At 66.6% G+C, this 49,873-nt stretch carries 42 protein-coding genes, 1 tRNA gene and 2 pseudogenes; 26 read left to right on the forward strand and 19 right to left on the reverse strand.

Going from position 1 to position 49,873, the window contains the following annotated elements; genetic code table 11:
- Nucleotides 1-136: 136 nt before the first annotated feature.
- Nucleotides 137-1,138, reverse strand: coding sequence for a bile acid:sodium symporter family protein (locus ACSNOG_RS10450; protein WP_436752300.1), 1,002 nt, complete (start codon nucleotides 1,136-1,138; stop codon nucleotides 137-139).
- A gap of 95 nt (nucleotides 1,139-1,233) precedes the next feature.
- On the opposite strand from ACSNOG_RS10450, the gene ACSNOG_RS10455 reads away from it, so the two are divergent.
- Nucleotides 1,234-2,097, forward strand: coding sequence for a LysR substrate-binding domain-containing protein (locus ACSNOG_RS10455; RefSeq protein ID WP_436752301.1), 864 nt, complete (start codon nucleotides 1,234-1,236; stop codon nucleotides 2,095-2,097).
- A gap of 50 nt (nucleotides 2,098-2,147) precedes the next feature.
- Here ACSNOG_RS10455 and ACSNOG_RS10460 read toward each other — a convergent pair whose 3' ends face one another.
- Complete coding sequence (locus ACSNOG_RS10460) at nucleotides 2,148-2,441, reverse strand: hypothetical protein (RefSeq protein WP_436752302.1); 294 nt, start codon at nucleotides 2,439-2,441, stop codon at nucleotides 2,148-2,150.
- Between the two features lie 225 nt (nucleotides 2,442-2,666).
- On the opposite strand from ACSNOG_RS10460, the gene ACSNOG_RS10465 reads away from it, so the two are divergent.
- Nucleotides 2,667-2,754: transfer RNA gene (locus ACSNOG_RS10465), tRNA-Leu, on the forward strand.
- A gap of 244 nt (nucleotides 2,755-2,998) precedes the next feature.
- On the opposite strand, the gene ACSNOG_RS10470 is transcribed toward ACSNOG_RS10465, so the two are convergent.
- Entirely contained in the window at nucleotides 2,999-3,355 is a 357-nt protein-coding gene (locus tag ACSNOG_RS10470) for a hypothetical protein (RefSeq protein ID WP_436752303.1), read from the reverse strand.
- A 238-nt stretch (nucleotides 3,356-3,593) separates the two neighbouring features.
- Between ACSNOG_RS10470 and ACSNOG_RS10475 the strand changes: the two genes are divergently transcribed.
- Entirely contained in the window at nucleotides 3,594-4,028 is a 435-nt protein-coding gene (locus tag ACSNOG_RS10475) for a hypothetical protein (RefSeq protein WP_436752304.1), read from the forward strand.
- Nucleotides 4,029-4,092: 64 nt separating this feature from the next.
- Here the strand turns inward: ACSNOG_RS10475 and ACSNOG_RS10480 are convergent, their stop codons facing one another.
- Entirely contained in the window at nucleotides 4,093-4,890 is a 798-nt protein-coding gene (locus tag ACSNOG_RS10480; protein WP_436752305.1) for a hypothetical protein, read from the reverse strand.
- A gap of 33 nt (nucleotides 4,891-4,923) precedes the next feature.
- Nucleotides 4,924-5,688 carry a hypothetical protein gene (locus tag ACSNOG_RS10485; protein WP_436752306.1) on the reverse strand — a complete coding sequence of 255 codons (765 nt, stop codon included), beginning with the start codon at nucleotides 5,686-5,688 and terminating at the stop codon, nucleotides 4,924-4,926.
- Between the two features lie 219 nt (nucleotides 5,689-5,907).
- Here ACSNOG_RS10485 and ACSNOG_RS10490 point away from each other — a divergent pair, with 219 nt between their 5' ends.
- A complete protein-coding gene (locus ACSNOG_RS10490) occupies nucleotides 5,908-6,228 on the forward strand; it encodes a helix-turn-helix domain-containing protein (RefSeq protein WP_436752307.1) in 321 nt (106 codons plus the stop codon).
- A gap of 209 nt (nucleotides 6,229-6,437) precedes the next feature.
- Here the strand turns inward: ACSNOG_RS10490 and ACSNOG_RS10495 are convergent, their stop codons facing one another.
- On the reverse strand, nucleotides 6,438-6,959 hold the full coding sequence (locus ACSNOG_RS10495; RefSeq protein ID WP_436752308.1) for a hypothetical protein: 522 nt from the start codon (nucleotides 6,957-6,959) through the stop codon (nucleotides 6,438-6,440).
- A gap of 511 nt (nucleotides 6,960-7,470) precedes the next feature.
- Between ACSNOG_RS10495 and ACSNOG_RS10500 the strand changes: the two are divergent.
- Both ACSNOG_RS10500 and ACSNOG_RS10505 read left to right on the forward strand, forming a co-directional pair.
- Nucleotides 7,471-7,791 (forward strand): annotated as a pseudogene (locus ACSNOG_RS10500) (IclR family transcriptional regulator domain-containing protein); the annotation flags it as partial.
- Nucleotides 7,712-8,002 (forward strand): IclR family transcriptional regulator domain-containing protein, encoded by a 291-nt coding sequence (locus tag ACSNOG_RS10505; RefSeq protein WP_436752309.1) that lies wholly within the window; start codon nucleotides 7,712-7,714, stop codon nucleotides 8,000-8,002. The pseudogene ACSNOG_RS10500 and the gene ACSNOG_RS10505, both read left to right, overlap by 80 nt.
- A gap of 24 nt (nucleotides 8,003-8,026) precedes the next feature.
- On the opposite strand, the gene ACSNOG_RS10510 is transcribed toward ACSNOG_RS10505, so the two are convergent.
- Both ACSNOG_RS10510 and ACSNOG_RS10515 read right to left on the reverse strand, forming a co-directional pair.
- On the reverse strand, nucleotides 8,027-8,521 hold the full coding sequence (locus ACSNOG_RS10510; RefSeq protein WP_436752310.1) for an NUDIX domain-containing protein: 495 nt from the start codon (nucleotides 8,519-8,521) through the stop codon (nucleotides 8,027-8,029).
- 1,112 nt (nucleotides 8,522-9,633) lie between these two features.
- Nucleotides 9,634-10,155: a VUT family protein gene (locus ACSNOG_RS10515; protein ID WP_436752311.1), complete on the reverse strand. Its 522-nt coding sequence runs from the start codon at nucleotides 10,153-10,155 to the stop codon at nucleotides 9,634-9,636.
- 552 nt (nucleotides 10,156-10,707) lie between these two features.
- Between ACSNOG_RS10515 and dpdE the strand changes: the two genes are divergently transcribed.
- The 8 genes from dpdE to dpdD are packed head-to-tail and all read left to right on the forward strand — an operon-like array spanning nucleotide 10,708 to nucleotide 28,281.
- The gene (dpdE, locus tag ACSNOG_RS10520) at nucleotides 10,708-13,992 is read left to right on the forward strand and encodes a protein DpdE (protein WP_436752312.1); all 3,285 of its coding nucleotides are present in this window, start codon (nucleotides 10,708-10,710) and stop codon (nucleotides 13,990-13,992) included.
- Complete coding sequence (gene dpdF, locus ACSNOG_RS10525) at nucleotides 13,985-16,585, forward strand: protein DpdF (RefSeq protein ID WP_436752313.1); 2,601 nt, start codon at nucleotides 13,985-13,987, stop codon at nucleotides 16,583-16,585. Before dpdE ends, dpdF begins: the two co-directional genes overlap by 8 nt.
- Complete coding sequence (dpdG, locus tag ACSNOG_RS10530) at nucleotides 16,585-17,496, forward strand: protein DpdG (RefSeq protein ID WP_392906656.1); 912 nt, start codon at nucleotides 16,585-16,587, stop codon at nucleotides 17,494-17,496. Before dpdF ends, dpdG begins: the two co-directional genes overlap by 1 nt.
- On the forward strand, nucleotides 17,489-20,557 hold the full coding sequence (gene dpdH, locus ACSNOG_RS10535; protein ID WP_436752314.1) for a protein DpdH: 3,069 nt from the start codon (nucleotides 17,489-17,491) through the stop codon (nucleotides 20,555-20,557). The genes dpdG and dpdH overlap by 8 nt, the downstream gene beginning before the upstream one ends.
- Before the next feature lie 11 nt (nucleotides 20,558-20,568).
- Nucleotides 20,569-21,243 carry a hypothetical protein gene (locus tag ACSNOG_RS10540; protein ID WP_436752315.1) on the forward strand — a complete coding sequence of 225 codons (675 nt, stop codon included), beginning with the start codon at nucleotides 20,569-20,571 and terminating at the stop codon, nucleotides 21,241-21,243.
- A complete protein-coding gene (gene dpdJ, locus ACSNOG_RS10545) occupies nucleotides 21,240-25,745 on the forward strand; it encodes a protein DpdJ (protein ID WP_436752316.1) in 4,506 nt (1,501 codons plus the stop codon). Before ACSNOG_RS10540 ends, dpdJ begins: the two co-directional genes overlap by 4 nt.
- Nucleotides 25,742-26,263 (forward strand): phospholipase D-like domain-containing protein DpdK, encoded by a 522-nt coding sequence (dpdK, locus tag ACSNOG_RS10550; RefSeq protein WP_436752317.1) that lies wholly within the window; start codon nucleotides 25,742-25,744, stop codon nucleotides 26,261-26,263. Before dpdJ ends, dpdK begins: the two co-directional genes overlap by 4 nt.
- Nucleotides 26,260-28,281 carry a protein DpdD gene (gene dpdD, locus ACSNOG_RS10555; RefSeq protein WP_436752318.1) on the forward strand — a complete coding sequence of 674 codons (2,022 nt, stop codon included), beginning with the start codon at nucleotides 26,260-26,262 and terminating at the stop codon, nucleotides 28,279-28,281. Before dpdK ends, dpdD begins: the two co-directional genes overlap by 4 nt.
- Nucleotides 28,282-28,352: 71 nt before the next feature.
- On the opposite strand, the gene dbpB (ACSNOG_RS10560) is transcribed toward dpdD, so the two are convergent.
- Genes dbpB (ACSNOG_RS10560) through ACSNOG_RS10575 form a run of 4 tightly spaced genes read right to left on the reverse strand, consistent with a single transcriptional unit; the run spans nucleotide 28,353 to nucleotide 32,684 of the window.
- Complete coding sequence (gene dbpB, locus ACSNOG_RS10560; protein WP_436752319.1) at nucleotides 28,353-29,450, reverse strand: DGQHR domain-containing protein DpdB; 1,098 nt, start codon at nucleotides 29,448-29,450, stop codon at nucleotides 28,353-28,355.
- Between the two features lie 47 nt (nucleotides 29,451-29,497).
- Complete coding sequence (gene dpdA, locus ACSNOG_RS10565) at nucleotides 29,498-30,751, reverse strand: tRNA-guanine transglycosylase DpdA (protein ID WP_436752320.1); 1,254 nt, start codon at nucleotides 30,749-30,751, stop codon at nucleotides 29,498-29,500.
- Nucleotides 30,748-31,890, reverse strand: coding sequence for a DGQHR domain-containing protein DpdB (dbpB, locus tag ACSNOG_RS10570; protein WP_436752321.1), 1,143 nt, complete (start codon nucleotides 31,888-31,890; stop codon nucleotides 30,748-30,750). Before dbpB (ACSNOG_RS10570) ends, dpdA begins: the two co-directional genes overlap by 4 nt.
- Entirely contained in the window at nucleotides 31,887-32,684 is a 798-nt protein-coding gene (locus ACSNOG_RS10575; RefSeq protein ID WP_436752322.1) for a hypothetical protein, read from the reverse strand. The genes dbpB (ACSNOG_RS10570) and ACSNOG_RS10575 overlap by 4 nt, the downstream gene beginning before the upstream one ends.
- A gap of 199 nt (nucleotides 32,685-32,883) precedes the next feature.
- Here ACSNOG_RS10575 and queC point away from each other — a divergent pair, with 199 nt between their 5' ends.
- The 4 genes from queC to ACSNOG_RS10595 are packed head-to-tail and all read left to right on the forward strand — an operon-like array spanning nucleotide 32,884 to nucleotide 35,359.
- The gene (gene queC, locus ACSNOG_RS10580) at nucleotides 32,884-33,594 is read left to right on the forward strand and encodes a 7-cyano-7-deazaguanine synthase QueC (protein WP_306501655.1); all 711 of its coding nucleotides are present in this window, start codon (nucleotides 32,884-32,886) and stop codon (nucleotides 33,592-33,594) included.
- A 2-nt stretch (nucleotides 33,595-33,596) separates the two neighbouring features.
- Nucleotides 33,597-34,232, forward strand: a complete 636-nt coding sequence (queE, locus tag ACSNOG_RS10585) for a 7-carboxy-7-deazaguanine synthase (RefSeq protein ID WP_436752323.1) — start codon at nucleotides 33,597-33,599, stop codon at nucleotides 34,230-34,232.
- Nucleotides 34,232-34,588, forward strand: coding sequence for a 6-carboxytetrahydropterin synthase QueD (gene queD / locus ACSNOG_RS10590; protein WP_436752324.1), 357 nt, complete (start codon nucleotides 34,232-34,234; stop codon nucleotides 34,586-34,588). Before queE ends, queD begins: the two co-directional genes overlap by 1 nt.
- A gap of 3 nt (nucleotides 34,589-34,591) precedes the next feature.
- A complete protein-coding gene (locus tag ACSNOG_RS10595) occupies nucleotides 34,592-35,359 on the forward strand; it encodes a GTP cyclohydrolase I FolE2 (protein WP_436752325.1) in 768 nt (255 codons plus the stop codon).
- Between the two features lie 34 nt (nucleotides 35,360-35,393).
- Here the strand turns inward: ACSNOG_RS10595 and ACSNOG_RS10600 are convergent, their stop codons facing one another.
- Both ACSNOG_RS10600 and ACSNOG_RS10605 read right to left on the reverse strand, forming a co-directional pair.
- Entirely contained in the window at nucleotides 35,394-35,567 is a 174-nt protein-coding gene (locus ACSNOG_RS10600) for a hypothetical protein (RefSeq protein ID WP_436752326.1), read from the reverse strand.
- Between the two features lie 1,252 nt (nucleotides 35,568-36,819).
- Nucleotides 36,820-36,966, reverse strand: a complete 147-nt coding sequence (locus ACSNOG_RS10605; RefSeq protein ID WP_436752327.1) for a hypothetical protein — start codon at nucleotides 36,964-36,966, stop codon at nucleotides 36,820-36,822.
- A gap of 362 nt (nucleotides 36,967-37,328) precedes the next feature.
- Here ACSNOG_RS10605 and ACSNOG_RS10610 point away from each other — a divergent pair, with 362 nt between their 5' ends.
- The gene (locus ACSNOG_RS10610) at nucleotides 37,329-37,652 is read left to right on the forward strand and encodes a hypothetical protein (protein WP_436752328.1); all 324 of its coding nucleotides are present in this window, start codon (nucleotides 37,329-37,331) and stop codon (nucleotides 37,650-37,652) included.
- A gap of 313 nt (nucleotides 37,653-37,965) precedes the next feature.
- On the opposite strand, the gene ACSNOG_RS10615 is transcribed toward ACSNOG_RS10610, so the two are convergent.
- Together ACSNOG_RS10615 and ACSNOG_RS10620 are read right to left on the reverse strand one after the other, a co-directional pair.
- Nucleotides 37,966-38,601 (reverse strand): hypothetical protein, encoded by a 636-nt coding sequence (locus tag ACSNOG_RS10615; RefSeq protein ID WP_436752329.1) that lies wholly within the window; start codon nucleotides 38,599-38,601, stop codon nucleotides 37,966-37,968.
- 21 nt (nucleotides 38,602-38,622) lie between these two features.
- The gene (locus ACSNOG_RS10620) at nucleotides 38,623-39,225 is read right to left on the reverse strand and encodes a hypothetical protein (RefSeq protein ID WP_436752330.1); all 603 of its coding nucleotides are present in this window, start codon (nucleotides 39,223-39,225) and stop codon (nucleotides 38,623-38,625) included.
- Nucleotides 39,226-39,303: 78 nt separating this feature from the next.
- Here ACSNOG_RS10620 and ACSNOG_RS10625 point away from each other — a divergent pair.
- From ACSNOG_RS10625 to ACSNOG_RS10645, 5 genes and pseudogenes are all read left to right on the forward strand, one after another.
- Nucleotides 39,304-39,378, forward strand: a pseudogene (locus ACSNOG_RS10625) (XRE family transcriptional regulator); the annotation flags it as partial.
- A gap of 121 nt (nucleotides 39,379-39,499) precedes the next feature.
- Nucleotides 39,500-41,326 carry an AMP-dependent synthetase/ligase gene (locus ACSNOG_RS10630; RefSeq protein ID WP_436752331.1) on the forward strand — a complete coding sequence of 609 codons (1,827 nt, stop codon included), beginning with the start codon at nucleotides 39,500-39,502 and terminating at the stop codon, nucleotides 41,324-41,326.
- 170 nt (nucleotides 41,327-41,496) lie between these two features.
- On the forward strand, nucleotides 41,497-42,294 hold the full coding sequence (locus ACSNOG_RS10635) for an aldo/keto reductase (protein ID WP_436752339.1): 798 nt from the start codon (nucleotides 41,497-41,499) through the stop codon (nucleotides 42,292-42,294).
- A 111-nt stretch (nucleotides 42,295-42,405) separates the two neighbouring features.
- Nucleotides 42,406-43,566 carry a DUF1266 domain-containing protein gene (locus ACSNOG_RS10640; protein ID WP_436752332.1) on the forward strand — a complete coding sequence of 387 codons (1,161 nt, stop codon included), beginning with the start codon at nucleotides 42,406-42,408 and terminating at the stop codon, nucleotides 43,564-43,566.
- A gap of 80 nt (nucleotides 43,567-43,646) precedes the next feature.
- Nucleotides 43,647-45,092, forward strand: a complete 1,446-nt coding sequence (locus tag ACSNOG_RS10645) for a cryptochrome/photolyase family protein (RefSeq protein WP_436752333.1) — start codon at nucleotides 43,647-43,649, stop codon at nucleotides 45,090-45,092.
- Nucleotides 45,093-45,171: 79 nt separating this feature from the next.
- On the opposite strand, the gene ACSNOG_RS10650 is transcribed toward ACSNOG_RS10645, so the two are convergent.
- Nucleotides 45,172-45,477 carry a 4a-hydroxytetrahydrobiopterin dehydratase gene (locus tag ACSNOG_RS10650; protein WP_436752334.1) on the reverse strand — a complete coding sequence of 102 codons (306 nt, stop codon included), beginning with the start codon at nucleotides 45,475-45,477 and terminating at the stop codon, nucleotides 45,172-45,174.
- A gap of 244 nt (nucleotides 45,478-45,721) precedes the next feature.
- Here ACSNOG_RS10650 and ACSNOG_RS10655 point away from each other — a divergent pair, with 244 nt between their 5' ends.
- Both ACSNOG_RS10655 and ACSNOG_RS10660 read left to right on the forward strand, forming a co-directional pair.
- Nucleotides 45,722-47,521, forward strand: coding sequence for a hydroxysqualene dehydroxylase (locus ACSNOG_RS10655; protein WP_436752335.1), 1,800 nt, complete (start codon nucleotides 45,722-45,724; stop codon nucleotides 47,519-47,521).
- A gap of 81 nt (nucleotides 47,522-47,602) precedes the next feature.
- Nucleotides 47,603-48,403 (forward strand): helix-turn-helix domain-containing protein, encoded by an 801-nt coding sequence (locus ACSNOG_RS10660; RefSeq protein ID WP_436752336.1) that lies wholly within the window; start codon nucleotides 47,603-47,605, stop codon nucleotides 48,401-48,403.
- A gap of 99 nt (nucleotides 48,404-48,502) precedes the next feature.
- On the opposite strand, the gene ACSNOG_RS10665 is transcribed toward ACSNOG_RS10660, so the two are convergent.
- Nucleotides 48,503-48,853, reverse strand: a complete 351-nt coding sequence (locus tag ACSNOG_RS10665) for a VOC family protein (protein ID WP_436752337.1) — start codon at nucleotides 48,851-48,853, stop codon at nucleotides 48,503-48,505.
- 62 nt (nucleotides 48,854-48,915) lie between these two features.
- On the reverse strand, nucleotides 48,916-49,873 hold a 958-nt coding region (locus tag ACSNOG_RS10670), incomplete at its 5' end, for a diacylglycerol/lipid kinase family protein (RefSeq protein ID WP_436752338.1).

Consider the following 49,873-nt stretch of genomic DNA (forward strand, 5'->3'; position numbering starts at 1 on the left):
GGGCAGGGGCGGGGACGAGGGCAGGGGCCCGGGCTCCCTCCGCGACCTCGTGCTGTGGCTGCCGCTGGACCGCAGCGGCTGAGCCGCCCCTGGCGCCCGCTGGCGCCCGCTGCTGGGGCCGGCGCCGCCGGTGGCCTCAGGTACGGGCGGGCGCCGGCACCGCGGCGGCCTCCGGCACCGCCCGCCGTGCGAACCTCTTCGCCAGGACCGCCCCCACCATCAGCTGCATTTGGTGGAAGAGCATCAGCGGCAGCACGGCCAGGCTCGCCTGCGCGCCGAACAGCACGCCCGCCATCGGCAGCCCCGCCGCCAGGCTCTTCTTCGAGCCGCAGAAGACGATGGCCAGGCTGTCCTCGCGGCTGAAGCCCAGCCTGCGCGAGCCGTACGTGGTGACCGTCAGCATCAGCCCCAGGAGCGCGGCTTCCACTCCCATGAGGGCCAGCAGCCGCAGCGGGGTGACCTCGTGCCAGATGCCGCGGACCATGCCCGCGCTGAACGCCGTGTAGACGACCAGGAGGATCGAGCCGCGGTCCACGTAGCCGAGCACCTTCTTGTGCCGGGTGAGGAAGCCGCCCACGCGGCGGCGCAGCAGCTGGCCCGCGAGGAAGGGCACGAGAAGCTGCAGCACGATCGACAGCAGCGAGCGGGAGGAGAAACCGCCGCCGCTGTTGCCGAGGAGGAGCGCGGCCAGCAGCGGGGTGAGGGCGATGCCCACGATGCTGGAGAACGACCCGGCGCACACCGCCGCCGCCACGTTGCCGCGGGCGATGGAGGTGAAGGCGATCGAGGACTGGATGGTCGAGGGCACCAGGCACAGGAACAGCAGCCCGGAGTACAGCTGGGGCGTGACGACGGCGGGGACCAGGCCGCGGGCGGCGAGGCCGAGGAGGGGGAAGAGCACGAAGGTGCAGCCGAGGACGGTCAGGTGCAGCCGCCAGTGGCGCAGGCCGTCCATCGCCTCGCGGGTGGAGAGGCGGGCGCCGTAGAGGAAGAACAGCAGCGCCACGGCGCCGGTGGAGGCGCCGCCCGCGACGGACGCCGCCTGGCCTCGGGCGGGGAGGAGCGCGGCGAGGGCCACGGTGCCCAGGAGGGCCGCTACATAAGGGTCGATGGGAACGCGTATACGAATGCGCGGCATGGCACCAGCCTGCCGTTCCGCGCGGCTATCCGGAAGCCCGCTCGCCGCTCTGACTGTCATCACGGATCGCGATGAGCGCGCGCTAGGCTCGTGACGTGTTCGAGCCCGTGCAGCTCCGTACGTTCCTGGCCGTCGCGCAGACGCTGAGCTTCACCCAGGCCGCCGTCCGCCTGGGCGTCCGCCAGTCGACGGTGAGCCAGCAGGTCCGCAAGCTGGAGGCGGCGGCCGGGCGGCAGCTCTTCGCCCGCGACACGCACAGCGTGCGGCTGACCGAGTACGGCGAGGCCATGCTGGGCTTCGCCCGCACGATCCTGGAGGCGAACGAGCGCGCCGCGCACTGGTTCGCGGGCACCCGGCTGCGCGGGCGGCTGCGGTTCGGCGCGTCGGAGGACTTCGTGCTGACCCGGCTGCCCGAGGTCCTGGAAGACTTCCGCCGCGAGCACCCCGAGGTGGACCTGGAGCTGACCGTCGACCTGTCGGAGACGCTGCAGCGGCGGCTGGCGGCCGGGCGGCTGGACCTGGTCCTCGCCAAACGCCACCCCGACGAACCGCACGGCCGGCTCGTATGGCGCGACCGCCTGGTGTGGATCGGCGGCGAGCGCCTGCGCCTGGACCCCCACCGCCCGCTGCCCCTGATCGCCTTCCCGCCGCCCGCGGTGACCCGGGCACGCGCCCTGGAGGTGCTGGAGCGCAGCGGCCGCTCCTGGCGGGTGGTGTGCACGAGCGGCAGCCTCAACGGCCTGGTGGCCGCGGCCCGAGCGGGCCTGGGCGTCATGGCCCACACCCTCGGCATGATCCCTCCCGGCCTGATGCGCCTCCCCTCCGGCCCGGGCCTGCCCGAACTGGGCGGGGTCGACGTGGTCCTCCTGCACGGCACCGCACCGGACAGCGCGTCAAGACAACCCGCGGAAGCCCTCGCCCAAGCCGTCCTCGCAGCGGGCGACCGCCTGCAGACGTAGTACGTAGCGCGGACACGCCGCGCAGCACCGCAAGGGCAGGGTGTCCCGCCTCACTGCGCGTGGACGTGGCAGGTCATGCTGTTGTCCGTCACGTAGCAACAGCTTGAGGCGCTTCCGGCGTCTTTCCTCAGCGCCCACCCGTGCTCCGGCGAGTACGCCTCGGTCCACTTGCTCAGCGTGATGCTATTGGCTGCCGAGGCGGGCAGCCCGGCGTCTTCCAGGAAGCGGCGAGGATCGGCGACCAGTCGTCCCAGCTCTTCCGTGGTGGCATCGAAGTGGTACAACGGCGGGTCGCTTTCCATCCCCGCGACACCTTCACCGGCCAGCTGCGTGACCTTGACCATGGCTACCTCCGGTCAGATTGTCCGAGGTTCGGCCGATGCCTCCAGTCCACTGCCGGTAGCCGAACCGTGCAACCGCGGCCCGGCCCGGGACCCCGCAAACGAGGCCTGGGCCGGGCCGTCCCTTTCGAGGGAGCGTTTCCGCAGGACAGAGGCCTAATAGCACTCCGAAACCTTGGTATTGTTATCCATGTCGCCGCGGGGAACACCCCGCGAAGACGACACCCGGTCCGGGTGGCGGAATGGCAGACGCGCTAGCTTGAGGTGCTAGTGCCCTTTATCGGGCGTGGGGGTTCAAGTCCCCCCTCGGACACCAGCAAAGGGACGTTCACGAGATCGTCCCGAAGCGTTCACGAATTACCGGTCGAGTCATGTGACTCGCCGGTATTTCGTCGTTTCTGGGGCCTTGAGCCTCGTGATCGGCTCGATGAGAGGGTGAGGCGGTGGCGGTCCAGGTACTGCGCCGCTCACCTGCGGAAACAGGACATGCCTGCGCGACGGCTGGTAGCCGTGGCGTAGGCATGTGGGGTTTTCAGGGGGCGGAGCGCGACGGAGGTGCGTCACTCGCGTGGCGGAGGCCCGACGTCCTCGGCCGGAAGCGGTCGCGCCAGGGGCGGGTCGGAGGGCTCACCGGGTTGGGTTGCGGCGCTCTGCGTGCTGGCCTTGCGGGGCTGGATGCCCTGGTCGCGGAGGAACCGTCGGATGGCTCTGAGGTTCGCCACAAAGATGATGACGGCATTGAGCAGGGTCTGTGCGACGCGTCCGTGCGGCAGGCGGAGCTGAGGATTGTCGATGCTGTCGAGGGCGGACTTCTTGAGGTCGCCGTTGCCGCCCTCGTTCTGACTGCGCAGTCCGGACCAGGCTTCCTGCCACAGAGGGGTGAACAGGGGGTACTTCTGCCGCCACTTGGCCAACACGGTACCCGGGACGGTGATGCTCTTCCCCCTGCAGATGTCTGGGTAGACGGGGGTGACCCGCTTGGGCCTGGGGATGGTGGGCAGTGCTGCCGGGGTACGGACAGTGGGGGTATCGAGGTCGACGACGGTGGACGGGCGTGGCTGGGGCCGGCGGTAGCAGGTGACCGTGGCGTGGGACCCGAGGGCGGGGGCACTGTCGACGCTGGTCCCCTGCGGGCCCGTACTCCTTGATCTTGGTTTGGTAGTCCTTCCGGAACTGGATCAGGCTGAGTACGAGGGCGCGGTCCTCGTACGTGCGGCTGTCGAAGTACGTGGCGCCCGCAGTGACGAGCGGGGTGGGCATCAGCGGGCAGTAGATCTCGCCACCGAACAGCCGCATGCCGCGGAACTCTCCCTGCCGGTCGACCTTGTCGTCGTAGTAGTGCTTCACCGCGTTGAGGCTGAGTTTGAGCAGCTGCAGATGCAGGTTGTGAGGCTTGGCCTGGGTGATGCCCCGGTCGGCGCAGAACAGGTCTTTGACCAGGCCTCGTTCGAAGGCCGGCTGGATGGCGCGCAGGGCGGCCGGGCCGGGTTCGGTGCCCGGGGTGTGAAGGATCATGCCGAGGCAGACCGCGGGGTAGGCGCCGGCGAGGTCGCCATGGCCATGGCCCGGGAACGGGCCATCATGGCGTAGCGGAACTCTCTCTTCTCCGGCGCCTTGGCTTTCTTCTCCTGTCCCGACTTGGTCTTGCGAGGTACTAGCCGTTGTTTGCCGTGCCGCGCCGGGTGCCAGTGTTCGTGGAGGCTGCAGCTTTACCGCTGGGCCCCGACTTCTTCTGCGTTCCTCCCTTCACGTACATCCCGGCGGTGACCTCAAGCGAGGCCCGGCCCTGGTGGTAGTCCGGCTCATTGCCCCAGACCGGAACCGGAGTGTCGTCGACCGCGATGTGGCCAGGCCACCGAGCGAAGTCGCCGCGCCGGTAGGAAGCCATCACCGGAGCGAGAACCAGATCCTGGGCGATGGCCTCCAGGTTGCGCACGGTGTCCTGGCTGTCGCGGGCATTCCACTTCCGTCGGATCTTCTTCGCCTCGCTGAGCGACAGCCGCTTGCGGCGGTCGTGCGGTGCTGGGTCGAGGCGCCCAGTCATCAAGGACCAAGACCGGTAGACGCGCTTCGACGTCGCGTACTGGTGGTGCGCGACGCGGTCGATTTCTTCTCGGGTTGCGTGCAGGTTGACATCGGGGACGTCAAGAAGGGCTTTGGACCCTGGAGACAAGGCGAAGAAGAGCGTCTCCCATGCATCGTTGATGTTCGCGCTCTTGCCCATGTACTGCGACAGGATCAGGCCGATCAGCACTGTGCGGAACGGGAAGCCCTTCGGGCCTGGCCGGTGCTCGTTGGAGGGAAGGCGTTCCAGTATTCCGCTGTGGCGCACGAGGCCGAAGACCTCCCTCACAACGCGGTCGCTGAGGGTACGGCCGGGGGCCTGCGGTGCAGGGCGTAAAGCGAGGCCGGTACGCCGGCAAGGTTGGTCCTCCGGGTTCTTCGTGCTCATGCCGCCCCCCGCAACAGATCGAATGCCTCCGCTTCAGGCACGTCGTGGAGGAAGACGAGGTAGCGCGAGAGGCTGTGCAGGGTCACGAGTCCGGACGCTTTGAGGATTCACCTTCAGCGGAATACCTGCATTCAGCAGATCGACGAGCCAGGTCGTGCGCAGCCGCTGGGTCTGCAGCACTGCACCGTCACAACGGCCGATGATCCGCGGGTACCTGGCCAGCCAGTCGGATGCGATGTGCTTGCTGGTGCGGTCCTGCCAGTCCGGCCGGAAGGCGCACGCGTCTGCCGGGATGTGGGAGGCTTTCGTCAGCAGTTCCTCGTAGGCGTATCGGCATACGACAGTGCGCGGACGGCGCCCGTGCACCTTGACCAGTGCCCGGCCGGTGGGGCCCGCGAGGATGTCCCGCCCTTGAACGTACACAAGATCCTCAACGGCGAGCCCGCAGCCGACGCCGAGACAGAACAGAAGACAGGCGTTGCGCCGCTGGGCGGGGGTGGACAGGCTCTGTGCCCAGATCAGCCAGTAGGCGATTTCTGCCGGCGGGTAGGGGGCCACTGGGGCGTCGGTGGCCTTCAGCCGGATCGGCGGATGCTGTCCGAGCTGGTCCAGCAGGAGTGCTTCGGAGGCCCGGCGCAGCTGGCTGCTGCAGGGTCGGCGGCTGTTGGCGGCCATGTCGCGGCAGCCGACGAGGATGAACCGTTCGACGGTGCTCTGGTCAAAGATCAGCGAGGGTTCGAACGGGAGGCCTTGGGCCTCGACCCAGGCGACCAGCCGTGCGAGCGGTGTCATGACCACGTCTGGGCCGTAGGGTCCCGCTGCGACGGCCATGAATCTCAGCGAGCGGACGACCGGAGCGATGCGGCGCCACTAGGCGGGCGGCACCGTCTCCGCCTTCGGTGCGTAGGCCAGCAGGCGGTTCGACACAGCGACCTCCAGGCGCAAGGCCCATGACCGGCGGCCGGTTAACCGGCCACTGGTGTCAGTGTCGATCACGATCTGAAGGAACAAATCTTTATGACCGGAGGCCGAGCGCGCACGGCGCCGCCATGGAGATACGCCGTCGATCCGGAGGAGTGGCCGGATGCCCGGATTGCCGGGGAGCCCGCCGCGGCGGTGGTCCAGACGATTGCTCGCCGCCTCACCTCCACCCTGCGTGAGAGGCCGGAGCTCTCGCTGCGTGCCCTGGCCGCCCAGAGCAACGTCGGCAGACAGACCATCGGCGATCTGCTGGCGGGCGCCACCTGGCCGGATATACTGACGGTCTGCCGACTGGAGCGCGCCCTGGGCCTGGCGCTCTGGCCCGGATCGAATGCGACCCAATGTGCTCATGACTGATCCCCAATTGCCTACTTGAGGTCAGTCGTGCACGCTCAAGTGCGGAATGGCGCAGACGCCCTCTAACGCCACCCGTGGGGGCGCTAGAGTGAACGTGCGCGACGGACCGGACCCTGCTAGGAGAAGCGTCCGTTCGCGTGTTTGGCGGCCTCCCTCGACCGCTAATCGAGGGAGGCCTGTTTGTTGGGCTAGGGTCGTTCTCGGATGGATCAAGCGGCCTGGGATGACAGCACGGCCCGGAACGTTCCCGGTGCTACGTTTTCCACCTCGCCAAGCTGCTTCATACGGTTGAGGGTTTTTCCTACGGATGAGCGGACCGTCGCGTCCGCTCCCGGGCGCACCGCCGCCGCGATATCGGTGATGGACATTGCCTCTTGAGCGGCGCACAGGAGTGTGAGGATCGCATCGCGCATGCTTCCGTTACGCGGTGACCCCAGGGTCCGAGTGCCCATGCCCGGGCGCGCCTCTTCGGACGAAGGATTCTCGTCGGCGACAAAAACTTCAGGCGAACCCTCCCGGGAGGGTTGGGCGGTTCCCGCGTCCTCGCCAGTGTCCGGCGGCTCTTCGCGGACATCGGTGGATTCGATGCCCTGGCACATCATCGCGTACACAGCTTCCAATGTCGCCAACTCGCCGCGCAGTGAAGTGATCAGCTCCTTCACGGCATGCCGGGCCTGGCCGATGTAGACACCCTTGCCTGACGCAGGTGCGCTGGTCCGGTATCCCGCCATAGCGAACTCCTAAGGAAGGTCGCTGCCAGTGTAGGGACGGCACACTGTGGCACGCACGCAGTTCCTGTGAGGCGCCATCAAACGGTCAACAGTGCGCTCAAGCACGGCAAGTCCGGTCGGAGTTAGCGCAGGACTCGATCCGTCTTGGCGCAGAGTTGGCTCGCCGGGTTTGTGCGATGCCGCACCAGCACTGTGAGACGTGCCATCACAGAATCCTGACGTGTGGATTCTGTCGAAGCTCCCGGTCTCCGGGAACGTTTGAGCGTTACGGTTCCTTCATGGTGGATGGCAAGCATCTGTCGGCGACAGAGGCCTTGGCGTCGACGACGAAGGCCCTGGATGTTCTAGTCCTGGCGTATGACCGGGGGTAAATCGGTGTCACCGAAACCGCCCGGGAGCTCGGTATCTCACGTTCCACCGCACACCGCATCCTGGTCACCTGCATCGCACGGGTTTCCTGCGTCACGATCCTGGCCAGCACGGATACTCAGCGGGTCCGCAACTCGTACGCATGGGACTGGCCGCGATTGACCAGCTGGACGTCCGACGACAGGCGCGCAGACCCCTGGAGGAGCTCTCCGAGAAGCTACAGGAGACGGTGTGCCTGTACTCCCTGGATGTGGCCGTCGTCCGACTACTCGACGGAGTCGAGTGCCGGCATGTCCTGCGCGTCAGCGTTCCGCTCGCACAGGGGCTCCCCGCCCACGTCACAGCGGCGGGCAAGGCTTTGCTCGCACTGCGCGACCCGGCAGATGTACGCGCGACACTCCCAGCCGCGCTCCCTGCCGCGGCGGCAGGAAGCATCACTGAGTGGCCACTGCTTGAGGTGGAGTTGGAGGAAGTTTGCCCGAGGATGGGCGGCAGACCTCGAGGAAAGTGCACACGACCTGCACGGCGTAGGCGTGGCCATCCGCAACCGCATCGGGGAACCGCTTGCCGCGATCTACGTGTACGCACCCGCCGTACGTCTGCGTGAACAGGACATGCCAGCGGTTGCCACGGCCCTGCAGGAGACCGCCACCACGATCGCCAGGGCAGAGTGACAGCGGGTGCCGAGGTGCCGGGACTCAAGGCCCCAACGTGATCCGCCCGTCCGGGATCCACCCCTCCATGTATCCCGTCAACAGCACATCCATATCCGGCAGATCGCACAGTGTGCGCAACTCCTGCCACTGCTCAGGCCCCGCCCAGCGTGTCGCTCCCCTCCAAGGCAGATGCTCTGGCGGATCATCAGCCGCAGCGAGACGAAAGATGAACACGTGCGCCTCTCGACGGCTCCGGCCTACGGGCACAGGCACCTGAGCCCAGCGGCATCCTTCAACAGTGCCCCCGCGCACCGGTATCGCGCCGACCGCTTCGCGGAGTACGCGCACTGCCGCCTCACGGTAGGTTTCTGTGGCTCGGACGGACCCTGAAGGGAGTATCCATCGGGGAAGAGCTCCAGACAGGTCGTCTGCCACCAGGGCAAGCCGCCCCGCCCGTCCGAGCTCAGCACCGCGACGAACACCACCCGCCGCATTCTGGGAGGCGGCACGGCAGGCGCCCCGAACTCTCGGAAGCATCCAGGAAAACAGGCACTGTCCGATCCTGACGTGTGGCCGCTTAACCGGCCACACGTGTCCTGGATCGACGCGAGTTTCATCTCGGAGCTCGATGCGACGAACCTGGTCCGCGTCCGGGCAGTGGCAGGCCGCACGGCTACTGCAGCGACCGTTGCCTGCGAATTATGCAGCGACCTCCGGTGATGTCGCTGTTTACCGAATTAAGCCTCAGCAGCGTCCTCCAGTTTCATCTCCAGACGCTTGGTCTGCTGCCCCACCGTAAACACGAGTCCGATTTGGGGTCTCGCGTACGGAGACGAACGAAGCCTCACTATCCCGGATGGGTCTGCTCGGGCAGGCAACGCCGGCTCAGATGGGCCTTGTGTCCCGGAATGCCGTTGAGGTGGGCAGGGCCGGCGAAGGTCGGGCTCGTGTCGACCCGCCGCTACAGATAGCGCGCGGCCCGGGCCACGCCGGCGAGACACTGCAGGACTCCGTCTGTGCCTTAAATGGCCGCCCGAAGGCCGCGGGAGCAGGTGCTCCCGCGGCCTGCCTCACGGTTCTACGGCCAAGGCCAGTGGCCCCATCTCGCCGCCCCGAGTACCAGGGACGCAATTGCTGCACCTGCCACAATCGCGGGCGAGATGTACACCGCGAAGATGGTGCGGCCGCCGACCAGCAGTTGTACGTTTGCGCGCCGTGCATGGGCGGACGTCGACGACGGCGCCTCCGAGCCCCAGACGTCATCCGCGGGGCCATGCCCGGGTGGCTGCTGGCTGGAGCCTGTGCCATGGTGTGTACTCACCAGTTGTCCTTTCGCATGAGCACGGCGCCGTCTCCCTGGGCGCCAAACCTGAAGAAGACGGTGGCACGCGACACTCGGTCCCCCCCCCCCCCCGGGTTCGAGAGGACGTAAAAGGGCCCCACCAGACCTAGGCATGGTGGGGCCCTCATTGATGACGCGACCGTATCGGAGGCGCCAGGAGCGAGGCAAGTTGACTCTGAGACTCGCCCCTGGCGTCAATGGCCAGACATTCACGGGGAGTTGTGCTGGTACTGCGCATACACAGGGCAGTGCCACGCGAAGACCACACCGGCACCCCCGATGACGTCACCAACGGTGCTGAGGGTGATCAGGCGTTCGCGCTCGCCTGTTTGCGGCGTCGAAGGAGGGCAAGCACGGCGATTGCAGCGAAGGTCATCCATACCTTGCCGAGAATCTGGCCGGTCAGGTACTCGAAGGAACCGAAGGCCAACTTGAGGAAGAGGAGGCTGTCTGCGAGTAGGCCGACGGCGTTCGAGGCGAGCATCGCGATCAGCAGGCCGCGCTTCCGAAGAGGCTCGTAAACGACGAAGTCCATTGTCTCGGCCACCGCGAAGGCGGCAGCTGAGGCGCCAGCCAGAGCCGGGTCAGCAAGGAAGTACGACAGGATGGTGCCGACGGCTATGGCCGCGAGAACAGCACCACGGCCGGCGGACTCACGGGCGAGGTCCCGAAGTACCAAGGCGAGACCCACCATGTAGACGCCGGCAGGGGCGGCGTAGCCGAAGCCGACGGGGACGGCTCCGAAGTGGGTGACGGCAAGGTTGGCGGCAGGGATGGTGGCGACGTAGGCGACGAGGGTCGCGATACCGGCAGGGGCGGGGACGTTCACGGTCTTCTTTCTGTTTCGGTGATGCGGTGGTTTGCGCCGATACCACGCCGTGGACGGACAGCGAGGCGAACGCCCAGACAGTACAACCCAGGCCACTGACATCGGCACGGCTCCTGGCCTTGGAAAGTCTGTCTGGGAGTGAGTGCACTGTCGGCAGCATATGCAGACCAGGGTGGCATGAGTCGGCTACATCCGGGCGCACCTGTGGGCGCGCCTCGGGCATGCACGCACAGGTCAGGCGAGGTCGTTCCCCAGCGGTCGCGCGAGGGCGTTGCTGTGCACGGCTCGCTGCGATGGCGGTGTCACCTCTGAGCAAGACGTTGTTTCAGCCGTATTTTGCGGCGCGATGCACTTAGCGAACCAACGCGATAGATCCACTTAGTCCCTATTAGGTAGGTATGCGGCGACCGTAGAGAGGTGCCGCAGGGGCACGTAGTCTCCAATATCGAACATGCATGCGAATTCGTGATCTACTCCGTCGACTGCGTTGTCAGTGGATGCGCTTAAGCTCGTGCCAGTTGTTAAATCAGCAGGTGGGGGGCGAGCAGAAGGATGTCTTCGGGCTTCGCGGTTGGACACCTCGTCGAGTTCACGGGGGCTCCGGGCGTCGGCCGGGTTGGCGCCATCGACGGCGAGATGCTGCGCGTCGACTTCTTCGAATCAGTAGCCGAGGAGGTCGTCCACTCTCAGCCTGTGCCGGCGAGGAGCTGCTGGCGTGCCAAGCTCGAAGCCGAAACGCGGGTCTACTGGCGCGAACCGAGCACCGGAGATTGGCTCGCTGGCCGGGTCACGGGGGAGCGTCTCCCGGAATACTTCATCCAGGTCCCCAACAAGAAGTGGAACGAGAGTGCGAACGAGTGCGATCTCCGAGTGCGCTGGGACCGCCCCGTTCGTGATCCCCTCCAAGTCCTCACGAGTGGTGGTGGCGAGTCGGGATTCTTCCGCGACGCTCGGCTTCCCTTCCTGCGTGATCTCGTTGCCGAACGAGCTGCCTGCGCGAACATGGCTGCGCTGCTGTCCTCGGCTGCCGAGGTCTTCCCGCATCAGATCCGCGCGGCAATGACGGTGCTCACTGATCCAGTGCAGCGATACCTCATCGCAGACGAAGTAGGCCTCGGGAAGACCATCGAGGCTGGCTTCGTTATCCGGCAGACTCTCTTGGACGATCCGCAGGCACGAATAACGGTCGTTGCCCCCGAGCCACTGCGGCGCCAGTGGGACAAGGAGCTCCGGAACAAGTTCTTCGTCGACGACTTTCCATCAGCCCGGATTGTGATCACGTCCCACGAGACGCCGGAGAAGTGGTCCGCGTACCACGACAGTGCACTTGTCGTCGTGGACGAGGCCCATGCACTGGTGCAGAACGCCGACGAGGGCCTCTCGCCCTACCGGGAGCTAGCCGCCCTGGCTCACTCCGCACCGAAGCTTCTGCTCCTGTCCGCGACCCCCGTGACTTCGCACTACACCACTCACCTCGGCCTGCTGCACCTGCTCGACCGCGACCTCTACAGCTGGGACGACCGCGAATCTTTTGAACACCGCTATGCCCTACGAGCCGAATTGGCCGACAGCGTCTACGCCCTGGATGCCACCTTCACCTTCCTGCTGAGGTCCACGCTCGACGACATCCGGCGGATCCTCCCCGATGACCCCCGATTTGAGCACCTTGCAGATCGGATCGTCGAATGTCTCACTGAGGACGATGACCTCCGCGATGAAGTAGAACCGGATGAACTCTCCCTGCGCGTAGAGGAGCTGCGGGGGCACATCAGCGAGACGTACCGCCTCCACCGCCGGGTGATCCGACACCGGCGCGACCAGGTGGAGAGGCCAGAAGACGATTCCGAAGAAGGCGAACCCTACACTGTCCGCGGGCGGAAGCTCTTGGACGTCATCACTCTGCCGTCCACCTTCGACGCGGTTGAAAGTGCCCTTACGGAGTGGCGCATTGGCGTCTCGAGTTCCTTGCTCGATGCCGGGCTTGAAGATCAGACCACCGTGTACGCCCGCGTCCTCGGCGTCCTCATGTCCAGGACGGGCGGGCCCTTCGACGACTTCGTCGACGCCCTGCGCTGGCGAGTCCGCGGAGATGGCGAGGCGGCGCAACGAGCCGGTCTCAGTGCCCAGGAGCAGGCCATGCTCGCCACGCCCCCTCTTATCCCCGCAGAGGTGGAAGCACTCGACGAGCTAGAGAGGCACCTCGACGAAGCAGAGGGCAACCAGCGGCTCAAGGCGACAGTCAACGCCCTCGTCCCCACTCTGAATCGCGGTGGACGCATCGTTGTCTTCTGCGGTGCGGGCGTGCTGGCGCGCCAACTCATGGTGCACCTACGGCGGTTGTCTCGTACAGCCCGTGTTGTGGAGCACACAGCACAAGCCGGAGCGGCAGCTTCCGAGGACGCGGTCACGAAGTGGCGCACGGCGCCGGGGACGTCCGTCCTTGTCGCCGACCACACCGCCGAGGACGGGCTGAACCTTCAGGCCGCGAGTGCCGTCGTTCATATGCGCCTGCCGTGGAACCCCAACCAGCTCGAACAACGGATCGGACGGGTTGACCGTTATCCCAGTGGCGAGTCCGTCAGCCAACTCGATAAAGCCAGCCAGTACGTGCTCAGCGCAAGCGCCGAGGATGAAGCCCTTGGCACGGCGTGGCTGAACCTGTTGCGTGACGGCTACGAGGTCTTCTCGAGATCAGTGTCGACACTGCAGGACGCCATCGCAGAAGGCCACGACGCTGTGTGGAGCGACGCCCTACGAGATGGCCCGTCCGGGCTCGCGTCCGCCCAGCAACGAGTCCAAGACCAGCTCCGCGAAGCGCGCCAACAGATCGAGAAGATGGACATGCTCGAAGCCATCTACCTCGATGTCGATGGCCGAGACAGCATGGTCAAGAACCTCAGGGGGCTAGAACTGGAGTGGAAGGAGATCCAGCGCGGTGTCTTCCGGTACACGAGCGCAGGATCTGGTGGTATCAACATCCGCCACTACGAGCGCACAGCCGGCAAGGCCGTCTTCGACCTCGTAGGGTCACGGCCTCAGGTGCCGCCGCGGCTCTACGTGGCGCAGACCGCGGCGCTGGATCCTGCCATGGCCCAGGGCACGTTCAATCGGTCCAGGGCCCTGCGTGATCCTGGCACAAGGTTGTTCCGCATAGGCAACCCCTTCATCGACGCACTCGCCGCGTTGAGCGACATCGACGAACGTGGCCAGGCCACTGCCTACCAGCGCGTGGACCCCAGCCACATGGGTGACCCGGAGCCCTACTTCGGCTTCGACTTCCTGGTTGAGGCCGACGCCTCCGTGGCGGCAGAGGCGATGGCCAACCGGAAAGAGGTGAAAAGGGCGTTGCAGCGCCAGGCCGATCTCCTCCTTCCGCCGTTCACGCTCAGAGTGTGGGTGCGGGCTGGAAGCACCGAGGCGCTGACGCTGGCCTCGGCGCTCGAATGGCTGAACGAGTCCTACGACAACCGAGAGTGCCAAAACCTGAGTGGCCAGCGGATTCGTGTTCTCATCGACGTCTTCGGTGGCTGGCCGGAGTTCCGTCATGCTGCTGAGACCGCGGAGAAGGTCGCACGCGACGAACTCTTCCGCGTCACTGACCTGAAGGCACTCTGCGCCGAGGCTCAGGAACGCGGTCGCCGGCGACTCGCCGTGACTCGGGCGCAAGCAGAGGCCCGCAGGGCTGCCGGTCGCCTCCTGCGTGAGGACGAAAGCCAACTGGCAGACGTGAAGACCGCCGGTCTACTCATCGACGGCCTCATGCAGCCCAGCGTACGACTCATGGCTGCAACCTGCGTTCTCCGCGCTGGGCGAAAGGGGGCCAAGGCAAGTGCGTGACAGTTGGGCTGGGGCACAGCAACTCTTTGACGCTTGGCCGTTCGTTGTCCCGACGGAGGAGCCGGAATACGGCGGCACATTGCGACGGCTCAAGGATGCCCTCGACGGCCTGGCTGAACAGACGGCCTCGTGGCGTGACGTGGCAGCACTGACACGGCAGATCCTTCTCGAAGCTCAGGCCAGCGGAAACACCTTTGGCCTTTCAGCACCACCTGGCGCACCGCTGCCCACGCGACAACAGTGGGAACAGATGCATTGCCATGCGCTCCCGGACGGCCGTCGTGTCTTGGTCACAGCCCGGCCGTGGCACCCCGGCGGGGAAGATCAGAAGGCTGACGAAGCAGCCACGTACGACTTGGAGAAGGTCCACCTCGGGGAGAGCCTCCAAACACACCTTGAGTTGGAGCCGTGTCCTGCTGACCCCTTCTGGATCCGTGCTCTCGGAAGCGGTTACGCCCAGTACAAGTCAATCGGGCAGCGGCAAGCTGCGCGCGCTGTGGCACTCGCAGAGCCTGGCAGCACTGTCATTGCTTGTTTGCCGACGGGCCACGGCAAGACCGCCCTCGTACAGGCTCCGGCTCTGCTCGCAAGTAACCGTACCGGTGTCACGTTGGTCGTAGTGCCGACTGTCGTGCTCGCGTTGGACATGGAACGTCGCGCCCAGGAGTTGCTGAACAGCCGCGGACGACGAAGTCCCTCCGACCGCTACGCTTACATCGGCGGCCTCGACGAGAACCTCAAGCAACAAATACGAGAAGATATCCGTACAGGTAAACAGCGGATAGTCTTCACAAACCCTGAATCGCTCGTTTCTGGACTCAAGTCTGCACTGGAAGATGCTGCCGAGGCAGGTCACCTTCACTACTTCGTCATTGACGAGGCCCACCTCGTCGAGCAATGGGGCGAAGGCTTTCGACCTGAGTTCCAAACCATGTCCGTCCACCGTCGGACCTGGCTGAGCGCAGCACCACCCGGACGTGCACCCGTGACGGTCTGCATGAGCGCCACACTCACCGAGCAGCAGGTGACCACGCTCGAGAAACTGTTCGCAGACCCCAAGCCAGCCGAGATCGTTTGGGGCGCCCAGGTGCGCCATGAACCCAGCTACTACATCGATGCCTTCACCGACGAAGAGCAGCGCACCGAGGCAATCCTTCGTGCCATCGACCGTCTACCGAAACCACTAGCTCTGTACGTGACAGAGCGGAAAGACGCCAAGGCGTGGCTCGACCGCCTGCGCACAGCCGGCTTCGCACGAGTAGCTGACGTCGCCGGCTATTCCAGCCCCGACGAACGCCGAAGCACAGTGGAAGGCTGGAGCGGCCGTTCCGCTTCGGGCCCTTTGCCCACCCGATACGACATCGTCGTAGGGACTTCAGCCTTCGGCCTGGGCGTAGACCTACCCAACGTCCGCAGTGTGGTGCACGCCTGCCTGCCCGAAACCGTCGACCGCTACTACCAGGAGGTAGGGCGCACAGGCCGGGACGGACGTCCGTCCGTGGCCTACCTGGCGTCCGCCCCCCGGGACGAGCCCGTCGCCGAGGGCATCAATCGGCAAGCAATCATCGGCGCAGACAAAGCGTGGTTGAGGTGGCGGTGGATGTGGACGCTCAGGGACAAGACATACCCACGTCCGCGTCACTACCTCGTCAACCTCGACTCCATCCCGGACAACGTCCACGACACCTCGGAGGCAAACCGCGACTGGAACATCCGCACCTTGAACCTCATGTTGCGCGCCGGGCTCATCGGTCTCCACGTTCCTGAGCCGCCCCAGCGACACGACGACGAACCACGCGCAGCCTTCCAGGAACGCCTCGACCGGTTCTACGAGGTGGCATCCACGCATGTGGACGTCACGCTCGAAGACACTCAGACCAACGACGAGGAGCACTTCCGGAGTCGGTTCGAAGCGGAGCGCCGGCGCTCAATCACCGCGCAGCGACAGGCCCTAGCCGATCTCCGCACTCTGCTACGCGGCGATCGATGCACAGGCGAGGTTCTCAGTACCTACTACCGGGTCCAGCAAGGCGGTGCCCCACTGCTGACGGGGGTGAATTGCCGCGGCTGCCCCAGTTGCAGAACGACAGGCCTTCCGCAGGAGAACGGCTTCTACAAGCTGGGCGGAGACCCTCATCCACTGGTTCCAGCCCCTAGCCGGACCAGTCACGATCCACTCCGGCGCATGCGTGGCACCGCGTCCTGCCTCAGTTTGTGGTGGGGGACCGAGACGGACCGCCAGGTCAAGGTGCCTCGGCTGCTGGAGATGCTGGCCCTTCGTGGCATGAATGTGATTGGTGGGCCAGGGATCACCCCATCTCTAGCCGAAGCTCTTCAGGAGGAGGTGGCACCGCGGCCGATCATCTGCGACACCGACGCGGATCTGCTCCGCTTCTACGAAGGCCCCATCGTCTGGGTTCTGGACGGTGATCCCTCACCGATGGACCGGGTGCTCAAGTCGCGGCTTGAATCACCAGATGTGACCTACTTGATCCACCCGCGAAGTACGCCGGATCCGAGTCGCCCAGGCCTGGCCTTCGGTGCTCTTCATGCTCAAAGTTTCTCCGTTCAGACCGCGTTGGAGTCGTTCTGATGGCCCTGATCAACGTGGACGCCTCGCGCCCCGACCCCATGTGGGCAGTCGTCCGTCTACTGGCCCACTCGAAGAAGCCGGTACCACTCAACGGCGCCCGCGCTCTACTGAGCCCACCGACCCTTGCATCCGGTGACAAAGACGCGTCGGAGATGTTCAACAAGGCCGTCAAGACGCTGCGGGAGCTCGGGCTGCTCCACGTCGCCGAATCCACTGGTGAGCTGACGCTCATGGGACCCGCTGAACATCTCGACGGCCAAGACTGGGACGCATTTGCGGCTGCGCTGCGCAGCGCCGTCTTCGCACCTGAGCGCAACAGTGGTCTGGGGGACAACGATGAACAGAGGGAATCCCGAGACCTCACGCGTGCCCTCGCATGGTTCCTCACGCTAGATCCCATGGGCCCTGCTGTGGACTGGGACCAGGCGCAGGACCTCATGAAGGAGACCCCTCTCAGACCCGAGGCGGGACCAGCTGTCGTGAACGCCGAGCGATGGCGGCAGTTCTGCGACTGGGCCCACGCGCTAGGGCTCGCAGCACGACCACTCCTTGCCGGCGGAGGTGGCAGTCGACTGGTACCCGACTGCACCGCCGCAGTCAGATACGTCATGCAGTGCCTATGGGAGCCGGGCCGCCAGGTGAATGCCGTAACAGCCGTACGAAGCGTCCGCGAGCATTTGCCGGTACTCTCCAGCGGCCAATACTCCCTGGCTCTCCACCTCCCCAACCCCGGTGACCGTGTAGCGGGCCCTGCTCTCTCTTTTGCGCTGCTCCGCGGTAACGACGAGGGCTGGCTGCGCCTAGAACTCGATTCCGATGCCGCAATGGTGCTGCAGGTGAGCGATCCAGAGCAGCCCTCCAGTCCGCGCTACGTAAGCGACATCACCATCCAGGAGGCCCCCAGTGCCTGACTTCCGCGGAAAGGCCTGCTGGGACCCCGCAACGGCCGCCAACACCATCAGCGTTGAAGCCATCTCCCCATCTGCGGCCGTGTTTCGGGCCACTCATGCGCCGTTGCGGATCCAGCGAGCGCGGCTCGACGGCCGGCAACTCGTGCTTGAGGGGCAGCCGGTCGACGAGCGGACGGTTCTTCACGACTTCCTGAATCATGAGTCCAACAGCGGCGCACTCCTTATGCCCATCGTGGGCGAGTCCGGGTCGGGAAAGTCTCACCTCGTCCGATGGGTCCGCGAGCACCTCGAACTGGTCGACGACGGGCGCCGTGATCGCGAGATCATCTACCTTGAGAAGCACAGAACAAGCCTCAAGGCAGTGGTGCAAAGCCTGATCGCCAAGGCAGACAGTGACGAACTGAAGCAACTCAAAGCGGAGATCGACAAATTTACCGCTGACATCGACGCATCAGTGCTGGCTCGGCGGCTGATCCACTCCCTCAACGAGACCTTCGTAGCCGAGACCGGCCGCGGCGTCTCGGGGCCCGCGCGGCAACTCTTCGGCCCTCATGGTCTCGGAGCACTCCTTGACGATCCACACGTCAGCGAATTCATGCTCCAGCCCGAGAAGTTTGTTCCACAACTGGCCACGTACCTCCTACGAGATCGCACCAAGGGTGACAAAGATCGCCCGCCGAAGTTCACCGTCGATGATCTCCCGCTAGACATCACAGATGTCAGCAAGGCTTCGGCGCTGGCCAAGAAGTGGGTACAGGTTCTCAGCGCCAAGGCCGAACTCCAGGAGATCGCGATCGACCTCCTGAACGAGCACTTGGAGACTGCGATCAATCGCAGCTTCAACCTCGGGATGGGCCGCTTGCTGGAAGCGATGACCCTTGTCCGCGAGGAGTACCACCGACAGGGCAAAGAGATCATTCTCCTCATCGAAGACTTTGCTCTCATCCAGGGCGTACAGAAGGACCTACTGGACGCCCTTGTCGAAGCCGCCCACCGTGAGGGGGCGACACGGCTAGCCCCCATCCGCACCCTTATGGCGGTAACGACTGGCTACTTCCGTGACCTGCCAGAGACCGCCCTCACCCGTGTACAGGCAAACCTGGGCTACGCGTATGACCTCGACGTGCCCTTCAGCGAAGAAGACACCGGCGAAGAAGCCATCGCTTCATTCGTTGGCCGCTACCTCAACGCCGCGCGCATCGGAAAGGATCGATTGGAGCAGGTAGGCGGTGCCGAGCCGCCGAACGCGTGTGATGCCTGCCCCCTGCAGCCGCGTTGCCACGACGCGTTTGGAGCATCAGCGGATGGATTCGGGCTCTACCCCTTCAACCGCTCAGCCCTGACTCGCATGGTCCACTCCACCGCTTCGAAGGATGAACCGTGGGGGTTCGTCCCCCGAACGGTGCTCGGAAGTGTGGTGCGGCCCATTCTCATTGAGCACGCTGGATCGCTGCAGCGTGGGGAGTTTCCCGATGCGGCCTTCTCCGAAAGCTTCCCCACCGCTGACATCGACACGACGCTTGACACAAGCGTGCGATCGTTGATCGATACCAACGATCAGGTGGCCGGCCCACGCCGGAAGCTGATCCTTGAATTCTGGGGCGACGCGGCTGCTCAGGGCTTGGAAATCGATCCCACGGTGATGGAGGCCTTTGCTCTCAGCCCCATGGCTGCTGGAGCCCAAACCCCTCTGAAGCAGCCACGGCGTGAAGCTGAGCCTTCCCCCCAACCCAGTGCCACGCCTGGCACTGCCAAGACGGAAGACAAGACCTATCCGCCGTCCGTTCAGCGGAGCCTTCAGAACATCGAGGAGTGGGTGACCCGCGGCGACGACCTCAAGCAGGATCACGCCCGAGCCATCCGCACAGTCATCGCTACCGCGGTAGCCGAGCGGTACCGCTGGAACGCGCCGCTCATGCAGGCGCAGAGCAACGTGAAGGAGAAGGGCTGGCCCAACAACGCCACCGTCGTCAGCATCGAAGGCTCTGCTGTCGCAGGCATTACAGGTGCCGATAGCGCGCCGATCCAGTTCAAGCGGAGCGCGACGAACAGCAGGTTCTTCCAGAGCTTGATTCGTGCGCAGTACGGGTTGGACCAAGTACGCGGTGAGGACATCCGCAGGCTCGCGACCCTGGCCGAGCGGCACGCGGGTGCGCTGGCATCCAGAGTCCAACGCAACCTGGAAGTCACCGACGACGACCTTGTGCTCGGCCTACGGGCATCCATACTCGGGGCAGGTCTTGCTGGCCGGTGCTGGCCTGGCATGAGTGTCGAAGAACTCCTGGCGGCAGCGGTGGACGACGGCGACGCTTGGGAAGGTACCGGCGTAATGTCGAGGCCGGACCGGTGGACCGCCGCCCTCAACCAGCACCTGTCGGCCCGCAGCGCCCTAGTGAAGCGTATCCGTGCCGGAATCGGCATCTCGCAGGGCAGCAGAGGAGCCGTGGGCGTGATCGACGCAGCCCGGGCAATCCCTCTACTGGAAGAGGCAACAGCCACCTGGGCGTGGGAAACGCCAGCGGGCAGTATCCCCGAGTGGGTGAAGCCCGCAGTCAAACCGTTCGCGTCATGGTCCGCGCTGATCGACGGGCAAGTCACGATGCTCAAGGACTGGCTGGGCGACATCCGAATGCGGCAACCCCGCAGCACCCCAGGGAATCACACCCTGGCCAGCATCAGAACTGCCGTCGACAGGGCAAGAGAGGTCAGTCTGTCGCTGTCCGCCCAACGAGCACGTGAACTCGATACTCTCCTTGAGCGGGCAGGTGCTGTGGAGTGGTCCGCGATCTCCGCTCTGGAAGATGACCTGGGTCGGTGCGACGACGATCGCCCCGAGGCGGCGCGTCTGACTGCGCGCATCCGCACGGCCGCCCAAGACCGAGGGGCCTCCATCGAAGTTATCCGGAACCTGCTTTGTGTCGCTGACGAATGGCTTGATGAGGCACTGAAGGGTGCCGAGCTGCGGGCGAGTTCGTCGGCCGCAAAGAGCGCAGCCGAGGGCGTGCAAGAACTCATCGCCGAATGGCGTTCCCTGGCAGTCGAAGGGGCTGATCAGCCGTGACTCGGATGTCCGTGTACGAGAAGGCAAAGCTGCTCGAGGATCACGCTTCCCGTATCGCGGATGGCGAGGACTCTCAGCGACAGGCCACTCGTGTATCAAGCCGGCTGCTGGAACTCCGCTCCCAGCTCAACCAGCTTCGCTCGCAACTGGCCGTCACACAGGCCCTACAGTCCCGCGGCGCGGGACTCGACATCGACTTGTCCGGCATCGATGACGGCAGGGCTGGATTCGAACGCAGTCTGGGACCCAGCGGACTCCCCTCCAACCAGGTGTTCAACACGGCGAAGAAGAAGACACAGGCAGTAACCGATCGTCTCGCGGAAGAGAACCAAGCCGCTTGGTCAGCCTGGACTGAGCAACTCCTCGCGGACCTGCCCCTGGCGCGAATCTCGATGCTCGTCGAACTCGAAGCGGAGGAGCAGGCTTCCAAGCGACAACTCGAACTGGAGCGCATCGCCAGGGGCAAGGCTTCTAAAGAAGCCATCACCACATTCGCGACCACGTACGCCGGCCTAGCGGAACTCCTTCAAGACACTCAAGACCCGCCGGAAGCACTCGTCGACCTGCTAAATCGGCTACGTGAGCAACCTGGCCTGACGCTAAGCGACGTCACAGACGAAGAGATCGCACTCCTTCGCGAATGCCGGATGGACGCCCACATCATCCTGAAGAGGAAGGGTTCGTGAACCAGAGCACAGTAGGCCGGAAGTTCGCCAACGAACTCCTGAACCAACTTGAAGACCTTGAGTTGCCCCTCCTCATGTGGGGCATGACGGAAGGCGCGCTCTCGGAGGATGACGTCCTCAGCTGCATCGAGCAGTTCCTCGACGAATGCAACAATCCGCCAGCACTATCAGCCGTCGAGATCCTCCGCGAGATGCAGGGCCGCGCGCTGCTCTTCAAGGTGCCCTGGCCCAGCGACGGATCAATCCGCTACCGCACTCGTTTTGCCGAGGCTCTGCGCTTGACTGCCGGACTGCGCCAACTCTTCCGCCCTCGCGGAGACTGGGTAGACGACACCCCCAACGGATGGTGGCGGCAAGGGAAGCGACTCGTTGCTGACTACCGCCTACACGTTCGCTACCGCCGTTACCCTGATCGAGACATCCCAGGCCCCCAAGCACTCAAGGAGCTGCGCACCCTTCCCGGTTGGGGCGATCTCCAAGACCGCGTTGCCCAGGACCAACTGGGAGGCAAGAACCTCGCCCGTTTTCAGTTGGAGGCAACGCAAGCTGTCTTCTCCTCACTCCAGGGCCAAAACCGTTCCAAGGGAATCATCGTCAGCGCCGGCACCGGTAGCGGCAAGACGCTGTCCTTCTACCTGCCCGCCTTCGCAGCCATAGCGGAGCACGCGACCAACAGGGTCCAGAACAGGATCCACACTCTGGCTCTGTATCCGCGAACTGAGTTGCTGCGGGATCAGTTGCGCGATGCGATCGTCAATGCTCGCAGCGTTCAGAGCGCGCTCGTCAGCCAAAGGAAGAGGCCTCTGCGTCTCGGCGCACTCTACGGAGGCACCCCGAATCACGCCGACGACTGGCGACTTCAGCCCGGACGAGGTTCTGGCCGTTGGGCACGTGTAGGGGACGGCGCCGTGTGTCCCTTCCTTCCCTGTCCCAGCCCTGAGTGTGAAGACGGCGAGTTGATTTGGTCCGACAGGGACCGCGCTGAACGCGTTGAACGCCTCATATGTCGACGCTGCGGGGACGAAATCCCGGACGGCCAACTCGCCCTGACTCGCGAGTCCTTGAAGAAGGACCCGCCGCACCTGTTGTTCACCACTACGGAGATGCTGAACAACTGCAGCGCCGACGGCTACCTCGATAGCCTCCTGGGCTGGCGCGGGGGAAGCGTGCCGTCCCTGATGCTCCTCGATGAGGTGCACACCTACTCGGGAGTGCACGGGGCACAGGTCGCCTACCTCCTACGCAGATGGAGGGACGCAGTAGGCAAACCCGTAACTTTCGTGGGCCTCAGCGCCACACTGCGCGACGCGAACCAGTTCTTCGCACAGTTGGTCGGTCTGCGCGAGAGTGACGTGGACCCCATTGCACCCGACGATGCCACCATGGTGCGAGAAGGCCGCGAGTACGCGCTCGCGCTGCGAGGCGACCCAGTCTCGGGAGCCAGTCTCCTGTCCACGTCGATCCAGACTGCGATGCTCTGGGGCCGCGTACTCGACAACGGTGACGACGCCTTCCTCTACGGCTCGAGCGGGTTCCTATTCACGGATGCCCTGGACGTCACCAACCGCTTCTACAAGTACCTCCGAGACGCCGAGGGCGACCAGGACCACCGCGGGCGCACGAATCGCCGGGGTGACGTGCTGGCCGGGTTGCGGTCACGTGCGCGCCCTGAGCCCGGGCCCCGCTACCTCGAGGGACAGAACTGGGAACTCGTCGAGCGGATCGGTCATGAACTCGACCCCGATCTCCGCATGCACCCCTTGATCATCGGGCGGACCTCATCCCAGGACGCGGGGGTGAACCGCAATGCGAACCTCACGATCGCTACAGCGTCATTGGAGGTGGGTTTCAACGATCCCCGGGTTGGTCTCGTCCTTCAACACAAGGCACCGCGGAATGCCGCTTCGTTCATCCAGCGCCGCGGCCGCGCTGGCCGAGAGCGCGGGACTCGGCCGCTGACCATCGTGACCTTGTCGGACTACGGTCGCGATCGCCTGGCCTACCAAGGCTACGAAACGCTCTTTGCTCCGGAGGTCGCTGCCACGACCCTGCCGCTCAAGAACCGGTACGTCCTCAAGATTCAGGGAGCCCAGGCTCTTCTTGACTGGGCCGGGCGCAGGATGCGTGTCCAGGTCGGGCGCGGCGACGTGCGGAAGCTCCTGACGACCCCGGATGACCCGAGGATCTTGTCCGAATACGAGAACGAGCGCCTCGGACTGATCAGGATCTTGCATCAACTGCTGACAGAGGAGCGTGTCCAGGACGAGTTTGCACGGCACCTCGTCAAGGCGTTGAAGATCAGCGTTGACGAGGCACAGGCCGTGTTGTGGGAACAGCCTCGCTCCCTCCTCCTGGCCGTCGTGCCCACGGCTCTTCGCCGGCTTCGCTCCCGTTGGGAACCTCTTGTAAACGACCCCGGCATGGGCAAGAAGGCCATGCTCCCCGAGTTCATCACCCGGACCCTGTTCGAGCCGCTGAACCTTCCTGAGGTCGATCTGGAACTCCCCTTCGACAACGGGGACGGATCCATCGAACACATGCCCATCGGTAAGGCATTGACTGAAGCCGTGCCGGGACGGGTCAGCCGGCGCTTCGGGTACATGGACGACACTCACCGCACGTGGCTCCCGATCCCCGACGAGGACGCCAATGTGCTCAACCTGAGGGAAATCGTTACCGAGGGCAGGCTGGAGGGCACCTGGCAGCCTCATGGACACGATGGCACCAACCTCGAAGTCGTCCGCCCCTTGAGCCTGGAGCTTTCCCAACCCGATCCCGACATCGTGGACCAGTCCCACGGCCAGCCCCAGTGGGGCACCCAGATCGTCGTGGAGGACGACGCGCCCCTCAGCGAGGGCACCGTGCCGAAGCCGTCCCCCTGGCAACGTCGCATTGACATGGTCAGCTTTGCGACTCACGCGGCCGGCAACCCTGTACAAGTGCGCCGCATGACATTCGGCGCTGAGTGCAACGTCCGCCGGGAACGCCAGAATAGTCAAGCCCGCACTGTTCGGTACGAACTCCGGGGACGACCGGCCGCTCTCGGATTCGCCTTGGGCGTTGATGCCATCCGCTTCGAACTCAAGCCGCTCAACCTCGACGATCCGGCTGTCAGGGAGTACCTCACTACGCCTCAGTGGCGCTCGCTGGCCTTCTTGCACACGGTTCAGGACGATCCTGCCTTGGTCGAGATCTCCGACAGGTTCCAGCGGGAGCGCCTGGCCCAGATTTATCTGACCGCGTTCGCTCTGGCCGGACTCGACGGGAGCCGCACGAACCCTGACGTCCGTGCGCTGCTGAAGAACGGCGCCTGGACTCACGATCTCTCCAAGATCTTCCAAGTGCTCTACCGTGACTCCGACGTGACTGAGCACGAGGTCGACGGTGATCGACTCGTGTCAGAGTTGATCAAGCTCGTCGCCGACAGCACGGTCATCACAGCTCTGGACAGGGCAGCGGAGCTGCTGGTAGCAGAGGACATTTCAGCCGAGACCAGCCGGCTCGCCCGGCGCACATACCGCGACACGATGGCGGCTGCGATTCTTGCTGCTGCTCAACGCGCGTGCCCGAACGCACAGGACGGCGATCTCATCGTTGACACACTCCCCGGTGAGGGAGAGGACTCGCTCACCGAGGTGTGGCTCAGCGAAACGTCCGTGGGTGGGTTGGGGATCGTCGAGCAGTTGGTCGACTTCTACTCGAAGGATCCCCGGCAATTCTGGGGGCTTGTGACGAGCAGCCTCGCGCCCAGCGAATACGAGTACGTCGACGCCACCCTGACCCGGTTCCTCCGGCACGTCATCGACGAACCCAGCGGAACAGCTGCCCAGGCAATGGCGACACTCCGGGCCGGCAGTTCCGCCAAAGAAGCCGAGGACGCTCTGGACGTCCTTCGCGAGGCCTGGGCACGGCTCGACGGCCCGCCTCGGCATGCAGCCGTTGCTGCCCTGTCCACGCGGCTTCTGCGCCCGGGGTCCGGGCCCGATACTGACGTCACCGCTCTCGTCCTTGTTGACGCATGGACGGAGTTGGAGCAACGTCTCCGGGTCGAGGTCGACGCCCGCGTGATCGCATACGCCGTGGGATCCGGCAAGCTCCAGTTGGAAGGAGCCCGATCCCTGACCGCAGACCAAGTCTTCAGTCTTCTCTGGCCTCGTGGCCACCAGGCCCGCACTCAGGACTTGAAGCACTACCAGCCATACGCTGACGACCCCGTCCTCGAGCGTCTGCTGGTCCAAGCCGCACACGATGACCGTGTACCGGTGATCGACGTGACCAAGCCCACCTGGGATAACGCCTACCGGCAGCAATTGACCGCGACCTCGGCTGTCGAGCTGGTCTGTCCAGCGGGAGACGCGACTCTGATGGCTCAAGCCTTGAAGCAGGTTCCGGTCACGCCCATCGACCGGGATGTGCTTCGCCTCTACGGAGAAGTCTGCGGCGTGGTCCGCCACCAGAACGAGATTCGAGTCAGGGTCGAATTGAGGGAGGCAGCCCAGTGAAATCCCAGGAACGAACCCTCCGCACTGGGCAGCACACCGCGATTCGCGTTGACACCATGCTGTCCGCCGCGCTGATCGCGGAGTTCATCGCACCCAGCGACCACCTGTGGTTGGTGTCCGCATGGATCACCGACGTCCAGGTCCTCGACAACAGCCACGGCGCCTACGACGCACTCTTTGGAGACACCCCTCCCGTGGGGTGCCGACTCTCAGACGCCGTGGCCCGTATCGCCCATGGTGGCGCACAGGTACACGTCGTGACCCGCGATGACCCCCACAACGAGGACTTCCTGCGCCGCCTGACGAAGGCGGCATCAGGAAGGAAGCTTCACATCGTCCGCGACCCGGATATCCACGAGAAGACCCTGTGCGGGAATGATTGGATGCTGAGTGGATCGATGAACTTCACGATCCGAGGCATGGCCCGGAACGACGAAAAGATCACTTACCGGGCAGGCAGCGACGCTGCCGCCCAAGCACGGATTGACCTGGCCGAGCGGTGGGGGAACGGAGAATGAACCAGACCACCTCCTGGACCACTGATCGTATCCAGGCGTTCCTGCGCAGGTTCTTCGGCGAGGGCAACGACGCGTGGCCCAAGATGGACCCCAAGCACTCGTGGACAGCGCGCACCGAGCCCTTCGTCAAGATCGCGCTGGGCGATAACGACGCGCCCATCGTTCTCCCTCGTTGGGTCGCCGCAAACCAGTCGTACTCGATGTACGCCATCGCACGCGACCCAGCAGATGCCGGCAAGACAGCTGAACTCATTGAGGCATTTGCGGGGCCTACGTACATTTACTGCAACATGGAGCGCGGTGGCCTTCGTCCAACTCTCCTCAACCGGGACGATCCCGTAGAACGCGCCGTCATCGACCTGGCTGGCGAACGTTCCACTTTCCGGCTGACAACCGGGGAAAGCGACAAGTACCGGCAGGGCCTGACTGATGCTCTGCTACTGATGCAGCAGACCTACCTGAGGCGTCCGCCAAGGCTATGGCGCGTAATAAAGCCGGTCGGGCGTCTCATCGCCGAGTTCGACGCGGCTCTCGCGGCCGGCGGCGAAGCTGCGTCGCTTGACCTCCTTGAGCAACTCGCGGCCGCGGGCGGGCTTACTGCGACGAATCTTGCGCATCTCAAGCTCAAGAGACTTGACCGTCTCGGAGCGAGTACCAAGGTGCTGCAGTTCCCGGCACTCCAGGACGTGGCTCGGCAAGATCCTCCTGCGCCGGTGAAGGCAGCAATCCTGAACGCCGTGTACACCGTTGCTCTGGAGGAGCCACTCGCGGCTCGGAATCTGGAGGCGGCCAAGTCCAACCTCATCACTCACGGCAGGGCCGTCCCCGATCTGCTCGCAGGCGACCCGCGGTCGTATGGACCGCAGGCCATGACGGTGCTCCTTCTGGCTTGCGTGATCCTCAAGAACGCAGAGGCCGCACGCCGGTTCGTGACGGCTGCTGAGGACCTCGACCAAACACCCGAGATCCCCATGCTCGTGTTGAACGAGGCCAATGCGCTTATTGCCCAGGCTTCGGGCGACCTCGATACCTCCACGGTCGCGCAACCCGAGGAGTCGGCAGACACGGCCACTCCGATCAACGATTGGCCAGCCCTGTTCTTCGCGCTCGCCGAGGGCGACAGCGCGGCGAAGGACGCACTGGATGAGGAACAGTGGACCCTGTGGCCCACTCCTGCAGAGCACGATGGGGCCCTCGCCGAATTCCTGGACGGGTTGAGCGACGGCGCCGCGCGAGAACTATGGCGGGCAGTGGGCTCGTTCATCGATGCCGTGGGCTACGACGACCCCGCACCCGAATGCGCCCACGCATTCATCCGCAACGCAGTGCTTTTCAACCGCTACAGCCCTGGCGACTTGGCGGCCTTGCAGGCGCTGATGGAGATCGCACTTCGCGCTGCTCCCTCTGCCGATCAGTACGCGGAGATCCTTAAGGACATCGGTTCGGACACGGATCGGTGGGTTGCTCCCGAACGGGCCTCGGCTGTCTTGGACTTCGTCGACCGCTTGTTCCTTGCAGCGTGCCCTGATCCTGAGGCCCGCACGAGCTTGTGCTCGCAGCTGCTCGGGCCTCTGTCTGCACACAGCCGCCGCCTCACTGAGGTAGACCTTGCCTTCGCGCGCCGGCTCTCTGAAGACCTCGGCATCAGCTTCTCCTGGGATGCTCCTGCTGGCGAAGACGGCAAGGAGAGCACGCCCGTCGAGTTCCCCTCGGCGACACTGCTGCTCTACTCACTGGACGAGGCAGTGCTCACCCGATGCCAGGAGGAACTGAAGCGGCTCGCTCCCGCTGTGAAGGTCTTGACGGCTTACGACCACGTAGGCACGCCGCAACTGCGGCAGAAGGCCCGTACTGCGAATGTGATCGTTTTGGCCACGCGCTGCGCCAAGCACGCGGCCACCGGCTTCATTGATCAGAACAAGACGACAAAGCACGTCGGATATGCGAACGGGAGTGGCTCCGCATCACTCCTCCGCGCTGCGGTCGATGCGCTCCGCCTCGCAGCAGCAGAGTCCTAACAGAACGGCGGCCGCCCAGGACCGGGCGGCCGCCGCAGCAAGGCCTCGGGCAGCGACAGGCGAGCTAAGGGCTAGGCGCTGACTCGGGCTTGCAGATAGCTGCTGAGCAGCCGTACGTCCTTGGACGTATTCTGCAGGCTGTTCCAGTTGGGCTGATGGTCATCTCCGAAGTTCCATTTCCCCGAGGTCCAGGCCACGTGCTCTTCCAGCCCACGCAGAATGGCACGGACGTCATCCCAGTCGACCTTGTCGACCGGGACATCCGCGGTGAGCCGGTCCATGACGAAGCCCATCGCCTGGATGCCCACCCCATGGGTCAGCCTGGACTCCTTCGGGGGCTTCCCCCACGCCTCGCGGAAGATGCTTGCCACTGGCGTCCAGAAGGCCAGCAGGTGGGCCAGCATCCGCTCCTCGTCCCCGGTGCCGTCGGTGGCGTTGCGGTACTGGTACAAGGCGCCCTCGTAGATGCTGTGCTCCAGCATCTTCAGAACGCTGTTGTCCTTGATGTCTCCGGTGGGGGATGTGGGACTGCTGATCCTTCCGCTGAACGGACCGTCCCCCATATTCAGGTGGACCATGAGCCTCGCGGCGAGTGCCCTGCGCGCGAGAGAGCGCGGCAGCTGGCCGGTGGTCTCGGGCAGGAGCTCGTACACGAGTCCCTTGGGGAGCGGCTTGGTGGAGTTGACCAGGATGAACTGCGACCGCTGCTCTTCCTGCCCGGATGCGATGAAGCCCACGGCGGCGACAGGGAACTCAGCGAGGTCAGCGTCCCTGATGGCGGCGCTGCGCTGCTGTCCGTCCACGAGCCAGGCCGGCTTCTCGTCGTCGGCCAGTGACTCGTCGACCGGGATGATCAGCTCGCCCGGGATGGAGTACTTCACATCGCCGCCGCGGACCGTTGGTTCGAACCTCACCCGCTCGTCGAACGCGAGGACCACGGCGTTAGGGAGCATCGCTCCCTCGGACTCGAGGTAGCGGCGGATTGAGCGGATGTGGCTGAGGACCTCGGGCCGCTGGTACCCCTGCAACCGCTTCTGGTCATCACGGCGGATGCGCGACACGGCGGCGAAGTCGTGCAGTTTCTTGCCGTCGACGGCGAAGCAGTAGATCTCCTTGGCGCCTTGGAGGATCTTGAGGGCGGGTAGCTTCAGCTCGTAGCGGTCGGCCACATCATCTCCTGTTGGGTTACTTTGGGTGTTATGCGCGTTCTGGGTGATTATGTCAACGACAGCTTGCGCATCTTTGCTTCGAGTACCGTCATGTTATGGAATCCGCGGCGCTTGTTACGCTCGGACCCACGGAATATGACCATCTCGATCTTGTGTTCCCGGCAGAGGTCGCATGTGCAGTGCTTCCATGGCCTGTCAGTCAGCGTGGCGCCGTATCGCTTCAGTTGGTTGTCCAACTGCTTCAGCTTCTTGGTATCGCCGAGGAGCACCTGGTAGCGGCGCAAGGCATCCAAGACCTCTGAGGCATCCACCAAATCCTTGTCGTAATCACGCAGCAGTTGAAGGCACTCTCGCTCGTCCTTGATTGCTTCGGATTGGGATACGACGCCGGCCAGGATCAATCGCTTGAGAGCTGGATTTCCGTCGACCTGCGGAACGCGAATCGCTGTGTAGGCCTTATCTGCGGTGTGATAGTTGTTGCGCTCATCCATAAAGGCCTGACGGAAAGAAGAGGTGCTATCGAAGCTTTCTACGTGGAATTTCGCGAATTCTTCCATGCTGTCTACGCGAGTGATTCCGAGGAGATGGAAGTCAACTCCTTCTGTGCGAACTTGTGCAATCCTCTTCAGGCACGCCACGATCTCGGGCGTCTTTAGTGGAACCATGCCGCCTAGGGCAATCCGCTTGTAGCCCATTTTCTGAAGTCGGGCAACGCTGTCGGCGTAGCTGTCCGGGCTCCAGCCCTGCGCTGCGCCGACCGGTTCGAGCTTGTCGTCTTCTTCCAGGATCTTGGAATTGCGTGATCGGACAGCAGCGATGAATTCTTCAGCCAACTCCAGCGAGATCTCGCGTCGCTTTACCCATGCAGGGTTTGCGTCCTCTTCGGTGAGTTCGGGCTCATATCCGAAGATTACGTGGTCGATGCTGATTCCGGAGTTGAACTTGCAGCCGATATAGAAATCGAGTACCTGATCAACCGTATAGGGTGGGCGCTCTTCGTTGATATAGTTGAAGGCTCCGCAGTCTCCCAGGCTGCTCATCGTCTTGGGGAGCCTGAAGAAATTCCGCACGCCAAGCCGGTAGAGACGTTCACGCTGCGGTGCGCTGTACTTACCCGCCCCCTTGACGGACCCGTCGACAATGGCCTTGCTGACCAGGATGCCGTCGTAAGGTGCCGGCTTCACAGCCTGATGGGCGTAGAAATCGTCCCGTTGTCGGACGCGAAAAGGAGAATACTCCTCATTGAGGAAGTCATAACTCGGACTGACCTGGTCCTGACTGTCCGGAAAGTAGAACCTCACGCTGCGCCCATCCTTGCCTTCTGGTAAACGCGAATCAGGTAATTTGACAGGATGTTGATGTGCTTTGTGATGTTCTCCAATTCGTTCCAGTTGTAGTTAATCTCGGGCCAGCGCCCCTTGGCCCAGCGGCAGTAGGGTTCGACCAGGGCCAATTCGGCCATGACCTTGCTGTACGCCTCATCCGAGTTGATGTCTACTTCAAACATCACTCTCTCCATGACGCGGTCCATGAGCTGTCCCATTGACCGAATGCCGACGCCGTGCATTAGTCGGCTCTTATTGGGGGAGATTCCCCAGGCGTCAGGAAAGGTGTCTCGCACGGCCGTCCAGTAGACGACAAGGATCTTGCGAATAGTGCTCGTATCAATGGTTCCGCTGGACAAGTCTTTGTAAGGGAAGAGCACCCCAGAAGGCGACAATGACGCGGTGATCGCCTGAAGTAGACTGTTGTCCTTAACGACCGTCTCAGATTTCCGGCTAGCTGTCGTCGATGCTTGTTTGATCAGGCCCTTAAAGGGTGAGTCGCCATCCTGGCTTAGCGCATTCACCAAGATTGCCGGAAGTTTACGAGCCGAGAGCTTGGTAGGCAGTTGAGTGTTTACTTCCGGTAGGAGTTCGGAAACCAGGTCGCTGGGGAGCGGCGACACTGTATTGACCCGCAAAAACTGCTCGCGCTGGACATGCAGATCTTCGGAAACGAAGCCAGCCACTGTGATAGGCAACTTGGCATTCCGAGTACGGGCAAGGGCCAGGCTCCGCTGCTGGCCATCAACGATGAGAGCCGGACGGGGAGCCTCCCGTGACTCTGGCAGTGGGATCTCAAGCATCCCAATGGTTGCAAGGCCGTCGCTAGGGTTCGGTCCGCGGCTTCCTCTGAAACGTACTGAGGATGGGAGTGCGAGGATGAGTCCGTTCGGAAACAGCACCTCGTCCCCGTCCAGATACTCCAAGATCTGTTTTACGTGCTGTTTCTTCTCGGGGCGCTGGTAGCCGAGGAGCTTTCCGGCCTCATCGCGTGAGATCCGCGCAACGTCGGCTACGAGGTCGACTTCTCCGGCTTCCAGGGCAAAAAGGTACAAGGGGATGTCGGGGTGCTGATTGATCCGCAGAGCTCTGCGTGTGATGAGGTTCTCGGTCACTGATCCCCCATGGTTCGCTTGAACAGGGTGGCAAACCTGCTCTGTTCACATGCTCGGCCGCTGTCGCGCAAGATCCGCAACAGCCGCGTCCGTGAGATGCCCGGTTGAGCCCCCGTCTCCTGCCTAATGAAGGCGATGACCTCTGCATCGGTCATGAGCTGACGGTTGAGTTGTTCCGGCCTCGGTACAGCCGACGCCCACACGTGCCAGGCGGAACTGGTGGTCTCAGAGGTCAGTCGACTGTCCTCGCAGTGCTGGAGCCAGGAAGCGGCCATGCGGACATTGAGGCTCGTGAGGGTTCCGCCGAGCGCGAGTCGCAGCCCTGCATCGGAGGCGACTCTTCGGAGGCCGGGGATCTCTTCGACACCGCCTACCAGCAGCGCCTCGCTCGCAACGGCACCTAGGGCTCGAAGTTCGGCTTCCATGGCCTTCGCGTAGGCCTCGGATAGAACCATCAAGATTGGCCCGCTTTTTCCGAGTTCCTGCAGTGTTGTGCGGCTTTGTCCATCTTGCAGGTGCTTCCACCACTGGGCGCTTCCATCCGCAGAGGTGGCTACCGAGTCAGCGTGTCGCGTGCTGAAGGTCGCCGCGTATGCCGGGGCTCGCTCGGATGCTGGCCGAAGGCCGAGGCCGGCGGACGCGACCCATAGCCGTGCGTCGAAACCAGCCTTGGCGGCTGTAGCGACGAGGCGACGCGACTGTGTCCAGTGGTCGCCGCAGTAGAGCCTGTCGAGTGGATGAGTAGCGGAGGCGTCCGCGACGCGCCCCTTCCAGGTGGTCGAGCGTTCCTCCACGGTCCCGCCTGGCAGTGACCTTGCGTGCAGCGAAGCTTCCGGCGCTACAGCCTTACGGTCCGTACATGTGACCACAAGTGAAAGTTGCCTCACGCGGCTCGGCTCCCGACGCTCATAACTACCAGTCTGTCGTCGTTACTCTACCTGTCACTTTTCGCGTAAGCTGCCGCAGTACACACGGAGCTAACTAGGAGCAGGCATGGCGGAGCGTCCCGCGATCGTTCTACTGAGTGGCGGACTGGATTCAACGACCGTTCTGGCGATCGCTAAGGACCAGGGCTACACGCCGTACGCGCTGAGCTTCCGCTACGGGCAGCGGCACAGCGTGGAGCTTGAGGCCGCGAAGCGCGTGGCTGAGGCGCAGGGGGTCGCTCGGCACGTCATCGCGGACATCGACCTGCGAGTTTTCGGCGGATCCGCGCTCACGTCGGACATCGACGTTCCGAAGCACGAGTCTCTGGACGACGCAGGAGACAAGGACACCGGCAGCAGCGTCCCGGTTACGTACGTACCGGCACGCAACACGATCTTCCTCTCCTTCGCCCTCGCCTATGCGGAGACGGTTGGGGCGAGCGACATCTTCACCGGAGTGACCGCGGTCGACTACAGCGGCTACCCGGACTGCCGCCCCGAGTACATGGAGGCCTACGAGCGCATGGCCAACTTGGCCACCCGCGCCGGGGTCGAGGGCACGCAGAGTCTTAAGCTCCACTCGCCGCTCATCGCCATGTCGAAGGCCGACATCGTCCGTGAGGGCCTGCGCCTCGGCGTGGACTACTCCCTCACCTCCTCTTGCTACGACCCGGACGAGCAGGGGCGGGCATGCGGACATTGCGAGACCTGCCTGCTCCGCCTCAAGGGCTTCGCCGAGGCCGGCGTCACCGACCCCGTGCAATACCAGGGCGCGTGAGAATGACCTACCTGGTCAAGGAGATCTTCTACACCCTGCAAGGCGAAGGGAGTCACGCTGGCCGTCCGGCCGTCTTCTGCCGCTTCTCCCGGTGCAATCTGTGGACGGGCCTGGAGAAGGATCGTCACCGTGCGATCTGCCAGTTCTGCGACACAGATTTCGTCGGAACTGACGGGGAAGGGGGCGGCCGGTTCCGGACCCCGGACGACCTCGCTCGGGCCGTCGAGCAGGCATGGCCGTCGTCGTCCAGGGAGCACCGCTTCGTGGTGTGCACCGGCGGCGAACCGCTCCTACAACTCGACGAAGCGGCGATCGACGCCCTGCACGCCCGCGGCTTCGAGGTGGCCGTCGAGACGAATGGCACCCGCGTACCGCCGAACGGCATCGACTGGCTCTGCGTCAGCCCCAAGGTCGGCTCCGAACTGGTCTTGACCTGCGGAGACGAACTGAAGCTGGTCTACCCCCAACTGGGCGGCGACCCTCGTCAGTTCGAGCACCTGGACTTCCGGTACTTCCGGCTCCAGCCCATGGACGGCCCGGACGTTGAAGCCAACACCAGGGCGACTGTCGACTACTGCATGAAGAACCCGCGCTGGATCCTCTCTCTCCAGACGCACAAGTATCTGGGAATTCAGTAATGGAAATCTTCCGCGAGTTCACCTTCGAAGCTGCACATCGCTTGCCCAACGTGCCCGAGGGCCACAAGTGCGCGCGCCTGCACGGCCACTCCTACAGGGTCATCGTCCATGTCGAGGCTCCCGTCGACCCCGAGTCGGGCTGGGTCATGGACTTCGGCGATCTCAAGAAGGCCTTCAAGCCCCTCGAAGCGCAGCTCGACCACTACTACCTCAACGACATCGAAGGTCTGGAGAACCCGACGAGCGAGGTCCTTGCCCGATGGATCTGGGAGCGGCTGAAGCCGACCCTGCCCGACCTCTCCGCGCTCACCGTCCGCGAGACGTGTACGTCCGGCTGCACCTATCGGGGCGAGTGAGCGATGCACGACATCCAAAACGAGACCGACACCCGCGGCATCGAGATCGACGAGGTCGGCATCAGCGGCCTGCGCTACCCGCTGTACTTCGAGGACGGCCACCTTCGTCAGGAGGGCATCGCCGAGATCGAAGTGACCGTACGGCTCCAGCATGACCGCCGTGGCACCCACATGAGCCGCATGGTGGCTCTCGCCCACGAGCACCTTCGCCGGTTCGATCCGCGAAAGCTGCCGTACGTGCTGAAAGTCGGTGCGGACCTCCTGGATGCACCGGCGCTCGCGGTGTCGGTATCCGTCCCGTTGAGTACGACGGTGATCGCGCCTGCGACTGGCACCGAGTCGTTCCAGGTTCACGATGTCCGGTTCGACGGCCGCTGGGACGACGGAGACACGAAGGTGATCACCTCGGTTACCACCGAGGTCACCAGTCTGTGCCCGTGCTCGAAAGCGATCTCTGACTACGGCGCCCACAACCAGCGCAGCCGCGTCATCCTGTCCGTGACAGGACACGGGGAGACTCCCTATCCCTTTGGGGTGCAGCAGGCCGTACGACTCTTGGAACGGTGTGCGTCCGCCCCCGTCGTCCCCTTGGTAAAGCGTCCAGATGAACGTGTCCTGACGATGCAGGCGTACGACCACCCTGTGTTCGTCGAAGACATTGCCCGCGAAGTCAGCCACGTCTGCCGCGAGCGGGGTCTTCGTCACTCGGTGAGGGTCCGCAACCTAGAAAGCATCCATAGCCACGACGCCGTCGCATACGTCGCCGGGTGAGGGAGCATTGGGCAGAAGCCACTGCCGCATAGTTCTACTCAGATCGGGTGGTTGCCTCGATAGAGCAGTGGATGATGTGCTCCATGCACTCGCATCCATTGCTGGACTTGAAGTCGTTGATCTGTTGGAGCCGTACCTGGAAGAAGGCCGGGTCAAGGTCGACGATCAGCAGCCAGGGGATGCGGCCGAACGGCTCGACAGGCAGCATGAGGAATCCGGGGGCAGGGGGCCATCAACGTCCCGTGCTGGATACCTGTTTCTCGGCGCATCGCCTACGTCAGTTATCGGCTCAGCGGTGCCTGAAAGCTGCAGCCGGGATTGAGCCTCTGGCGACCAGTGGACGGCAGAGGTCCACCTGGTCTCCGGAGAAGGCGTCGACATGGTCTCCGTGTTGCCGCGAAGCCGTATGAAACCACGCGCGTCGACTCCGCTGGCAACGGGCGCGAGGGCGTGCCTCCTCCTCGCTACCGGGCTCGCAGTGCCCCAAGTTCGGCAACCGTACGCTCAGCCAGCGGCTCCGCCGCCACGTGGGCGGTATCGAAGAGCTCCAGCCCTAAGGTGTGATCTCCACTGCCGCACCCGTCAGTCACCCGCAGCTGCCTTGCATACGGCAAGACTCTTGCGCTCCAGATCGTCCACGATGCATAAGCCCGGCCTTGTCCGACCTCCGTCGCCACCACGGGGCGTAAGTGCATCCCAGCAATAATTGCATGCGCGTACACTCGGGGAATGATCATGCGGTCTGCGGGAACCTCAACATCAATTAGCTCTGTTACGCCTGGTCAAGGGATCTTATGAACGTCCCACCAGCAAAACCCCAGTTGATCTGGGGTTTTCTGTTTTCCCGGCCCTGATGACGCTTCCCTTCGGGTCTCCGGGGTACGCCCGCCGCCCTGCAGTGCCGCCTCGGGTCAGACCATGCGGATCGGGTGGTCGAGCACGGGCTTCGAGAAGTCGGGCGGCTGACCGCTCAGCCGGGACGGCACAACCGTCACGGCTCCGGCAACGGGGGTCTACCTGGTGGCCTCGACGCTGGCGACGCAGCGGGACGGCCCGGAGGGCCTCTTGGGCTCCTATCAGGTGCAACTCCTACGCAACGGACGCTCGTCTCGTTGCGGCAGCGGCAGAACACAAGGGCCACCTACCCGACGGGGATCAGCGGCACGGGTGTGTCTTCCTCAACCGTGGCGACACCCTCTCTGCCGGGCAGCCGGCCGTCGGCTCCGTCCGGCTCCGGCCGCCAGGTCGTCGTTGACGGCTTGGCCTGCAGCCCCGGGGCGGAGGGCGACCACACCACCCGACTCGGCCGGATACTCGTGGCCGCCGGATGCTCAGCGTGCGAGGAGGGCCCCGGGCCGGTGTGGATGTCGGCGGCAGACGGGACGGACACGAGCGTTCCCGACCAATGCTCGTAGCCGACCGGGCTCCCGCCCCAGCGGACGCGCGCCATCTGCTCCCCGTCACCACGGCCCCCGCACGGACACCACCACGCCCATGGAACCAGTCGCACGCGGATGCCCGGAGCGCACCACGTCGCCGACGGCGAAGCGCCGGCCGTACTGCTCCCGCCCGTACTCGGACACCGGCTGCTCCGGTGTCGCCTCCACCACCACAGCCGCGCCGGCCGCCTGGACGGCGTCCGCGAGGAGCCCGCTTCATGGCCGGACACGACTTCTCACACTCACGCACCTTCTCGCCGGACGCGATATGCGCGACGTCGCACGTGCTGCGATGAATCCCGACGTGGTAGACGTGCCCGAAACCCTCCGCCCCCTCTCGGCCGCGCTCACCGACGCCCGGATGTCGTGCTGGGCGACACTCGTCTGCCGGCGGCGCCTGAAGAACCGCAGAGCATGCTCCTGTTACGAGCTCTGAAGCTTCACGTCCTCACAGTCAGGAAAGGGCGACGACCTTGACTGTGGCATAGTGATCGACTCGGATTTGTCGTGTCCAGAACATAGGGGGCCAGGTGGACTGGCAAGATCGGGACGACGTCCGGCGTGCGGTCGAGAAGGGCATGCGCGAGGCCCAGCGGGAGGCTCAGCGCAAGGCGGAGCGGCAGCGGCGCCAGGCTGAGAAGCGAGCACGGCGCGATGCCCAGCGAGAGACTCGGCGCCGTTCAGTCAGTTCGAGTGGCGGTTCGAACGGGTCGGCGTGGGACGGCGTGTTCGCGTGCGGCCCGCTGGTGGGCCTTCTCGTCCTGCTGGCCATCCTGTGGGTGGTCGGCATTCTGCCCTTCATATTCGGTGTTGTCTGGCTTGTCCTCGGACCATTCCTGGAGATCTTCTTCTGACAGGGGCAGGAAGAACTCTGCCCAGTCGACTTCCTCATGTTCAGGACGCCCGACGGCTCGATGCCGGTCCTATCGGAGATCCCCTGGAGAGTGGGCGCCTCTCACAGGGGGTCGATCAAACTCGATCCGCGTGAAGCAGTGAGGGCCTTGCTCTGCAGCTAGCTAGCGAGTGGCGCGCTTGCCCCACGTCTCGGTTGCAGCGCCTTGTTTGCCGGGCGGCCGGAGTCACCCCCCCTGGGTGGACCGTGACACGTGGCCACACGCGACCCTCAGCGGTCAAGGAAGCCCGGAAACACCCAGGAAGAGCCTGTGCTCATGAGGGACGACTAAGCCTCTTCAGGTCGGTGTTTCCGTAAGTCAAGAGCCTGAAGGGCTGGAGCCCGAGGTGAGAGTTCAAGTCCCCCTGGACACCGGTGCGGTTGCCCGACCAGCCACGCACCCAACGGCCCAGCGGTTTTGCCTCCCGAACCAGGGCGCGCGCGGCCTGCGCCGGCCCTGCCTCTCCCCCCATTACGTCTCGGCGCGCCACAACCAACGTCCCCACGGGTTCACCGTTCGGGGGATCGATAATGTCTACTGTGATGTTGGTGAAGCGGGCCGACGACGAGAGTTCCGCCCTCTCATCAGGCCCGGCCGGACTGCGGGAGAACGCGAACACACCGCCGGATGCTAGGCTCCGCCTCACCAGCGGCAGGAGTGCCACCGGGTCCGTGAACCACACGGGGCCGAAGGTCGACAGCACTACCTCGAAGCTGCTGGGATGGTCGGTCAGAAAGTCTGCCGCTTCCGCTGTCCGGAAGTTGAGGCCGGGAACGTCTCCCCGGCGGGCTTCTGCCTCGACCCATTGAGTCGGTGCGATCTCGACGCCACCGTGGTGATCAGCGCATGCTACGTGGCCCGCAAAACCCCAGCCATACAGGAAAAATGCGCTCACCGTGTCGCGGAACACGCTTTAAGAGCTGTCCCGTAACTACTGATCGGGGCGGATGCCCCGGACGTGTGCGATCACGTCTGGTTGCCCCAGGCCGGCACGGTTGATCCGGCCTCGGCCTCGGATCACGCCGTCAGCGGCCAGCCTTTTCTGCAGTGCGTCGGGGGCGAGGGGGGTCTCGAAGCCCTCGCAAAGGCCTCGCCCCGTATCTGCGTACTCGTAGCGAACCGCGTACGCCCTTCCCGCGTGATGCCATTCGCAGCGAACCAGCGGTCGTGCGAGGACTGCCTCGAACCATTCTGCCGCTCTGTTCGCCAGCTCCGCAGGAGTGCCTGCGGCTTCGAAGGCGAACTCACTCGTGGTCTGCCGGATAGTGAAGTCCTGGTTGTGGAGTTCGCCCCCACGGACGACGGAGCCGTCGAAGTGGGCGCCCACTGTCAGAACTCCCTGGTTGAGTTGCGGGTCACCGATGTCCAGGTAGACGATCAGCCGGCCGTCGGAGGTGTGTGCCGATGGCAGCACGACAGTGTCGAGTGGATCCACCGGCCAGGATCCCGCGCGTTCGGCCAGAACGTCCACGAACGCGCGTTGCGCGACGTTCAGGTCGTCCTCGTCATACTCGAACCAGGGGATCTCATCCATAACCGCACTCTACGGGCGACACAGGGCCGGCTGTCCGGGAGCTGCCGCCCGGGACGATGCGGTTCCCTTTCGGAAGAGGACGCCACTAACCACGTCGGTCTGTCGGTCTTCCGATTCGGTGATCAGGCTCTGGTCACACCTCACCTGGCCCGTTGCGGAGCACTGTGAGGAACTCCGGGGGCGCGACCGACCGTCAGTGGTTCGGGGGCGGTTGAGGGGGTGGTCGGGCGGGTAGGGGCTTCGCGCTGTGCGGAGCATGACAAGGAGCTGCCCGTTGCACGAGTTCACCGTGCCGCCCCTGGTGACGGCGCCCCCCGCCGGCGGTCTGGCGGATGTCGTGTTCGACCGTGCCGCGGAGGATCCGGGGCAGGCGGCGTTCGGGCGCAAAGGGCCGGACGGCCGCTGGCGGGACGTGACGGCGGGCGCGTTCCGCGATGAAGTACTGGCGCTGGCCAAGGGGTTGCTCGCCGAGGGCGTGCGGTTCGGCGACCGCGTGGCCGTCATGTCCCGTACGCGCTACGAATGGACGCTCTTCGACTTCGCGCTGTGGTCGATCGGCGCCCAGCCCGTGCCGCTGTACCCCACGGCCTCCCCCGAACAGGTGGGCTGGATCCTGCGCGACGCAGGCGTGACGGCCTGCGTCGTCGAGCACGGGGACCACGCGATGACGGTCGGTTCGGTCGTCGACCGGCTGCCGGGGCTCAGCCGTCTGTGGCAGCTGGACGCCGGGGCCGTCGAGACGCTGAGCGCCGCCGGGGCGCGGATCGGTGACGACATCGTGGAGCGGCACCGCATGGCGCTCACCCCGGCGACGCCGGCCACCGTCGTCTACACCTCGGGCACCACGGGCCGCCCCAAGGGCTGCGTGCTGACCCACGCCAACTTCATGGCCGAGGCCGACAACGTCGTCAGGCGCTACGAGCAGGTCTTCCGCTCCCGGCCCGGCGACGAGGCCGCCACGCTGCTGTTCCTGCCGCTGGCCCATGTGTTCGGGCGGATGGTGCAGGTCGCGGCGGTGCGCGGGCGGGTCAAGCTCGGCCACCAGCCGCAGCTGACCGCCGCCGCGCTGCTGCCGGACCTGCGGGCGTTCCGGCCCACCTTCGTCCTCGCGGTCCCCTACGTCCTGGAGAAGATCTTCGCCCTGGCCCGGCGCGCGGCGGAGACCGAGGGCCGGGCCGGGCCCTTCGAGCGGGCCGTCGACGTGGCGGTGCGCTACGCGGAGGCGCTGGAGCACCGCTCGTTCGGCACCGGCGCGGGGCCGGGGGCCGCGCTGCGGCTGCAGCACCAGGTCTTCGACCGGCTCGTCTACGCCAAGGTGCGGCAGGCGCTGGGCGGGCGGGTGCGGCACGCGATGTCGGGCGGCTCGGCGATGGACCGCCGGCTCGGGCTGTTCTTCGCGGGCGCGGGCGTGAGCGTGCTGGAGGGGTACGGGCTGACGGAGACGACCGGCGCGGCGACCGCCAACCCGCCCGAGCGGCCCCGCTACGGCACGGTCGGGCAGCCGGTCCCCGGCACCACCGTGCGCATCGCGGGGGACGGCGAGATCTGGCTGCGCGGCGGCCAGGTCTTCGCCGGCTACCTGGGCGACGCGCGGGCCACCGGCGCAGTGCTGCAGCAGGGCTGGTTCGCCACGGGCGACATCGGGCGGCTGGACCCGGACGGCTATCTGACCATCACCGGGCGGAAGAAGGAGATCCTGGTGACGTCGGGCGGCAAGAGCCTGTCGCCGCTGGCCCTGGAGGAGCGCGTCCGGGCGCACCCGCTCGTCGCCCACTGCGTGGTCGTCGGCAACGACCGCCCGTACGTGGCCGCCCTGGTGACGCTGGACGAGGAGGCCGTCGCGCACTGGCTGCACCTGCACGGCAAGGCACCCGCGGGCCCCGGCGGGCTCGTGCGCGACGCGGATCTGGAGGCCGAGATCCGGCGGGCCGTGGTCGCCGCGAACACGCTCGTCTCGCAGGCCGAGTCCATCCGGGCCTTCCGGATCCTCAGCGCCCGCTTCACCGAGGAGGAAGGCCTGCTGACCCCGTCGCTGAAGCTGAAGCGGAAGGCGATCGAGGTGGCGTACGCACGGGAGGTCGACGCCCTTTACCAGGAGTAACCCCAGGCGTGTGCCCTGGCGGGTGAAAAATGCCGCGCCGTGCGGGAATGGTGTGGCGGTTGCGCCTGTTCGCAAATGGAGTAGCACGTACCGCTTTCTCCGAACGTAAGGATCGAGCACCCGTGAGCAAGGCCTTCCCCGCCACCGTCACCCTCAACAACGGCGCCGAGATGCCGCGGCTCGGCTTCGGCGTCTGGCAGGTCCCCGACGCCGAGGCGACGGCCGTCGTCGAAACCGCCCTGGCCGCCGGGTACCGCAGCATCGACACGGCGGCGGTCTACGAGAACGAGGCCGGTACGGGCAAGGCCCTCACCGGCTCGGGCATCGCGCGCGACGAGCTGTTCGTGACGACGAAGCTGTGGAACCACGCCGCCGAGACCTGGACGCGCGACGGCGTCCTGCGCGAGTTCGACGCCTCCCTGGAGCGGCTCGGCCTCGACTACGTCGACCTGTACCTCATCCACTGGCCGCGCGCCGTCCGCGACGACTACCTCACCATCTACCGCACGTTCGAGGAGATCGCCGCGAGCGGCCGCGCCCGGGCGATCGGCGTCTCCAACTTCAAGCCCGCCCACCTGGAGCGACTGCTGGCCGAGACGTCCGTCGTGCCGGCCGTCAACCAGATCGAGCTCCACCCGTTCCTGGCCCAGACCGAGCTGCGCGCCTTCCACGAGCGCCACGGCATCACCACCGAGGCGTGGTCGCCGCTCGGCCAGGGCAAGGACCTGCTGACCGCCCCCGTCATCGCCGGGATCGCGGACAAGCACGGCCGCACCCCGGCGCAGATCGTGCTGCGCTGGCACCTGCAGCTGGGCAACGTGGCGATCCCCAAGTCCGTGACGCCCTCCCGCATCCGCGAGAACATCGACGTCTTCGGCTTCTCCCTCGACGCCGAGGACCTCGCGGCGATCGCGGCGCTCGACAGCGGCACCCGCCTGGGGCCGGACCCGGACCAGTTCGACCTCTAGATATCCAGAATCCAGATATCCAGACTTCCAGAACATCTGGAACACCTGGAACATCCCCCGGCCCCCCGGCCCGCAGTGGAGTCCGGTCGCTCCGGCTATAAGGTCACGTCCATGCTGCTCATGCCCTGGACCCCGCCGACCGACATCGAGGCGCAGTTGCAGGCCGCGACGGCGCGCGGGGACTGGGACGGCCAGCTCGGCGCCCTCGCGGTGGCCGAGCTGTACGTGGACGCGGACAGGGCCGAGGCCGACGGGCTGGTGCCGCCCGCGCCGCTCGTGCCGTACCGCGACCCGGCCTCGAAGAAGCGCTGCCTGCCGGTGTTCACGCGCGGCGCGCTGCCGCCCTGGCGCCCCGACCGGGTCTTCCAGCGCACCGCGCTGGACGAGCTGGCCTTGGAGTGGCCGCACGACAAGTGGCACCTGGCGGTGAACCCCGGGCAGCCGTCCGCGGCCGTCGTCCCGGCCACCCCGCTGGACCGGGAGGCGTGGCTGGAGGTCTACGCCGAGGCGCCGCCGCGCGCGCCCGGCCTCCTGCTGTCCCTGTACACGGGCCCCCTGCACGGGCCTCTCGCCCACGGTCTCGCCTGCGGCGCGCCCTTCGCGGTGCGCGACGGCGTGCCGTGGAACGAGCTCGGCGGCGTCTACCGCGACTACGACGAGGACCGTGCCGTCCTGCACGGCGCGTGGGGCGTCGTCGATCCGGCAGGCTGGTGGCACCTGACGCAGCGCCTGCTCGCCGGGGACGGGGCGGGGCGGGAGGCCGGGTTCGCCCTGCGGGCCCGCGAGGGCCTCGCCCGGCACTCCGCGGACGGGGCACCGGCCACCGCACAGTGGCGGGAAGCGGTCGCCCACGTCCTGACGCACCGCGCCGCGCCCGCGGCGGAGGTCCGGGCGCTGGACGCCACCGTCACCCGGATCGCCGATACCGAGGAGCAGCTGGTGCGCGATGCCGTGCTCCCGCCGGGGCAGCGCGTCTCCTCCGTCGCGGCCCACGACCTCGCGGGCGCGGTGACCCTCGCCCGGCTCGGGCTCTCCGCGCGGCTGTGCTCCCCGGCCGATGCGGAACGGGTCGTCCTCGCGGCCGGTGAGGCCGCCCGCAGGACCTACGGGTCGTGGCCCGCCTTCTCCGCGGGCCTCCTGCTGGGCGGGGCCCTCGCGCCCGGCGCCGGGGACCCGCGCGCGGCCGTCTCCGCACACGACACCGCGGTGACCGTGCACCGCCTGCTCCTCGGCGACCCGGCCGGCCCCTGGCTCAACATTCCCTGGTCGTAACGGCCCTGCCGCCCCGCCCCCGCGAGGCGCCGCACGGACAATCACGGGATGGGCGTACCGACCGACGACGGGGCAGCACGATGAGCCGGCGCAGTGCGGCCGCCGGCCGGGACAGCGCGGCGAGCCGGGGCAGTGCGGCAAGCCAGGACACGGGCGTGTCCGTCGCCCTGTTCACCTCCGATCTCCGGCTGCACGACAACCCCGTCCTCACCGCGGCGCTACGGAGCGCGCCGCGCGTCGTCCCCCTGTTCGTCGTGGACTCCGGCATCGCCGCCGCCGGCTTCGCCGTGCCCAACCGCGCGGCGTTCCTGGCCGACTGCCTCGCCGCGCTCGACAAGGGACTGCGGGCCCGGGGCGGGCGGCTGGTGGTCCGCAGCGGCGAGGCCGTCGCGGAGGTCTGCCGGCTGGCCGCGGCCACCGGCGCGGGCGAGGTGCACGTCGCCGCGGGCGTCAGCGCGTACGCCCTGCGCCGCGAGGAGCGGCTGCGGAGCGCCCTGGCGGCGGACGGGCGGCTGCTGTGGGTGCACGACGCGGTGGTCACGGCCGTGCCGCCCGGCGCCGTCCTGCCCGCCGGCAAGGACCACTTCGCGGTGTTCACCCCGTACTTCCGCCGCTGGTCGGCCGAGCCGCTGCGGCCGGTCCTGGCGGCCCCGCGCGCCGTCCGGGTGCCCGACGCGGACTCGGAGCCGCTGCCCCCGGCGGCCGCTCTGGCGCGGGGCACGGCGTCGCCCGGGCTGCCGCGCGGCGGCGAGGGCGAGGGCCGCCGCCGGCTCGCCGCCTGGCGGCGCGGCGGGCTCGCGCGCTACGCCGACCGCCACGACGACCTTGCGGGGGACGGCACCTCGCGCCTGTCCCCCCACCTCCACTTCGGCAGCCTCTCGCCGGTGGAGCTCGCGGCCTCGGCCCGGGAGCGGGCCGAGGCGGGCTGCGCAGGCGCCGCGGCGTTCGTGCGGCAACTGGCCTGGCGGGATTTCCACCATCAGATGCTGGCGGCCCGGCCGGAGGCGGCCCGGCACGACTACCGGCCCCGGCAGGACCGCTGGCGCGAGGCGCCGGAGGAGCTCGCCGCGTGGCGGTCGGGCCGGACCGGCTACCCGGTCGTCGACGCCGCGATGCGCCAGCTCGCACACGAGGGCTGGATGCACAACCGGGCCCGGCTGATCGCCGCGAGCTTCCTGGCGAAGACCCTCTACCTGGACTGGCGGGAGGGTGCCCGGCACTTCCTGGACCTGCTGGTCGACGGCGACGTGGCCGACAACCAGCTCAACTGGCAGTGGGTGGCGGGCACGGGCAGCGACACCCGCCCCCACCGCGTCCTCAACCCCCTGGCGCAGGCCCTCCGCTTCGATCCCGGGGGAGCCTACGTGCGCCGCTGGGTCCCCGAGCTGGCCGGCCTGCCGGGCCGGGCCGTCCACCGGCCGTGGCGGCTGCCGGCCCCGGAGCGGGCGCGCCTGGACTACCCCGAACCGGTGGTCTCGCTGGAGGAGGGCCTGGCCCGGTTCCGGCGGGCGCGCGGGCTCGACTGACACGGACGCGACGGACGCGGGTCCGCCCGAGCCCGGGCCGGCGCCCGCCGTGACCCGCTCCGCCGGGGCGTACCAGGGCTCAGCGCCCGCCGTGCCCCGCGGCGACGGCCTCGATGCGGCGGGCCAGCTCGACGTCCAGGCCGGTGACCTTGCCGCCCGCGCTGTGCGTGTTCACGCTGAGCGACACGGTGTTGTAGCCCAGCGTCGCATCCGAGTGGTGTCCCAGCTCCTCCTGGATCTGAGCGATGTGGACCACCATGGCGGCGGCCTGGAAGTGCCCGTCGAAGCGGTAGGTGCGGCTGATGCGCTCGCCGTCCGTGGTCCAGCCGGGCAGCTCCTGGAGGCGCTCCTCGACGTCCTTCTGGGAGAGCGGTTCGACGGCCATGACGTTCCCTTTCGTGGGTGGGTGCCCGCAGGGGGGCCGTGGCGGGTTCCCTAGTGGTTGCCGTGGTTGCCCGGGGTGTGCCCGCGCCGGGTGCCGGTGACTCAAGCGTCCCACGGGGCAGGGGTGCTTTCGCGCCAATGTCACGCCGCGGCGCACGGTGAGTCGGACGCGCTCTACCAGGCACAGGGTGACGCTCCTATGCTCCTGCGCCGGACGTGACGCGTCACCGGCGGCAGGGGTGGGCATGGACGGTACGGGCAGCACGCGCAGGAACTTCATCGGCGGGGCGGCGGCCGTCGCGGCGACGGCCGGCACGGCGGCGCTCGGCGGGCGGGCCGCGGCGACCCCCCGCACCGGACCGGCCGGGGCGGGCCGCGGCAGATCCGCCGCCGGTCCGAGCGTCGCCGTCCTCGGCGGCGGCGTGGCGGGGCTGACGGCCGCGCACGAACTCGCCGAGCGGGGCTTTCAGGTGACCGTGTACGAGAAGAAGGCGCCCGGCGGCAAGGCCCGCAGCATGGACGTGCCCGGCAGCGCACGGGGCGGCCGCAAGGCCCTGCCGGGCGAGCACGGCTTCCGCTTCTTCCCCGGCTTCTACCGGAACCTGCCGGACACGATGCGCCGCATCCCCTTCCCCGGCAACCCGGGCGGCTGTCACGACAACCTGGTGGCCTCGACCGAGGTGATGCTGGCCCGCACCGGCCACGAGGACGTCCGGCTGCCGTTCCGGACGGTCGGCAAGCCGCCGCCGCTGCTCACCCCGGACGCCCTGCGCCGCGCGCTGACCGGCTTCCTCGACGCCTTCGGCACCATCCCCCTCCACGAGACGGCCTACTTCGTGAGCAGGCTGCTCGTCTGGCTCACCAGCTGCGACGCGCGGCGGACCGGCGCCTGGGAGCGGGTGCCGTGGTGGGAGTTCATCCGCGCCGCGAAGATGTCCCCGAACTACCAGCGGCTGCTGGCCATCGGCATCACCCGCAACATCGTGGCCACCAAGGCCGAGGTGGCCAGCACCAAGACGGTGTCGACGTGCATCGAGGCGTTCCTCTTCAACGCCCTGGGCCGGGGCGCCGACGGCGAACCGGACCGGGTGCTCAACGCCCCCACCAACGAGGCGTGGATCGACCCCTGGGTCGCCCACCTGCGCTCCCTGGGCGTCACGTTCGAGATCGGCTGGGCCGTACGGGACCTGGGGATCGCGCGCGGCCGGATCACCGAGGCGGTCGTGCAGGACGCCTCCGGCGCCAAGCGGTCGGTGACCGCCGACCACTTCGTCTCGGCGATGCCCGTCGAGCACGCCCGTACGACCTGGAACGCCCGGGTGCGGGCGGCCGACCCGCAGCTGCCGCGCTGCGACAGGCTGCAGACGGACTGGATGACGGGCATCCAGTTCTATCTGACGGAGCCGACGCCGGTCCTGCACGGGCACGTCAACCACATCGACTCCCCCTGGTCGCTGACCTCCGTGGGGCAGGCCCAGTACTGGTCGGGGCGCGACTTCCGAGCCGACTACGGGGACGGCGCGGCCGCCGACTGCCTCTCGGTGGACGTCTCGGAGTGGGACAAGCCCGGCATCCTCTACGGCAAGACCGCCAAGCAGTGCACGCGCGAGGAGGTCGCGCGCGAGGTGTGGGCGCAGATGAAGGCCTCCCTCAACGACACCGGGCGCACGGTCCTGAGCGACGCGAAGATCCACTCATGGTTCCTGGACCCGGCCGTGGAGATCGGCGGCCCCCGCCCGGTCAACGACGAGCAACTGCTCATCCACCCCACCGGCACCTGGTACAACCGCCCTTCGGCGCGCACGGCGATCCCCAACCTCTTCCTGTGCGGGGACTACGTGGCCACCGACATCGACCTCGCGACCATGGAGGGCGCGAACGCCGCCGCGCGGGCCGCGGTCAACGCCCTGCTGGAGGAGACGGGTTCGCGGGCGGAGCGGTGCACGATCACCCCGCTCTACCGGGCCCCCGAGCTCGAACCGGTCAAGGCCGAGGACGCGATCCGCTACCGGCTGGGCCTGCCCAACGCCCTCGACCTGGGGTGATCCGCCCCTGAGCCGAGCGCACCCGAGGTGATCCGCACCCGGGGGTGAAGCGCCCCGGGGGCCACGCGTTACGGTCAGATCATGACGACTGTCGTGGACGCCCCCGGTGTCGGCCCGTTGCTGCGGGCGTGGCGGGAGCGGCGCCGGATCAGCCAGCTGGAGCTCGCCCTGCGCGCCGACTCCTCCGCCCGGCACATCAGCTTCATCGAGACCGGCCGCTCCCGCCCCAGCCAGGAGATGGTCCTGCGCCTGGCGGACCATCTCGACGTGCCCGTACGGGAGCGCAACGCCCTGCTCGTCGCCGCGGGTTACGCCCCGGTGTATCCGGAGCGGCCGCTGGACGACCCGGCCATGGGCGGGCTGCGCGAGGGCCTGGAGCGGCTGCTGACGAGCTACGAGCCGTTCCCCGCGCTCGTAGTGGACAGCACCTACGAGGTGCGGGCGGCCAACCGCGGCATCGCGATGCTCCTGGAGGGCGTCGCGCCGTCGCTGCTCGCGCCGCCGCTCAACGCCATGCGCCTGACCATGCACCCCGCGGGCCTGGCCCCCCGCATCCGCAACTACCACGAGTGGCGCGCCCACCTGCTGCACCAGATGGAGCGCCGGCTGGCCCTGGTGCGCTCCCCCGCCCTGCGCGCGCTCTACGACGAGGTCAGCGCCTACCCGCTGCCGGACTCCGGGCGGGAGCGGGCCCGGCGGGAGGGCGACGTGCCCTTCGCCCTCCCCCTGGTGATCGATCACGCGGGCCGCACCCTCTCCTTCGTCTCGACCATCGCGACGTTCAACACGCCGATGGACGTGACGGTCTCGGAGCTGGCGATCGAAACGTTCCTGCCGGCCGATCCGGAGACCGCGCGGCTGCTCGGCGGCTTTACGCCGTGATCGCTCCCGGGCCGGAGTGCGCCGGCCGGGAGCGCGTGCCCCTCACGATGCCGGGTGCGGCGGGAAGGGTCGATGACCGCTGAGGTAAGGGAGCCCCGGTCAGCCGGACTTGCGGTCCACGTACTCGAAGACCGAGCCGTCCGGGTGCCGGGCCACCAGGTTGCGGCCGATCGGGGTGGGCACCGGCCCGGCGATGATCTGGGCGCCGACCGCCTCCAGGTCGCCGAGGGCCTCCTCGACGTCCGTCACCGCGATCGTGGCGGTGATCTTGCGCAGGATGGACAGCTCCCTCTCCGGACCGCTCATGAGGAAGAAGCAGCCGACAGCGGCCACCGCGACGCCGCCGCGGTGGAAGCGCAGCGCTTCGGCACCGGTCAGGCGTTCGTAGACACCGATCGCGTGGTCCAGATCATCGACGCACACCCGTAGCGAGGTCCCCAGAATGTTCATGGGAACCAGGCTAGTTGGCCGCACGGCACGGTGCGGGGCGCCGCGAGGATCCCGTCGGCGTCTCACGCTGCCGGGAGGCGGTACACCACCAGTGCCTCGTTCTCCTTCCGCAGGGTCAGTGCGCCGGGGGCGGGGGCGATCTCGCCGTCGTACGCCAGGTGCGTCCCCCGCCGGACGCCGCCGATGCGCAGGCTCCGCACGCGGGCCGTCCTGAGCACCGGCGAGTGCTTCAGGCTGCCGCCCAGGGCCGCGGCGAGCAGCCGCGTGCGGGCCAGCGGGCCGCCCGAGACCGTACGGACGTCGAGCACGCCGTCCGCCAGGTCGTGCCGGCGCACCGGTGCCAGGCCCAGCCCCCGGTAGGTGCAGTTGCCCGCGAAGAGCATCCACAGCCGGCGCCGCCTGCCGTCCACCTCCAGGCGGAGCGGACGGGCCGTGCGCAGCACGTGCACCGCGGCCAGCACGCCCGCGGGCCAGGCCCCGACGCGCGGTGCCCAGCGCTCGCGCACCCGCACCAGCTCCGGGTACGCGCCGATGCTGAAGGTGTTGAGGAACCAGCCGGCCTCCTCGCCGCCGTCCGTGCCGATGCGCACCATGTCGACGGCCACGGCGTCCCCGGCCTCCACGGCCCGGCAGGCGTCGGCGAGGGACTCGATGCCCAGGTCGTAGGCGAAGTGGTTGTACGTGCCGCCCGGCAGGACCGCGAGCGGCAGCCCGTGGCGGCGGGCCACGACGGCGGCCGCGTTGACGGTGCCGTCGCCGCCGAAGACGCCGAGGGCGCCGTCCAGCTCCCGGGCCCGCCGCGCGGCCGACTCCAGCGTCTTGCCGAGGTCCGCTCCCCCGTCCGGGCCGGCCGCCTCGTCCTGCCCGCAGGTGACGACCTCCGCGAGGGGCAGGGCGGAGCGCACCTCCTGTGCCGGGTCGGTGCGCGGGCCCGCCGCCCGCTGCCCGGACCCGGTGTTCACGACCACCACCAGGCCCTCGCCGCGCGGCAGGGCCGGGGCGTCCGCCCGGGGGCGGGCC

Source organism: Streptomyces sp. URMC 124, assembly GCF_051386455.1.
Classification (GTDB): domain Bacteria; phylum Actinomycetota; class Actinomycetes; order Streptomycetales; family Streptomycetaceae; genus Streptomyces.

What these genes read in the sequence shown, in the direction of transcription:
- ACSNOG_RS10450 (WP_436752300.1), bottom strand. Translation starts at nt 1,138, where the DNA reads ATGCCGCGCATTCGTATACGCGTTCCCATCGACCCTTATGTAGCGGCC.
- ACSNOG_RS10460 (WP_436752302.1), bottom strand. Translation starts at nt 2,441, where the DNA reads ATGGTCAAGGTCACGCAGCTGGCCGGTGAAGGTGTCGCGGGGATGGAA.
- ACSNOG_RS10480 (WP_436752305.1), bottom strand. Translation starts at nt 4,890, where the DNA reads ATGAGCACGAAGAACCCGGAGGACCAACCTTGCCGGCGTACCGGCCTC.
- ACSNOG_RS10490 (WP_436752307.1), top strand. Translation starts at nt 5,908, where the DNA reads ATGACCGGAGGCCGAGCGCGCACGGCGCCGCCATGGAGATACGCCGTC.
- ACSNOG_RS10495 (WP_436752308.1), bottom strand. Translation starts at nt 6,959, where the DNA reads ATGGCGGGATACCGGACCAGCGCACCTGCGTCAGGCAAGGGTGTCTAC.
- ACSNOG_RS10505 (WP_436752309.1), top strand. Translation starts at nt 7,712, where the DNA reads ATGTACGCGCGACACTCCCAGCCGCGCTCCCTGCCGCGGCGGCAGGAA.
- ACSNOG_RS10510 (WP_436752310.1), bottom strand. Translation starts at nt 8,521, where the DNA reads ATGCTTCCGAGAGTTCGGGGCGCCTGCCGTGCCGCCTCCCAGAATGCG.
- dpdE (WP_436752312.1), top strand. Translation starts at nt 10,708, where the DNA reads ATGTCTTCGGGCTTCGCGGTTGGACACCTCGTCGAGTTCACGGGGGCT.
- dpdG (WP_392906656.1), top strand. Translation starts at nt 16,585, where the DNA reads ATGGCCCTGATCAACGTGGACGCCTCGCGCCCCGACCCCATGTGGGCA.
- dpdD (WP_436752318.1), top strand. Translation starts at nt 26,260, where the DNA reads ATGAACCAGACCACCTCCTGGACCACTGATCGTATCCAGGCGTTCCTG.
- queC (WP_306501655.1), top strand. Translation starts at nt 32,884, where the DNA reads ATGGCGGAGCGTCCCGCGATCGTTCTACTGAGTGGCGGACTGGATTCA.
- queE (WP_436752323.1), top strand. Translation starts at nt 33,597, where the DNA reads ATGACCTACCTGGTCAAGGAGATCTTCTACACCCTGCAAGGCGAAGGG.
- queD (WP_436752324.1), top strand. Translation starts at nt 34,232, where the DNA reads ATGGAAATCTTCCGCGAGTTCACCTTCGAAGCTGCACATCGCTTGCCC.
- ACSNOG_RS10595 (WP_436752325.1), top strand. Translation starts at nt 34,592, where the DNA reads ATGCACGACATCCAAAACGAGACCGACACCCGCGGCATCGAGATCGAC.
- ACSNOG_RS10600 (WP_436752326.1), bottom strand. Translation starts at nt 35,567, where the DNA reads ATGCTGCCTGTCGAGCCGTTCGGCCGCATCCCCTGGCTGCTGATCGTC.
- ACSNOG_RS10620 (WP_436752330.1), bottom strand. Translation starts at nt 39,225, where the DNA reads ATGGATGAGATCCCCTGGTTCGAGTATGACGAGGACGACCTGAACGTC.
- ACSNOG_RS10635 (WP_436752339.1), top strand. Translation starts at nt 41,497, where the DNA reads ATGCCGCGGCTCGGCTTCGGCGTCTGGCAGGTCCCCGACGCCGAGGCG.
- ACSNOG_RS10640 (WP_436752332.1), top strand. Translation starts at nt 42,406, where the DNA reads ATGCTGCTCATGCCCTGGACCCCGCCGACCGACATCGAGGCGCAGTTG.
- ACSNOG_RS10645 (WP_436752333.1), top strand. Translation starts at nt 43,647, where the DNA reads ATGAGCCGGCGCAGTGCGGCCGCCGGCCGGGACAGCGCGGCGAGCCGG.
- ACSNOG_RS10650 (WP_436752334.1), bottom strand. Translation starts at nt 45,477, where the DNA reads ATGGCCGTCGAACCGCTCTCCCAGAAGGACGTCGAGGAGCGCCTCCAG.
- ACSNOG_RS10655 (WP_436752335.1), top strand. Translation starts at nt 45,722, where the DNA reads ATGGACGGTACGGGCAGCACGCGCAGGAACTTCATCGGCGGGGCGGCG.
- ACSNOG_RS10660 (WP_436752336.1), top strand. Translation starts at nt 47,603, where the DNA reads ATGACGACTGTCGTGGACGCCCCCGGTGTCGGCCCGTTGCTGCGGGCG.
- ACSNOG_RS10665 (WP_436752337.1), bottom strand. Translation starts at nt 48,853, where the DNA reads ATGAACATTCTGGGGACCTCGCTACGGGTGTGCGTCGATGATCTGGAC.